We start from the raw sequence: 56,990 nt of genomic DNA on the forward strand, positions 1-56,990 counted from the left end.
TCCAGTCCTCGCGGTTCAGCACCCGGTCGATCCAGAAGCCGTCCAGCCCCGCCTCCTGGATCACCACCAACGGATAAAGCGTGCCCGTGCGCGCCTCGGCCTTGCTGCGCAGCCCGGTGAGGCAGACGAGCAGCCCGGCACTGTCACCGCCGGCGACCATGTGGCGCGACATCTTCTCGCTGCCCGGTACAATCGAGGTGACTAGCCAGGTCGATCTGGACAGCTCCAGCGAGACGAAGATTGCGCCAAGATCCACGCGGACAGCGGCTTCTAGCTCGGATTGATCGGCGGTCGAAAGATGCATGAAAGGGCCTCCAAAGAGCGAGTTGCGATGGCCCACTCTGCCAGAGTGCGGGCCACGATCCACTCCCCATGGGATCTGCCGCGCCTGCGAGGATGTGGTGGTTCAGGCTCCCGCGCCGGCCCGGCTGATCGAGGGTGGTCTTCCGACCGAGGCGACGGTCGCCCAGGTGCTGGTCTCCAAATATGCCGATCATCTGCCGCTCTATCGTCAGGCGCAGATCTACGCCCGACAGGGCATCAATCTCGATCGCTCCACGCTCGCCGACTGGGTCGGCCGCGCCGCCTGGCATCTGCGTCCTGTGCATGAGCGGCTGCTTGGCAAACTGAAGGCTTCGCCGAAGCTCTTTGCTGACGAAACCACCGCGCCGGTGCTCGATCCCGGCCGCGGCAAGACGAAGACAGGCCAACTCTGGGCCTATGCCCGTGATGACCGACCATGGGAGGGAAGCGACCCGCCGGGCGTCGCCTATGTCTATGCGCCGGACCGAAAGGCCGAGCGTCCGATCGCTCATCTCGCAGGCTTCACCGGGATCTTGCAGGTCGACGGCTATGGCGGCTATCGCGTGCTGGCCGAGAAAAGCGGCGTCACGCTCGCCTTCTGCTGGGCGCATGTCCGTCGGCGCTTTTATGAACTGGCAGCAGCCGGTCCCGCGCCGATTGCCAGCGAGGCGCTGAGACGGATCGCGGAGCTCTATAAGATCGAGGACGGCATCCGTGGCCGGTCGGCCGACGAGCGCCGCGCGATGCGTCAGGAAAATAGCCGCCCGATCATCGTCGATCTCGAACCCTGGCTGCGCGAGAAGCTCGGCCTGATCAGCCAGAAGACAAAGCTCGCCGAGGCGATCCGCTACACGCTCTCGCGCTGGGAAGGCCTCTCGCGCTTCCTTGAAGACGGCCGCATCGAGATCGACAGCAACACAGTCGAACGCTCAATCCGACCGATCGCGCTCAACCGCAAGAACGCCCTCTTTGCAGGCTCCGACGGCGGTGCCGAACACTGGGCCGTCATCGCGTCGCTTATCGAGACGTGCAAGCTCAACGGCGTCGAGCCGCTCGGCTATCTCGCCGATGTCCTCACCAGGATCGTCAATGACCACCCCAACAGCCAGATCGACGATCTGCTACCCTGGGCCTACATCCCGGCTCCCGAGCTTAAGGCCGTGGCCTGAGAACAGCGCTTACAATGGGGTGATCGACCAACTGATTAAATCGATAGCTCGCTGAAGTATCGAATCTGTCTTAGCAGGGCAGGGTGAAGCGGCGATGACATGTCCAATACAGTCTCGGAAATCACTTTTCCTGACGATCTGCGTCTTGGGTTGAACATATAGTTTGACTTCGGCGACACCTGGTAAAGCCGTTGCCCGACTGTCGCCATCGATCCAATCGAGGGTGCCGTCGCGATCAGCAACTAGGAACCGCGCGGCCGCAGTTTCCGAATGGCTTTTGCGCAAATTCCATTCGGCACCGATCACAAGTTTGATGTGCTCGGTGACGAGATCGACACCGTAAGCCAGCTGAACCAGTTCAGGACAGGGCGAACCTGGAAGACGCGGATTGACCTCAATCACGACTGGGCCACGCTTCGTCCACCGGAGTTCAACGTTCGTTGGACCCCAACCAAGACCGAGAGCTCGCAAACAGCTCAGCGAAACGTCAGAGATACGATCATGCTCGTCATCACTCAGCACGGCCGGATAGATGAACTCACGACAGACGAAATGAGGTGGGCGGCAGAAGTCGAGGGCGCCAATCCCAATGACCTGATTTCCCATTATCTCAATGCAATAATGCGGGCCTTGTGCGAATTCTTCGACCAGTATCCTAGGCGAAGAACGCCATATGTGCATCCCGCCCAACAGATAGGTTGTATGTTCGGCTAACTCATCGACATTGCGGCACAATCGGACACCAATGCTGCCGCTGCCCAGGACCGGCTTAAGAATCGCCGGCAGTCCGATCTCCGCGGCAAAGCTTTCCACCTCCGTCGCGTTCGTCGCCACTCGATAAGCAGGTACTGGCACGCCAGCCTCCGCGAGAAGCTGACGTTGAGTGAATTTGTTGCAGCATCCTTCAATTGATGCGGGGGTCGGTCCCGGTAGATCGAAGTGCCGGCAGAGCTTGCCGACTGTTGCAGAGACCGACTCGTCGTCTCCCGAAAAGCCAGTAATTCCAGCAATGTCATAGTTAGCACGGAGCCGGTAACATTCACGGATCAGCGCATCGAAATTGTCTGTATCAACACGAATAGCCTCTATGCTTTCCGGCGCAAGATATTCATACTGCGCCGGATCTGTGGCCAAGGTAATTGGATGAAGGCCAAGACGCTGAGCCGCTTGGACATGGAGCGGACCATTACCCCTGTGACCTTCAACTAGGATGAGCGCTTTTCTTGCCATGGATTTTTAGCTCCGACGTGGCGTGCTGTGTGAGGCGGCCCGAGCGTAAACAGGCATCACTTTTTATCCGTGCCCACCTCAGACGTTGGGGTTAACGTACCAACTGGCCGCGCTTGGCGGTCGCAAAGATTCTGTAAACTTAGTTGAAAGATCTGTTGCAACCTCCCTTCGTCACACCCCCACCGCCGAGTCTCATCCTGATCGACGCTGAGTCTCACCTTGATTGTCGCCGCGGCAGTCCGTCCATGACAAAGCTCAGAGCGCTTCGCCTGGCGGTGCGGAAATATAGCAGGATGCATAGATGTAGCCGCTCGTGCGCTCTAGGCGATCGTCCATGCCAAGTTTGGCCATGGCCTGCAGGATCGCCTGCCTTTCCGTCGATGTGGAGAAGCGCCGCTGGCGCTGTCTGAACCGTTTTAAAGGCTCGGTTTCCAATGAGAAAGCCTTAAGGGCCGCCGCGATGTCGTCATAGCTGAAGGGGTGCATTGCGAAAGCGACGACCCACGGGCGTGAGGTCGCTGAGGCCTCATACACGCGTGCAAAAGTTGCCTCGGTGGCGTAACCCACACAGCCTGTGCTGATGAGGATATCCGCATCCGCCAGCGCGCTACGTTCCTTGACCGTCAACTCACACGTTTCCAGATCAGCCGTGACGCCAGCCTCCAACAGGCCCAGATCCAGCGCATAGCGAACAGCCCGGAACGATGGATCCACGCCGACGAACTGGATGTCGTCACGGAGGCCCTGATTGCGAAAAAAAGCGCGATGCTCGATCTCCTGTCGGCGCGACAGCGATCCGCTGGGCTCCAGATAGGCAGCATACAGATCGTCGAGGTCGAGATCGGTTCGCAGCAAGGCAGCGTTGACACCATAGGAGCAACCGACATCGATTATCTTCAAGTTCCTCTTGTTCCGAACGCGTCGATAATTGGCGAAGATCCTTTCGAAGATCGGCTTAGCTCGATCTGTAATCATATAGTCCAGGGCCAAACACTCCCGAAAATAGGCGTGAGGCCACCTGCGATTGTAGCTTGCCGTGAAATCGTACTTCGCCCCCTGAATTCTGCCGCGCTCTGCGCTTGATGCCTGACCTGACATGCTGCCTCCCTTCTTCGCTTTGCCGCCTCACAAGAGATGCTTCAAAAGTTGTGCCAGGCTGAGAAGAGGCCATAAAAGCGAATTTCTGCACATCAACTCAAATGCTTACATGAGAGTGCAGTAGGAGGCTAAGTCGAACATCACCGTGTCGCGTACGCGACACTCTGGAAATATCAATGCACGTCTCCCTCCCAAGAAGTGGGTTCTGCGCGTCAGATTCATGCGGATGCGTTCGAGTGTCTCGACCACGAGCGTGCTTTCTCGCACCACGATGGGCGGGGCCTCTGTCCATCCGCTCCCGATATGGTCAAGAACCAGGCTGTTGGTAGCTACCGCGGTTGGCCTTTCCACGATGGCCCACCGGGTCCATTTCCATGCTGCCGGGAAGCCGCTCGTTCCTGTCGGCAAAGGTGCGCATTTACGCGCCGCCGCGGCCCTGGCACAACCCTTGCCGGCTTTCTCGTACGCATGTTGCGCCTTGGCATATGGAGCAAGCGGTCGATCGTGGCGGCGCTCATCGACAGGATCTTGTGGCGTATCTCCTCCTCAAGCTTCAAATGTTCATTGGTGTTCCAGCGCCGGCAATAAAATGGGCAGCAGTGCCTTGAGCCGCTTGCCGCAAACTCGATTGGAAGCTTCCCACAGTACAATCAAGGCGGCTCCGGGCGCCCTCATCATAGAGCGACGGCCGCTGACGGGCCTGGCGGTGCTTCGGCTCCGGGTGGCTGTTCAGGATACGGATTGCGGACTTTCCGTGATACCCCGTCGCCGCAATGAACTTATCCGGCGCTTGCCTTTAGTCGTTGCGGCCGCATAGCGCTCCCTGACTTGGCCAGTTCCATGCGCATGGCATGTGTCATCTTCGTCTTCCGCCCCAAGGGTGAAGGCATAATGGCGGCATGAGCCTTCTCCGGTAACATTTTAGGTGAGGCAACGAAGCCGCTCGGTACTTTTTCCTTGAGGCAATGCGCCCCTTTCACTGGTTTGTTTTGTTGGGTACAAACGTCGGTCCGGCCTTCTGCAGAAGGCCGAACCGACGCTTTTCGCGAAGACCGTAGCTGTCGCCGTGGAGTCAAGGAGAATGGCGTGGTGGACGAGGCGGTCGATGGCGGCGACGGTCATTGCGGGATCACCGAAGTTGTCATAAAGCCTCCTTCCTTGATCGCCTATTGCGTTGCGATCCGTACCCGCAGTGTGCTGATCTGGTCGTCTGGAGTTCGATTTGCTCAGGCTGCCCCTTTGTGAGCTGATGCCCCTCGAGCAAGCCGCGTGCGAGATAGTCGAAGACGGTTGGTGGTGTGCCCCCCGGGTGGCCGCCGACCCTTGAACAGAGCAGGTTCCGTCTGGCCATAGGTCGGGATTGGCGCTCGTCCCGTTGATCTAAACGATGGGGATGCCCCAACGTGCGCAGAGGCCAGACATTTGAACTGAACGCGCGGTCGCGTGCTGCGACAAAGCCTTCCGCGTTCAAGGCCGCCGCGATCTCCCTGTCCATTTGCCTGAGGCGTTGAGTTCGATCACTCGGCTCTGCAGCCGCTCCAGATCGATGTAGTCGCCATACGTGTGGACCCGCCTTTGGAGGGTGTGCTCGCTTGCGGATCCTGTCTGCCACAGGATCCTGAACCAGACTTGGCCTTGGAAGCGCTCCTAGTCGAGGATGACCTCGCAGACGATAAGACGTAGGATGGCTTGCGGTCGGGCCGCCGTTGTCGAAGGACGACGATGGACCTTCCGGCCAAAGGGACCGGCATATCGCCGCAATCAGCAGAAACGGCCGGATGAAATGGCAGGCCTCCAACGGTTACGGCAAACGCTCGCTCGTCGAGACGCCATAGGGCGATACAAGTCGATCAACGGGCGGCGTTTGCGCGTCTTCAAAGATCGAGATCCGTCATGCTCCAGATCCGTGCACCCACGGCAGGTGGCGTTTCATTGCGCGTCCGATCTTGCAACGAGCGTTTCGGATCGCTAAAGCCTCATCGTGATTTCGTCTCGGGGGTATTGGGATGATAGATGACCTTGACAGGCGGATACTCGGCGCGCTTCAAAAGAACAACAGGTTATCTTTTGCCGAGCTAGCGGACTTCGTGGGTTCCTCTGCGGCCTCATGCATGCGCCGCGTCAATAAGTTACGCGCCGACGGCGTTATCATCGCTGATATCTGCCTTCTCGACTCCAAAGCGCTCGGAAAGTCGCTGACCATCGTCGTGACAGTGGAGCTCGATCGCGAGCGTTTAGATCTTGTCGATGACTTCAAGCGAGCGATGAGGGCGGCGAAAGAAGTCAGTCAATGCTATATGGTTACAGGTGATGCTGACTTCGTCCTTGTTGTAGTGGTGGAGGACGTCGAGGCCTTTGACATTTTTATAAAGACCAAACTGTATACAAATGCCAACGTCCGCAAGTTCAGGAGCTTGATTGCGTTGGACCGCGTGAAGTTTGAGCCCCGGGTTTTAGTGTAGCCCTTTTAAGGCTGAACGTTTCCGCCACTCCTCCCCCGTTTTTGAAGCGTGCGTTGCGGCCGGGGCGCCAATTTGATCGCAATCAGTGCATCGAAGTCTGCGATTTAATTGATCGTCGGGTGACCGGCGGCCGGCCTCGAAAGGGCTTATGGCTCCGCTCAGGCGATAATCGATCGCGCTGACGATATCTGGCACGCGCGGCGTGCTGGCGGTCTGAGGTGCGCTAACATTTGAATTGCTGAGACGTGAAGCCGCTGGGCGGTTCCGCGACGGCAAATCGTAACCGGGTGTGCGGAGCGCCTGGATTGCAAGATTTGGAGGACTCAGGAATGACACTTACTGCAGCCGAACCTGCAACGGCTCACCCAGCCATAGAACAACGGCACCGGGATCAACGGCACTATCCTCATGGCATAGCCTTCATGGACGGTCAGTACCTGCCGATGTCCGAAGCCAAGGTGTCCGTCCTGGACTGGGGCTTTCTGCATTCCGATGCCACCTATGATACCGTTCATGTATGGGACGGAAGATTCTTCAGGCTGGACCTGCATCTGGACCGGTTCTTCCGCGGGATGGAAAAGCTCCGCATGAAAATTCCCTACAACCCCACTGAGATCGAAAAGATCCTGTCGACCTGTGTGGCGCTATCCGGGCACAAGTCGGCCTATGTCGAAATGATCTGCACGCGAGGCGGGTCGCCCACCTTTAGCCGTGACCCGCGCCAGTCGGAGAACAGGTTCATCGCATTCGCGGTGCCTTTCGGGTCGGTCGCCAACAAGGAGCAGCTTGAGCGCGGCCTGCATGTCGCCATCAGCAACACCGTTCGGATCCCGCCCAAGTCGATCGATCCGTCCATCAAGAACTATCACTGGCTCGATCTAGTAAAGGGCCTGTTCGATGCGTATGACTACGGCGCCGAAACTGCATTGATCGTCGACATCAACGACAACATTGCCGAAGGGCCTGGCTTTAACGTTTTCACCGTCAAAGACGGCCGCTTGAAGACGCCGGCTTATGGCGTCCTTGCAGGCATTACCCGGCAGACCGTATTTGATCTATGCGGCGAATTGGGCCTTTCCGTCAGTGCCGGCGACATTGATCGCGACGAGCTGAAGGGTGCCGATGAGGTTTTCATCACGTCTACAGCGGGCGGGATCATGCCGGTATCCAAGATTGACGAGACCGTTGTCGGCGACGGCAAGGTTGGCGCTCTAACACGCCAGCTGACAGACCTGTATTGGGAGAAGCATGCCGATCCCGCATGGTCGACCGCGGTAAATTACGCATAGTACCGCGATATATTGTCGAGCGCTCCTCCCCAGCGGGGAAGTCTTTGCTGCCGTGAGTATGCCGATGACCGACGCTTTCATTTCTCATCTCTCGAATGAACTCGCCGGCCTGAAGTCGGCGGGCCTTTACAAATCCGAGCGAGTGATCTCTTCGATGCAGTCGGCCGAGATCGAAGTCGGCGGCGAAAAGGTGCTGAATTTCTGCGCCAACAACTATCTCGGGCTCGCAGACAGCGCCGAATTGCGCAATGCCGCCAAGCAGGCGCTTGACCGCTACGGGTACGGCATGGCGTCGGTGCGTTTCATCTGCGGCACGCAGGAAGAGCACAAGCAGCTCGAGGCGACGATTTCTGGCTTCCTCGGCGTGGAGGATACGATCCTCTACGGCTCCTGCTTCGATGCCAATGGCGGCCTGTTCGAGACGCTGCTCGGCGAGGAGGATGCGGTCATTTCCGACGCGCTGAACCACGCCTCGATCATCGACGGCGTGCGGCTGTCGAAGGCGAAGCGTTTCCGGTACGCCAACAACGACATGGCCGATCTGGAAGCGCGGCTGAAGGAGGCGATGGATTGCCGTTTTCGGCTGATCGCCACCGATGGTGTATTTTCCATGGACGGCATCATCGCCAATCTCAAGGGCGTCTGCGATCTCGCCGACAAGTACGATGCAATGGTGATGGTCGACGACAGCCATGCAGTCGGCTTCGTCGGCAAGAATGGGCGCGGCTCGGCCGAGCATTGCGGCGTCGAGGGCAGGGTGGACATCATCACCGGCACGCTCGGCAAGGCATTGGGCGGCGCGTCGGGCGGCTACACGTCGGGCAGGAAGCCGGTGGTCGACTGGCTGCGCCAGCGCTCGCGTCCCTATCTGTTTTCCAACACGCTGATGCCGGCGATCGCCGGCGCCTCGATCCGGGTGTTTGAACTGATCGAAAATGGCGATGCGCTGCGTCAGCGCCTCTATGCCAATGCGGCGCGGTTCCGGTCTGAAATGGGCAAGCTCGGCTTTACCCTGGCCGGCGCCGATCATCCGATCATCCCGGTCATGCTCGGCGATGCGACACTGGCGCAGGAGATGGCGGCGCGCATGCTGAAGCGCGGCATCTATGTCATCGGCTTCTCGTTTCCGGTGGTACCGAAGGGCCAGGCGCGCATCCGCACGCAAATGTCGGCGGCGCATTCGACTGCGGACGTTAATCGTGCGGTTGAGGCGTTTGCCGAGGTAGCAAGGGAACTGTCGATCATATAACCGGCAGTCTCTAACTGCCTCGCCGCCACAGAGCTTCCGGCGAATTCTAAATTAGAGTCTCGTCAGAGTATGTGCGTTAGCTGCTTCGGCGCGGCGTTGGTGCACAGATCTGGAGCATGACGGGTCTTGATCTTTGATGACCGCGCGGGCTACGCTTCCTTTGCCTTGCGGCGGGCGGATTTCGAGCGTGCGCAGGCAAGCATGCAGTTGAACACGGTGCAGCCGATGGCGACTTCGGTCTGCTGAACGGGAACCGACCGTGCCCGCAAACGCCGCCCAGATCGACTTGTATCGCCCTATTGCGGTCTCGACGTAAGGAGGCGATCATCTGGTCGACCGCCAAGGACATGCTGTCGTGGCTGTCGTGCCACTCGGCCTGCTTCGCCCGGCTGGGCGGCGTCGCGGCGCCCCGTGCGGATTGACACGAGAAGACAGCCATTGCTCACGGGGCCGGTGCCTAGGGCACGATAAACGCCACCTACCGGCGCTATGGCTTGATGATGCGCTTCCATATCGACTGCCGGCGCCTTTTTCAGTCTGACGTTGCCCCGGTTCGTGCGGAATCCGGGTTCATCGCGCGCACTATTCCGATTTGATCGCGCGCACCGTTCCGAGATGATGACGCGCACCATTCCGACAATTATCCGCGCACCATTCCGAGAGGATGGCGCGCAGTAAGTCGCTGTCGTGAGGCCCGATCGTTGGGGTTATTTCTCCAGGTGGAATCGCCATGGAGAAGTGAATTGCCGACGAGGAGCCTCATGACGCGCCAGGTGCGCGAGATATTGAAACTGCGGCTGGATGTCGGTCTTTCGAACCGCATCATTGCCAAGCAATTAGGCGTTGGGGAGACTTCGGTCCGCGACACGTTGAAGCGAATGCAGCGGGAAGGACTGACATGGCCTTTACCGGATACGATCAGTGACCGCGAGCTGGAGCAGCGCCTTTACGGGGCGCCCGGTAAAAAAGCTGGGCGCCGGAAGCAGTCCGAGCCGGACTGGTCTGCTGTCGCGCGCGAATTAAAGCGCAAGCATGTGACGTTGCAGGTGCTCTGGGAAGAGCACATTGCTCGGGATCCAGCTGGATACCGGTATTCGAGATTTTGTGAGCTGTTCCGAAACTGGCAAGGCCGGTTACCTCTGGTGATGGGAGGGCTTTGCACGGGGGCCGAAGTTTGGCGCAGATGGCGCATGGGCGTTTTTTGAACCGCAATCAGGCCACATTGGCCCGGTTGCAGGGCATTTTTGCCCGCCTCGGGGGCCCAATTGGCTCCCCTTCGGCGGATTTTGGGCAGACTCCGCCCCCTCATCCCGGCTTCCTCACCGGGAAGAGGACGGCCGCCGCCCGTTGCAGATTGTAGCCGCAGCCGGCAAGCACGCACTGCGTCCGGTTGGTCGCCAGGTTGAAGAAGCGCAGCCGCCGCATACCGTAGCACTGCTTGAACACCGCAAACGGCCGCTCCACCGCCGCCCGCACCTTGGAGATCAGCCGGTTGTGCTGCTTCTGGCGCGGCGTCAGCGGATGGTGCTTGTTGGGCCGATGCATCAACCGGTCCTTGATGCCGGCCTGCTTGAGCCGGGCATGCCGGGCATGGGTGTAATAGGCCTGGTCGCCATAGGCCGCCTCCTCATCGCCGCAGATCAGCGCGTCGGCCGGTTCGGTGTCGGTGACCGAAGCATCGGTGAAGTGCATCCGCCGGATCAGCGTGTGAGCCTTGTCGACGCCATCAAATCCATTCTCGAAAAGGAACTGGACCGCATCCCCAGGTCCGAGCGCCTCGAGCAGGAACCGATCCAGCACTCCAACATCCGCGGCTCCGGATACTACCACTGAAAGGACTAGAAATGCTCAAACATCCCACCCTCAACCTGCTGCAGCAGCTAGGGCTTGCCGGTATGGCTGAGGCCTTCGCAAGACTTGCCGATAACGAAGACAGCGAGAACCTCAGTCATGCCGAATGGCTGGCGCTGCTGCTGGATCAGGAAGCAACCTGGCGCAATAACAAGCGTCTTTTCGGCTTCGCAATGCGAAACTGCACCATCCTGCTGTTCCCGAGGATATCATTCGCCGTGCGCCACGCGAATATGATCGCAGCACACTCGACCTGCTGGTTGCGGGCGACTGGATCAGAAAGCACGAGAACTGCGCCATTGTCGGCCCGACAGGCATTGGGAAAAGCTGGTTGGCCTGTGCCTTGGGACATAAGGCCTGCCGCGACAATCATTCGGTCCTTTACGTCCGGATGCCGGCATTGCTGCAGAGCCTCGAGCAGGCCCGCGGCATCGGCAGCCTCGCAGCGCGCCTGAAAAGTCTCGGCGCCGTCGAACTTCTCATCCTCGATGACTACGGGCTTCAGCCCATCGTCGGCAATGCTCCCCATTATCTGCTGGAAATCCTTGAGGGACGATACGGCCGCCGGTCGACGCTCGTCACCAGCCAATTCCCCGTAGCCAGATGGCACGAAAATTTGCGACCATGGATCGTCTTGTTCACAACGCTCACAGACTTAAAATGAGCGGCGAGTCCATGCGCCGTCTGCGCCAATCGGCCGAAATACAGACCTGAAAGGCCGGACCGCAAAACCGTGGAAAATATCCTGGCCAAAAGAATGTCGGACGCGCGACCCGCGAAGCAGACCGACCCCTACGGCGCGTTGGTAAGCGCGGCGCCGGTCTGCTTCGCTCCGTCGTCGGCAGCAATCTTCAGCCGTCAACAGCGATCTCATCGGCATCAGCTTGACCAGGACAAGTTCGTAGTCACATTTACCTTCAACGATCCGTCGCCTCACATGCGCGCGATCAAATCGGAAAGGTGCGCGGCATCAGGTTGGAATGCATGCGCGCGATCGTTGGAATCCGCAGGTTCGTACAGGTATCGATGGTTGGTGGCGTATCGATGGCGCTTGAGAATGCCCTTTCGCCCGAGTTGGTGAACGGTCGAGGCGCACACGCCGAGCTGCTGGGCTACTTCCTCGCCGGTCAGCATTCCGCTCTCCCGTTCGTACCGGTTCTTCACTCCATAGGTGCGGCGCACGAGCATGACCTTCTTCAGGGTGAAGGGTTCGCCGCGCCAGTTGCGATGCCCGAGTTCATTGAGACGGGCGGCGATCTGCTGGTCGTTGGCGGTCTCCAGCAGCTCATTCATCAACGCCACGACCTGTGCCGGCGTCTTGCGTATCACTGACATGGGCCGCGGTCTGGTCACCGACAGGCTCTGCGTGCGCCCGCCGCGCCAGCGGATATGGATGTTGACCTGCTCCTCGACGAGCAGCGTCACATCTTCGATGAGAAGGCCGAGCATGCGCTTGCGTTCGACGGCACCGGTGCGCTCGTCGTTCCAGATGCGCGGGAAATCGGCGGCCAGCGCCCTGATGCGCTTCTGCGCTGGCTCATCCAGCAGCGAGCGGTCGGCTTCGTTCTGGTGCTCGTGCTCGCGCTGGAGTGCGTCGAGGTCGCGCAGCCGTGCCTTCCAGTCGGCTTCCAGCGCGTCGGCGACCAGGCGGGTCCGGATCGACCTTAAGGTAGCGCCGGCGGGCCAGTTCAGCCTCGTAGCGGGCGCGTTGCAGCTGCGTGCCGCGCAGGGCCGCGGCCTGCTCCACGCGCTGGGTGATCTCCTGCTGCACGGCAAGCGCGACGTCGATCGCTGCCGGCGCCATCGCCTCCAGCAGGAGCGCGCTCACCGCGTCGTCGACTGGAGCGCCGCGCATCCATTGGCAATGTTTGCCGGCGTGCCGCACGACGGCTTCGTTGCAGACATAATACGGGCGCAGCCGCCCCTCGAATGGCTCGTAATGGACGCGCATGCGTGCACCGCAGCGGCCGCACAGCAGCCGTGCAACAGAGCGCTGCCCTGGCGGGGCATGCGTCCGCGCAGGCCAGGAGAAAAGCCGGCGGCGTTCTGTTCCAGGGTAGTCTGATTGCGCTCGTACTCGGCCCAGGAAATGTAGCCCTCGCGGGCTTCGGGTATCAGAACCTCCCAATCGGATTTCGCCACGCGCAGCTGCACGGACTTGAGCTTGGCATTGTAGGCTTTGCGCGTGCGTCCATAGACGAATCCACCGGCATATCGCGGGTTGTGCAGGATCTGCAGCACGCGCAGGTCGCCGATCTTCTCGGGCACCGGAGCATCAACACGTGCGCTATTGTGTTTGGAAGGCATGACTAAGCCACAATGTTGCGGTCCCGTCCTGCCTAGCTTAGACCGCTAAACGATCCGTGCACCAACGGTCAGCCGACATCAGCGGCCGCAGGTCTCAACGCGTTTATATTTAGACAACGTGACATCGCCAGTCGCGGTTTTCATGCCGTAGGGTCTATACGCAAATCGCTGAACGCGAGTTAAGTTGATAACGCCTTACATACCGCACGGGCCAAGCTGGGCCGCACTCCGGATTACTCCAACCTCGTTTTCAATCTCGACCTTGGTGCCAAATGGCTTCGACAGCTTCTGTAGCCGCTCGAGAATGGCCTTTGCTTGCGGCGCGGATGCCAAGCGTGGCACCCCTCGGTTCGCCAACCGCTGTGTGCGCCGAAGCTCAATTGGATACAATCTCAGTTCGGCAAGCTGATTTTTCTCGTAACGGCTTACGCTTATCACGCTCTCATAGTAAAGTGGAGCGGAAAGCGATATAAAGCCCTCTTGAATTGGATAGCCTACTGCCATTTCATGAGCTGTTACGTCCGCATCCGTATTGAACCTCGGATCTTTACCGTGTGCATCAAACATGTCAGCCCCGATCGGCGTTCTTAAGTCTTGGTTAAAGAAATTCCCCAAGCCGTAAAAGATGGGCCGGCCTTTATAGATTTCGATGCCCCGCACATGATGCGGTCCGTGATTTATGTAGGCATCGGCTCCGGCGTCGATCGTCTTACGAGCAAATGTTTGCTCATAATCAGGCGGTTGGTCGGTGAATTCCCCCGGCTCGTGTCCATGGTTCGTGGCCATGCAGAAATCCGCGAACTGCTTCCCACGACGCAAATTGCGCAGAATATTGTCGACGTCGCGCGAACTGGGTTCAAAGCTGTATCCTGCTATTTCCCCTGACTTGAAAACTACCTCGCCAATAACCACACGCGATGCATCTTTCGGCGCGGGGACATACCAAGGAAGTAACTCGCGCACCTGCCGGAGCTGCTCTAGCATCTCCGGTGGAACCACTATGCTTTTTGCCAAGCGAAGGGAGTTCAGTCCTGGCCTGCCCGGCGCCTCGCCGGCGGGGTCGCACGCTCGGGCCATGGGCATGAAGGTTGTAGCAAATGACACCATCGCCACACGCCCGCGGGGCGTTTCCAAATACCGGGCCGCACCGGCTTGCGCGAGATTCTCGCCGGCACCCGCATGGACGATGCCGTTTTCATCAAGTGCCCGGGTTGTCTCGCGCATACCTTCGACACCCCAGTCCAGTGTATGGTTATTGGCGCGACTAACCATATTGAAGCCCATCGCTTTCAAATCAGCTCCAAGCTCCGGAACACCGATCAAATATGCGCCGCCGTACTCGGCTTGCGGGCACCCTTTAGACTGAACATCCAGGATGTTGGTTTCCAAATTGCCGAACTGGACGTCCACTCCATCGAAGATCCTGAGAACATCGGCAAAGCCTGGATGATAGCCTTTTGTTACAGGCCCGGCGTAAAGAAGGTCGCCGACTGCCGCCATAGTGAAACCGTCTGCAACGTTCGTGTCGATTGAACCCACTGCATCAAAGCCACCATCCCGGAGGGTCGAAAGGTGACCATCTTCGTGAGAAGCCATATGCTATTTCCTTTGTTTCAAGAGCATCAGTTTCACTGGTCTACACTTGTTTCTCAATGCGTCGGGCTCGGATGAGGCTCAAGTACATCAGCAGGCGAATGATCGTCCGCTACAGCCGGTTGGACCGGGATGTCAGAGGCTGGAGCACGCACATGACAGGCCACCGCCCGCCCGTCTGCCATCGGCACCAAAGGTGGCACGTCGATGCGGCAGCGCTCGACAGCGAGCGGGCAACGGGGATGAAACGCACACCCGGTCGGCGGGTTGATCGGGCTTGGCACCTCGCCCTCGACGGGCGCCTCCAGTCGAACTCGCGTGGGATCCGGGACAGGTGCCGCCGCGAGTAGCGCCTCGGTGTAGGGGTGGACCGGCTTAGCGAACAGCGCCTCGCATGAGGAGAGCTCCACGATCCGGCCCAAATACATGACCGCGACGCGATGGCCGATATGCTCCACAACGCCAAGGTCATGCGAGATGAAGACGAAAGCGATACCCATCTGTTGTTGCAGATCCATGAGCAGGTTGAGGATCTGTGCCTGCACGGAAACATCAAGGGCCGATACTGCTTCGTCAGCGATGATAAGCGAGGGCTGGAGTGACAGGGCGCGTGCGATGCCGAGCCGCTGGCGCTGGCCACCCGACAGCTCGGACGGAAGCCTGTGCATCATCTCGGGCGACATTCCCACCTTCTGGAGAAGGTCCGCGGCAAGGGCCTCGCGTTGCTTGCGGGTGAGACGCACATAATTTTCGACCGGTTCGGTGATAATCAGTCCGGCGGTGAGACGCGGGTTTAGCGACGAGTAAGGATCCTGAAACACCATCTGCATCCGACGGCGATACGCGCGAAGATCGTGCTTCTTGAGGCCAGCAATATCGGTGCCATCGATCAGCACGCGTCCACTAGTCGGGTCCACGAGCCGCATTAATAGGCGTGCAACGGTGGACTTGCCGCAGCCGGATTCACCGACGATGCAAAGCGTCTCGCCGGCCTCGACGGAAAAGGATACATCATCCACCGCTCGGATCACCGGGATGGTCTTCTTGAGGAATCCCGCCCCAAGCGGATAATGCTTGGTCAGATTCTCGACTTTCAGCAGAGGACAGTTCATGCGCCCATCACCTCTTCAGCGCGCCAGCAAGCCGCGGCGTGGCTCGACCCGACATCACGCAGGATGGGTGTCTTCTCTCGGCACATATCGATAGCGAATGGGCAGCGAGGCGCAAAGCTGCAGCCGACAATGGGCTCGCGCAGGTTTGGCACAATCCCGGGAATTTCTGGAAGGCGCCGCTGGCGGCCACGCCGCGGATCAGGCACCGATCGCATGAGGCCCTGCGTGTAGGGGTGCGCGGGACGCGCAAACAGATCTATCACGTTCGCTTGTTCTACGATCCGGCCGGCATACATCACGATCACGCGTTGGCATGTCTCGGCTACAACGCCCAGGTCATGCGTTATGAACATGACTGCCGTTCCCGTGCGCTCTTTGAGATCGACGATGAGCCGCAGGATCTGTGCCTGGATGGTGACATCAAGCGCGGTCGTCGGCTCGTCGGCAATCAACAGTTCCGGGGAGCAGGCAAGGGCCATCGCGATCACGACGCGTTGGCGCATGCCGCCTGACATCTCATGGGGATAGTTGCTGACGCGACGCTCGGGGTCCGCGATGCGGACGAGACGGAGCATCTCTGCGGCCTTTTCCATGGCCACGGAGCGGGATGCTTTAGTGTGGATCTGCACCGCCTCGGCTATCTGGTGGCCGACCGTATAGACCGGATTCAGGCTCGTCATTGGCTCCTGGAAGATCATGGCGATCTGGTCGCCGCGGATCTGTCGCATCTCCCGATCAGACAGGTCGAGGAGGTCACGCCCGTGAAAGCGGATCTCGCCGCCGACGGTCTTGGCCGTGAGCTTCGGTAGCAGTCGAAGGATGGAGAGGGCAGTGACGCTCTTGCCGCATCCCGATTCGCCGACGACGCCGAGCGTCTCGCCTTTCTTCACCTGGAAGCTGATGCCGCCGAGGGCCCGGGTAACGCTGTCTTCGCCGTAAAAGCGCGTCTCAAGGCCTCGAACATCGAGAAGCACATCGTTCCCTACAGTTTCATGCATCTGCACGTTAGCGCCTCCGCTTGGCGCGGGGGTCGAACAGGTCACGCAAACCGTCCCCGAGCAGGTTGACGGCAAGGACCGTGACGGCAAGACAGATGCCTGGGGCAAAGATGGTCAACGGGGCGATGGCGAGATACAGGCGCGAACTGGCGATCATGTTGCCCCAGCTCGGAATCTCGGGCGGCACGCCCACGCCGAGGAAACTCAGTCCCGCCTCCGTCAGGATCGCGCTGGCGCAGACAGTAGCCCCCTGGACCATCAGCGGCGGAATGGTGCTTGGCAGGATATGCCGCCACAGCACCTTGGGCAGGCGCGCACCGCCGCAGATCGCGGCCTCCACATAGGGACGCTCGCGAACACCCAGAACCACCGACCGAACCAGCCGCGCGACGGCCGGCGTCTCGGGAATCGCAATGGCGACGACGAGAATGCCAATGCCGGGGCCTGTAAGAGAAATAAGGGCGATGGCAAGCAAAATGGTCGGGATGGACATCAGGCCGTCCATGACCCGCATGACGACGTTGTCAAAGCTGCGGCTATAGCCGGCGATGATACCGATCAGAGCCCCGGCAAGAGCAGCGCATGCCGCCGACATCAATCCGACCATGAGGGAGATCCGGGCGCCGAAGATCGTTCGCGCAAACACGTCCCGGCCCAGATTGTCGCTCCCGAACCACATCTCGGCGGAAGGCGGCTGGAGGCGCTTGAACGGATCCATGTTTGCCGGATCGCCGGCGTAAATCGGGGCAGCGAGCGCCAGCATGACCAGAAGCGCCAACAGGCCGCCGCCTGCAATGACCAGTGGATGACGCCTTGCCAGACGAGGAAGGTCAGATATTCGCAGGCGGCCCGTCGGAACGTATTCAACTGGTGCGGAGAGGAGGGTCATATCAGTACCGGATGCGGGGATCGATCAGCGTGTAGGTCAGATCGACCGTGAGATTGATAAGGACGTACAGACCCGAAGTCAGGATGAGCACACTCTGGATGATGGGATAGTCGCGGTTGTTGATTGCATCCACCACCAGACGACCGATGCCGGGTATGTTGAACACTGTTTCGGTGAGGACGACGCCGCCGATCAGATAGGCGAAGCTTATGCCGATCACGGTCAGGATCGGCACGCCGGCATTCTTCAACGCATGGTGGACAAGCATGGCATAGGACGAAGCCCCCTTGGCGGCGGCCGTTCGCATATAGTCTTCCGACAGGACTTCCAGCATGCTCGCCCGCGTAACCCGGGCGATGAATGCAATGTAGCCGAGGCCCAAGGCCACGGTGGGCAGGATCAGGTGCACGAACCAGGGCCAGAGACCAATTTCGATCGGCTTATATCCCTGGACCGGCAACCAGTGTGTCCTGATCGCGAAGACGTATATGAGGAAATAGCCGATGACAAACACCGGGACGGAATAACCAATTGCGGAAAAGGCCGCCAGGAGGCGGTCGATGAGACCGCCAGTTCGCCAAGCGGCAAGGATGCCGAAAGAGACCCCGACCGACACCGAAAGGATCATCGTCAGGACTGACAGGGAAAGCGTCGGTTCAAGCCGCTGCGAGATCAGCTCAAGAACCGGTCGCCCGGAGAATATCGAGATGCCGAAATCGCCGCCGAGCATATCCCGCACCCAACGTATGAACTGAAGCGGTAGGGGATCGTTCAGTCCCAGCTGCTCGCGGATGCCGGCGATCATCTCCTCCGTGGCCGACCTGCCAGCGAGAATCGCCGCCGGATCGCCCGGTGCAAGCCTGAGAAGCAGGAACACGAAGATCCCGACCATCGCCATAACGGCGATGGTCGAAACAATTCTTCGAACGATATAGCCAGTCATTACGCCGGAACCTTCTTCATGTTCCACATCGGGACCAGCTGCGGCATGCCAATCAGTCCAGTCAGGGTCTTCCGGCGCGCGATAGGAACAACGTATTTTCCCAACCTCACATCGCCGACGAAGTCCCACCAGATTGCCTGCATCTTGCGGGCCAGGTCCTTTCGTTCTTCGACCGCTTCGGTATTTGCCCATTTGGCGCGCAGCGCTTCATATTCGTCATTCTTCGGCCAGCCGTACCAAGCCTGGTCGCCATTCGCGGGTAGCATGGGATCTGTGAGCGGATTGCTGAGCCCGTAATCATTTTCGGTCGTAATGAAGATGTTCCAGCCCCCGTCCTCAACCGGGCCTTTGTTTGCCCGACGAACGGAGAGCGCGCCCCAATCCATAGCCGCGAGTTCGGCATTGACCCCAATCTTCTGCAGCGTCGAAGCCAATAGTTGCGAGGCGTTGTCTCCCTCGTGCCAGTCCGTCGGATCGAGAATAACGATCTTCTCACCCGCGTAGCCGGCCTCCTGGAAAAGCTGCTTGGCCTTTTCCGGGTTACCTCCCTTCTTGTACCATCCAGTGTTTTCGTCGTTCGAATAAGGTGGGGTGCTTCCAAAGATCGAAGTTATGGCACTGGAGTATTTTGGGTCGGGGGCCATGACGCGCATAAACGCCTCCTGATCAATGAGGTGGAGGATCGCTTGGCGCGCCTTGATATTGCCAAATGGTGGCTGCAGGAAATTCATACGTAAGACGGCGTCCTGGCCGGTGTCCCGAACCTGAAGTTCGAGATTGGGATCGCTCTCGATCAAGGAATAGAAGTCAGCCGGCGGCGTCTCGTAATAATCAATCTCACCCGCTTGCAAAGCCGCCATCGCCGTCTGCTGGTCGGCGATAACTTCCCAAATGACGCGATCGACGTTCACGATCTTTCCGCCGGCCATACCGTCAGACGGCTCTTTACGGGGTACATAGTTTTCGTTTCGATCGAAGGTGTAGCTTGCCCCGGGTTTGGAAAGAGCTTCGTTGAACTTAAATGGTCCCGAGCCGATGGTCGTGGTCACCTGCTCGGTTGCGGGCCGGTTCGCGTCTTTCTCGCGCATGATAAACAGACACGGCGGCGTAAGATCCCCCAGGATATCGACCAGGGGGCCCAAGGGCTCCTTGAGTACGATCTTGAAAGTCTTATCGTCCTTCTTGGAGACATCGCTGGCGCGCGCCATGATCATTTGCCCACCTGGGGCCACCTGGCCCCAGCGACGGATCGACGCAACACAGTCTGCCGCGGTGACGGGAGTGCCATCATGCCAGCCTAAACCGTCGCGTAGCTCAAAGGTATAAGTCTTTTTGTCGTCGGAAACGCCCCATTTCCTTACCATCTGCGGCTGTGGCATGAACTTCGCGTCGAGCGAGAACAGTGTGTCGTAAATTGCCGCCCCGTAGTCTGCTGTAACATTCGTCGCAGTATAAATTGGGTCGAAGATGCTCAAGCCGTGCGTCTTAACCATGTGCACTGTTCGCGTGGCAGCTGGTGCAGATTGCGCCCGCAGGACAGAAGGGATCGATAGAGCCGTTCCGGCGGCCAAACCGGCCTTGAGGATTTCGCGCCGAGAAATTGTCATGTTTAGTTCCCCTTTTAGCTAGCGGTGCGACTAACCCGCGCTTGTTTTGTGCCTTGTCGATACCACGATCGAGTCGCGTGATTATTGGCACCTTGGAATAATACCCCCAGGGAGAGAGAACTTGCGTCAAAATGCGGCGACTGCTGAAATGCGAGCAGCACAAAGCCGCACGGTTTGAAATGCATCGCGCGGGGTGGGCTGCAGTTCGTAATCTCCCGCCCATGTCCGCGCCCGACTGCAGCACGGCCATCAACGTGAGAGCGCGTATCGCAGGAAACCCAGATCGTGTCGCGCTATACTCGGCGCCTCAGGGTGGTATGATCGAGCGTCTGCCCCATCAGCTGCAGCACCGCCTCCAGATCAGAATAGCGGGGCGGGACGCCACGCGTATTGCGTCTTGGCGTTTGATACCTGGTCAGGGCTTCCGGCGTACCACAGGGTCAAACTGCCACGATGACGAAGTCCTGCCACATATTCTGGCCAGTTCATCACCCTGAACTTCATCTTCTCGAGACGATGACGGCGGACGCTATTGTGTTTGGAAGGCATGACTAAACCACAAGGGCTGTTGCGGTTCCGTCCTGCCTAACTCAGACCTGAACGATCCATGCACCAACGCCGAAGCGGTAGGATCTTGGTGCTAGGGACGCCGAGGCGGTCGCCGAGATATCCCAGAAGCTGAGACCGAGTGTGTTGCAGGTCTTCATCATGCTGCCCATGGTGTCGCGGCGGCACGGCCCTAATCGCTGTGGGTTAGTGTCGGTGGCGTGATGAGGGCTAGCAGGTGTTTGGGGATGAGCTCGGCGCGCAGTGCTGAGAGCCGATAGATCGATCCTTCGATCTGGACGACGGCCGCACGGCCGCACGGTGAACCAGTCGGTTGAAAAGTGCGGTGCGACGACAGTGTCTTGATGACACCAGCGTTAAGGGGTCCCGTCTATACGACCAACCACCAAACTAAGTCAGGGAGTCAAGTGTCGGAATTGCGTGAGCGGAAGGAACTCCGCAACTTCCGGAAGGCGGCCGACATATACGCTCGGTTCACCATTCTGGATTTACTGACGTTCCTGAGACGGCGTGTGTCCGAAATGCTCGGCATACGAGGCTGAGAAATAGGAACTCGAGCAGAACCCAGTCGCGATGGCGATATCAACATTTGCAAGATTAGTGTGCAGCAGCAGATCCCGGGCGTGTTCGAGCCGAATGATCTTGTAGTAGCGGGCGGGCGGGTAACCTGTGTGCCGCTGAAAAAGACGCTCGAGATTCCTGACACTCAATCCAAAGGTGCGGGCGATTGAACCGATACTCAAAGGTTTCTCGAAGTTGCGCATCATCAGTCCGACGGCCTGGGCCAGGTGCGGAGGCAGCGTGTCGAGGCGGACGGAGCTGCCCGATCGCTGTTCGACATTCCCAGTCCTGATACGCTCGACTTGAAACTGGTTGGCGATGGACCGTGCCAGAACCGCGCCGTGTGCCTGCGTGATGATGTGCAGGATCAGGTCGAGAGAGGCGGTTCCGCCAGCGCACGTGTACCTGTTCATGTCGATGACGTAGAGTTGATTGCTTAGTTCAATGAACGGAAATTCCTCGCGGAAAGCTGGCTGCCCTTCCCAGTGCAGGGTGCATCGCGCATCGGTCAGCAGCCCTGCGCGGGCAAGAAAAACGGTGCCCATGGACAGCGCGCCCATATGGCACCCTTCGCGTGCCCGCCTTTTCAACATGACATTCAACCGGGTCTGGTCTTTCGCGACGAACGTCATGCCTGCGCAGACGAACAGGTACTCGGGTGCATCGGAAGTGCCGAAGCGCTCGTTCACATTTACGGAGATTCCGTTGGAGGCATGGGCTGCTGACCCATCCTCCGAAGAGAAGCGCCAGCTATAGGCCTCAAATCCGAGAAGTCGATTGGCCGCCCTCAGCGGCTCAATCGCGCAGGTCACCGACATCATGGAAAACAGATCGAGCAGCAAGAACTCGACGCACTCAGGTCGTTTTTCGTTGCCGCCAAGATTCATAGATGTGGCCACTCCTGGGACAATTTTGTATACAAGCCACTTCCGGATCCGGGTTCAAGAATCAATGCTGCTCGCATCAGGATCAAGGCCTTATCAGTGAACGGTCCAATCGAGTTCGCCGTAAATGCCGTTGATGGGGGAGTGCCAACTACAGACACCGCAGCGCGTCAATCACAGAAATGAAGCGATAACTTTCGGTAACGAGACCCTGTCCATTTCGGATGGCTTCGCGCCGTCGTTCGGCGGCTAGGCGGTCCACTTCGCCGATATCGGCATCCCTTTCCAATAGCCAGTTTCGGTAACTCGGATCGACTTCCTTGATCAGCACGCCCCTGTGTTGAGGGGCAGGTTCACGGACTACCGGCGGGCGCAACACACGGCCCGGATTATACTCGGTGCGCTTGTCGTTGCCAGAGACGATAAAATCAGGTCTCCCGACACGGCCGCTGGGCGAATAGGCGACTGCCGTGACGATTCGGTCGAGCGCTGCGTCCTCTTCCTTCGGTCGATGTTCTATATCTTGTGGCAGTCGGTCTGGCACGGCGAGCCTAGTGATGCCGCAATCGTTAATGGCATCTAGGACGGTGCGGGGGTCATCCGGCAGTATCTTTTCGCGCCGCCGAGGCCAGAAGTCGAACGCTGTATGGGCGCCATACCCCTTGCCTGAATGCAACGCGTAGATTTCCGGATAGATCTTCCGCTCGGCGCGACGACTGGGCTTTATATCGTAAAAAGAAGTGATCGCGATCTGCAGTAGGTGCGTCGCACCGAGACCGCCGAGCGGACTGTCGATAACCATGCCAAATCGGTCATGTGCATTCCAGGCCGGGAAGATGTCGGAGATCGAGCCTTTCCGGCCACCAATCTCGACGTCGAACATTTCGGATTTCAGAAGCGCTATGACGTGCATGTCTTGTTCTCCTCCGAATTGACGGCCGTTCTAGGGTCTGTTGAGATTCATCTGGAGTTTATCACGGCGGCGGCGAGATGGATGATGGCGTTGAAGCTCTGGTCGGTTTTGTCGGCGCGCATGGCGATACGTTTGAACTCTTTGAGTTTGCAGAAGAAGTTTTCGATCAGATGACGCCATTTGTACATCTCTTCGTCGACCAGAAGGGGAACGGTGCGACGGGGATGCTGGGAGATAACGATCTTGGTGCCGCGCTCGTTGAGGTCAGCGATGATAGCGTTGCTGTCGAAGGCCTTATCGGCGAGCAGCGCATCGAAAGAGAGACCGTCGATAAGCGGGGCGACGCCCACCGTGTCGAACCTCTGGCCGGGCAGCAGGACGAAGCGCACGAGATTGCCGAGCGCGTCGGTGAGAGCAAGAATCTTGGTCGTCATACCTCCCTTGGAGCGGCCTATGGCCTGGCTTTGAGTCCCCCTTTTGCGCCCTGTCCGTGGCGGTGGACCTTGACGATGGTGGCGTCGACCATGGCGTATTCCATATCCGGATGGTCCGAGCAGGCTTCGAAAAGCCGAATGAAAACATCGGCTTTGACCCAGTCGCGGTATCGCTTGAAGACGGTGTTCCAGTTGCCGAAAAAGGCCGGAAGATCACGCCAAGGGCTTCCTGTCCGCACGATCCAAAGCACCGCCTCGATGAAGCGGCGGTTGTCGCTTCCGCTTCGTCCGGGGTCCGTCGGCTTGCCCAGACAATGCGGTTCCATCTTCGCCCACTGGGCGTCCGTCAGTACAAATCGCGCCATTCAAAGCTTGAATCATAATCAGGCTCAAAGTGGAATCCTGAATCTCAACAGGCCCTAGCCAGGTTTGGGCATCAGCGTCGCGAGCTGATCCCACTCTGAGTCCGTCAAATCATTCGAGAGAGCTTGTCTCCTTGGCGATCTGCGGCATCCGGCCAAAGGCTCTGCCGCGTCCACATCCGGACCTTGATCATAACCCATCCTCAGGCGGAACCCTCAGCAAGCGATTTTCAAAACAGCCGTTCCAGACAATCGCCAGGCGTTAACCCTGCGCTGAAGTGTCCGGTTTCCCACATCGTCGGTCTCATCCAATGCTGGTGCCGAAGCGGGTCATGCCGCGCCAGAAGAGACCATGTCGACAGGACGCGGATCACCGATGCGAGCGAGATAGCCGCCAAGCATGCGATTTGGCGATTTGCAGCAGGTAAGCGGCGACCTGAGCCTCGGAAACGCGGGCGAATTCGGGACGCATGGTTCTCCCCTCCGCTTCCAGCGCAGGGCTTACCAGCCGAGCTTTTCGACAGCCACGGAGAGATCGTCGACCGGCAAGTTGGTCAGCAGCTTCATGTCGATCTGCTCGCGACCGGACGGTGGATTCCCTTCGAGGGCGATGATGTAAGTCGGAGCTCGCGGACCGTACCAATTCTGCTTGTCCACCGGCGGCAAGGTATTGATGGCGCCATGTTTTGGTTCTTAAGCCTTGGATCACTGAACTCGCTTTCCTTGAGCATGGTTCATCTTCACGCGCCGGCCCGCGGATTCCAGGCGTCCGGCGCGAAGCGCTTGTCCAACCCGATTAGCTCCAAGGATAAGGACTGTTCGAGGTTGGGTGCAGCTCACCCTTTTCATAGCGGCCTAGGCGGAACGGCTTTAGCAGGCGAGATTCGTGACCCAGGACCTCTCCTGCGACAAGCGCGCCCACGCCGATCATTTTGTAACCGTGGTTGGAGTCGGCGATCATGTAGACGTTCTCACGGAGTGCTTCGAAGACGGGGAAGTTGTCCGGTGTGAAGCAACCGATGCCGCCCGACGGCTCGCGGTGGAACTTGTCCATCGTACCTTCAAACCGTCTGTTGCAGTGAGCCAGTGCCGAGACCCACATATGGGCGAATTCCTCGCTAGCGATGAATTCCGGCGAAGACGGGCCGTAGGGATCGATCTGAACTTCGTCCACCGGTGTTTCGACCTTGTAAGGCATTGCACCACCTTGGACACCGCCGAAATTGAAGTCAGGCTTGTAGTAGATCCCCCACATCTTCTCCGTGATCAGACTTCCGTCGACGGTGGAGTAAAGCGGAGCGTCCGTGTCGACGTGGATGACCGGCGGCATCTTGCCATCGTTGGTCCTGAAGGTGTTAGGGTCGACACCGAGTACCCCCTCCTCAAGCTGCCAAAACCGCCACATGGGGATACCGCCATGGAGTTGTCCATCCTTGCTCTTGATCGTGACGGTCTGCGGTAGCTCCGCCATACGCCAAAAATCGCGGACCCACGGGCCTGCTCCGACGATGAGATAGTCGCATGTGATGTGGCCCTGATCGGTGTCAATGCCAGTCACGGCCGAGCTTGATCCGTTTGCGAAGATCATGCCAGTTACCCTCACCCCGGTCAGGATACGGACACCTTCGCTTTCTGCCTTCTTCGCCAGCGCGTAGATCGCCGCTGCGTTGTGGGCGTAGCCGCCCTTCTTTTCGTGAAGCACGGAGGTGATGTTCTTTGCCTGCCAATCCGAAAATAAGTCCTTCATGTAGGCGTCGCAGTCTGCTTTGCCTTCAACAAATACCGAGGAATAGCCGATGGCCTTTTGCTGCTCATAGATGCTGCGAACGTCTTCGTGCATCGATTCCGAGCTGATCTGCATGTAACCGACCGGGTTGTATTGATAGGCTTCGGCGTCGCTCTCCCAAACGCTAACTGAGTGTGCCATGAGCTCGCGCATCGCAGGCTGAAAGTAATTGTTGCGGACAACGCCGCAGGCAATGCCAGATGCTCCCGCCGCGATGCCGCTCTTATCGATCACAAGAATGTCCGTGCCCGAACCCTTGCGGGCTTTCTTGAGGGCCAGAGCCAGATGATATGCGGTAGACAGGCCATGGATGCCAGCGCCGATAATCACGTAAGGCGACGAATTAGGAAAGGCCATGGATTACCCCTTGTTGGCTTTGCGGTCTAAGACCCAGCATCTTCCGACCTTGAATGGGTTGGTGTTGGATTTTCGTCAAACCCGTCGGTAAAAACGCCAACCAACATGTCCAAGTTGGTTGACGGTCGCTTCTCCACTGGCTCGGCTGAGCCATATGAGCCAGCGGGCAATCGAGCATCGACGCCCGCAAGCGCAAAATTGTGGGTTGTGGACCGGGTCGCCGCTTCTTCGATAGGGCCTCGACGCGCTAATCGCTGAGACCTCAACGAAATATGAAGCCGACCAACCGTTACAGCGGCCGCTCACTGCGGGATCAGGGCAAAACAGATGCCTCTCATCCAGCGCCACCGGCCGGGCATCCGGAGTTTGCCCGCCGAACGGCGGGCTATATCGTTTATATGATGGTTTCAGGCCGGCGTTGATCCATGTGTGCAGAAGGAATCTGCCGCCCCTGCAGCAACAATTGTGGATGGGCGTGGGGGGCGTGCACCAATGGGCCGCCCGCAGGCAGCATAGCGCTGATTTTTATGCTCCCGGAAGCTGAATGTCAGCAACTGATCGAGAACAACGCACAGTGTTGCATAGGCCACCCTTTCGTTCAGCACGTGAATGCCGCGGTTGTGTTTGAGCAGGTTCAGAATGCCCGACGGCGCAGCTATTCGGTCAATCTCCGATACTATCTTCCCGGAGAAGGCGGCATAGGCCTACCGATCCGCGGGACCAATCCCTGTGAAACCAATGGCGCGATATCCTTCATTGTTCCGCGGGAGCTCATGACGGATGCTGGGTCGCCAAGATCATCAAGGAGTTGCAGGCGGTCTGTTCGAAACAAATCGGACAGGTTGATACGGGCGATGCGGGTCGCAGCATCCCGTCTGCATCAACGCCGATCTCTCTTCGGGCTTTTGCCGAAAAACGCCGAGTAGCAACGGGAGAAATGCGCCGCGCTTGAAAAGCCCGTGGCAAATGCAATCTCGGAAATCGACAGAGGGCTCTGCTGCAGAAGCCGGCGCGCGTGGACGAGCCGGAAATTTCGACAGACTTCCGTGTAGCCTGCCTTGAGATGCTCGGAGAACAGGCGGTCAAGATTGCGCGTGCTTACGCCCACATACGCGGCTATCTGCGCCCGGTCCAGCGGCTGTTCGATGGCCGCTTCGATCTTTGCCAATACATTAAGCAAGACGGGATGGTTGACGCCAAAACGCTCTGCGGCAGAAGCCCGCTGCGGCGCGGTCGGCTCCGCTACAGCAGTGTGAAGATACCAATCACTGACACGGCGGGCAAAATCGGCTCCCATTCTGTCGGCAATGAGGGCGTGCATCATGTCCAAAGGTGCCACCCCGCCGCCACATGTTATGCGGTTGCCATCCAGAACGAAACGAGCCTGCCTCGGCTTGAGATTTGGGAAAGCTTCTTTGAGAGCAGCCGCATGTTCCCAGTGAACCGTAAAGTCTCGTCCGTCGAGCAAACCGGCCGCTGCTAGAATGTAAGGCCCGCCTGAAATTCCCCCTATCCTGGCGCCGCTTCGAGAGAATTGCCGAAGAGCCGTATAAAGTGCAGGCGAACCCAATATCGACGGGTTACCGCCCGCGCATACGAAGATAGTGTCGAGCCGCGACTGGTCCATCCGTCGGCAGGGAACGATGGCGCCGGATGAGCTTGCGACCGGGGCGCCGTCCAAGGATAGCGTCTCGACATCGTAGAGTGACTGCCCTGCCAACAGGTTTGCGGCGCGCAAGGGCTCCGTTGCCGAGGCATAGGACATCAACGCGAACCCGGGCAAAAGTAGAAACCCTACAGTCTGGCTCAATCGGCTATTTTGCCGGTTCATGGCTTCTACGTGTCCTTTTTTGGCCGTCTTGTGCAACTCGTAACCGAAATTTCCCGCTATGGAAAGTCGAACGAGGCGGACGAGACCAATGCGCTACTCAGCTTTCTCAATTTTCGTGAACGGACTTCGCGGCAACACCGCCTGGAAGTCGGCATGGCATGCACCGGCGTTGAAGCCTCATTATGATGTAATCATCGTTGGTGGCGGCGGTCATGGCCTTGCTACGGCCTATTATCTTGCTAAGGAATTCGGCATCCGCAACGTCGCTGTTCTGGAAAAGAACTATATCGGCTCAGGCAATGTCGGCCGCAATACTACGATCATCCGCTCGAACTATCTTCTGCACGGCAACAACCCTTTCTATGAGCTTTCCATGAAATTTTGGGAAGGACTGGAACAGGATTTCAATTTCAACGCCATGGTCTCGCAGCGCGGCGTGCTCAACCTCTTCCACTCCGATGCGCAGTGCGATGCATATACTCGACGCGGCAACGCCATGCGGCTGCATGGCGTAGATGCCGATCTACTCGATCGCGAACAAGTGCGAGAAAAGCTTCCCTTCCTGAATTTTGAGAATGCGCGCTTTCCCATTCAGGGCGGCCTGCTCCAGCGGCGCGGCGGCACTGTCCGGCATGACGGCGTCGCATGGGGTTATGCTCGTGGCGCCGATTCGATGGGCGTCGACATCATCCAGGAATGCGCAGTCACGGGAATACGCCGTGCCAACGGTAAAGTGATCGGTGTCGAGACCTCCAGGGGCTTCATCGGCTGTGGCAAGCTCGCACTGGCAGCTGCCGGCAATTCCTCCCAGGTAGCCGCGATGGCCGACATGAGGCTCCCTATCGAGAGTCATGTGCTGCAGGCTTTTGTCTCGGAAGGCCTGAAGCCGTTCATCGACTGTGTTGTTACCTTCGGCGCCGGACATTTCTACGTTTCGCAGTCCGACAAGGGAGGCCTTGTGTTCGGTGGCGATATCGACGGCTATAATTCCTACGCCCAGCGCGGCAATCTCGCCACGGTCGAACACGTCATCGAAGCCGGCAAGGCGATGATCCCAGCTCTTTCGCGCGTTCGGGTCCTTCGGTCCTGGGGCGGCATCATGGACATGTCGATGGATGGGTCGCCGATCATCGACCGCACGTCAATCGACAATCTCTATCTCAATGCGGGATGGTGCTACGGCGGCTTCAAGGCCACGCCGGCCTCGGGCTTCTGTTTCGCTCACCTCATCGCCCTGAACGAGCCGCATGCCGTCACCCGCGAAATGCGTCTCGACCGGTTCGAGCGCGGCTATGTCATCGACGAGAAGGGCCAAGGCGCCCAACCGAACCTCCACTGATTTCCGGGAAAGCAAGGACACCGAAATGGCAAGCCTCATCCCCTGCCCGCATTGCGGGCAACGGCCCAAGGAAGAATTCACGATCAAGGGAGAAGCGCTGGCTCGTCCCGCCGCGGACGCATCGCGGGAGATATGGTTCGACTATGTCTACCTGCGCGACAACCTGCGTGGCGCCTACAAGGAATACTGGCATCACACGTCCGGATGCCGCCGCTGGCTGGTGGTGAGCCGCGATACCGCGACCCATGAAATCGAAGGCGTGCGTGACGCTGCCGCCCACAAGGAGGCCGCGAAATGACATCCTATCGTCTTGAGAAGGGTGGTCTCGTCGATCGCTCCAGGCAACTTTCCTTCACCTTCGACGGCAAACGCATGGTTGGCCTCGAAGGCGACAGTCTCGCATCGGCCCTGCTGGCCAACGGCCAGATGCTGATGGGTCGCTCGTTCAAATATCACCGGCCGCGCGGCGTGCTCTCGGCTGGCGCATCGGAACCCAATGCGCTGATGACTATCGGCCAGGGCGGACGTACGGAACCTAATACCCGCGCCACCATGCAGGAGCTCTATCAGGGCCTCGTGGCGCAGAGCCAGAACCGCTGGCCCTCGCTCGATTTCGATATAGGCTCCTTGAACGGTCTGCTGTCGCCGTTCCTCTCCGCCGGCTTCTACTACAAGACTTTCATGTGGCCAGCGGGCCTTTGGGAAAAGCTCTACGAGCCCTTCATCCGAAAGGCGGCGGGCCTCGGGAAGGCGAGCTACGAGACCGACCCTGACCGCTATGAAAAGTCCTGGGCGCATTGCGAACTGCTGGTCATTGGCGGCGGGGCTTCCGGCCTGGCGGCGGCGCTCACGGCGGGTCGCGCCGGTGCCCGTGTCATTCTCGTGGACGAGAATTCGATGATCGGCGGCGGCCTTTTGTCCGAGGCAGCCATAATCGGCGGCCTGACCGCCTTGAGCTTTGTCCGTCAGACAATCGCCGAACTTGAAAGTCTGCCCAACGTGCAGCTTCTCTCTCGCACGACGGCCTTCGGCTGGTATGACGGCAATGTCTTCGGAGCGATCGAGCGCGTGCAGAAGCATGTTGCCGACCCGCGCGCCGAAGCGCCGGTCGAGCGGTTGTGGCGCATCGTCGCGAAGCAGGCGATTCTCGCCACCGGCGCGGAAGAACGTCCGCTCGTCTTCGGCGGCAACGACATTCCTGGCGTGATGTTGGCAAGCGCCATGCGCGCCTATCTCAACCGGTACGGCCTTGCGCCTGGCAAATCCGTGGCGATTTTCACCACAAATGACAGCGGTTATGCCCTAGCTCGCGATCTCGTAACGGCTGGCGTCCGGCTTGCGGCGATCATCGACAGCCGGGCTTCGGGCGCGGCGGTCGCCGGCTACACCGGTTCCGCCCGGATCATTCGTGGTGGCTTCGTCTCCGACGCCAAAGGTGGAAAGGCGCTTTCGTCGATCACCATCTTCAAGGACGGCCGGACGGAAAAACTGGCCGTCGACGCGCTGGCGGTTTCCGGCGGCTTCAGCCCGGTCATCAACCTCGCCTTCCATCGGGGGGGCAAACCTCGGTGGTCGGATACAGACGGCGCTTTTGTGGCGGACGAGGACCGCAAGGGGCTTTCACTGGCCGGCGCCAGCGCGGCGGCAAACGGTATCGCCTACTGCCTCGAAGCCGGCTCCGCCAAGGCCGCGGCGTTGCTTGAATTGTTGGACCTGAAGGCGGAAGCGGCAACCTTCGGCGCGGTCGAAGGCGACATCATCGCTCCCCCAAGCAAACCGCTCTGGACCATTCCCGGCGTGAAGGGCAAGGCCTTCATCGATTATCAGAATGATGTACATCGCAAGGATATTGGCCTCGCCGTCCGTGAAGGCTACGGGCATGTCGAGCTTGCCAAGCGCTACACCACCAACGGCATGGCGACCGATCAGGGTAAGCTGTCCAACGTCAATGCCATCGGTCTGCTGGCGGAAGCTCGTGGTGTTTCTCCTGGCGATGTGGGCACCACGACGTTCCGCCCCTTCTACACGCCGGTTTCATTCGGTGCGCTTGCAGGCACGTCGCATGGAAAACATTTCCAGCCAGTACGCAAATCGCCGCTGCATGATTGGGCGGCAAAGATCGGTGCGACCTTCGTCGAGACGGGTCTCTGGTATCGTTCTGCGTGGTTTCCCCGGTCCGGAGAGACCGGCTGGCGCGAAAGTGTCGACCGAGAAGTGAAGAATGTTCGTATCAATGCCGGCCTTTGCGATGTCTCGATGCTCGGCAAAATCGAGATCACCGGCAAGGACGCCGCGGAATTCGTTGACCGCATTTACTGCAATGCCTTCAAGAAACTGCCCGTCGGCAAGGCCCGGTACGGCCTAATGCTCCGCGAAGACGGGTTCATCTACGATGACGGCACGACCAGCAGGCTCGCGGAAGATCGCTTCTTCATGACTACTACCACCGCCTATGCGGCGGGGGTCATAAACCACCTGGAATTCTGCTCGCAGGCGCTGTGGCCGGAACTCGACGTGAGGCTCGCTTCCGTCACCGATCAGTGGGCGCAAATGGCAATTGTCGGACCGAAGGCACGCCTCATCCTGCAGAAGATCGTCGACGAGGACATTTCCAACGATGCTTTCCCATTTCTAGGAGCCAAAGAGGTCTCACTGTTCGGAGACAGGCTTACGGGACGATTGTTCCGCATCTCCTTCTCAGGAGAACTGGCTTATGAACTGGCCATTCCCGCGGGTTTTGGGGAATCAGTGGCGGATGCCCTGATGGAAGCCGGCAAGGAACATGACATCTGTGCTTATGGTGTCGAAACTCTGTCGGTACTTCGTATCGAGAAGGGGCATGTCACGCACAACGAAATCAACGGCACGATCGTGCCCGGTGATCTCGGCTTCGGCCGGATGGTGTCGGCCACGAAGGCGGATTTCATTGGCAAGCGCATGCTGGAGCGCGAGGGGCTTAACAACCCGAACCGCCATCAGCTTGTCGGGGTCGTGCCGCTCGATCCCGCTACCTCGTTTCGCAGCGGTTCGCATATTCTCGAAAAGGGTGCGGCGGCAATGCTGGAAAACGACCAGGGCTACGTTAGTTCAAGTTGCTACTCGCCCCATGTCGGCTCGACCATCGGCTTGGCGCTCGTCAAGCGCGGCGCATCGCGTCATGGCGAGGAAGTGCAGGTATGGAACGGCATTCGCAACGAGTACACGACCGCTCGCCTCTGCAACCCGACGTTTGTCGATCCGGCCAACGAAAAGCTGAAAGTCTGAGGTCCCGATGTCCATGTTCCCGATCGAACACCGCTTTGCGCTGGGTAGCAAGCCCCCCATCCTCTCGACAGACGTGACGCTGACCGCACTTCCGGAAGGCCTTGTGCTGCAGGCGCTCTCTGCAACCGGGAGCGGCAATGTCGCTGGCATTATTGTTGCCGCGCTTGAGTGTGATGCCCTTGCTGTTAGAAGCATGTCGCCGGGCCAATATTTCATCGTGGGCGACGAGATAGGGTCGCCAGGAGATCTCGTCGACATCCTGCATAAGCTGAAGCCCCATGCAGACGTGGTCGACCAGAGCCACGGCCGCGTTCGAATAGCGATTTCGGGCGCCAAAGCCGCCTTGGTGCTCGCCAAGGGTACAGCGGTGGACCTAGACTTGAACGTCTTTCCGGTCGGCCATGCGACGACCACGCTAATCGGCCATATCGCGGTCGGCATCACAAGAACCGCTGAGCTTGAATTCGAGTTGATGGTGCTGCGAGGGTTTGCCGAAAGCCTCTGGGACGAGCTCGCCGAGCTCAGTTTAGAATATCGATGATTTGCAACTTCACCGATGTGAACCTTGTGCCGCTTGCGCAAATAGCTTTGCTGTAGAATAACGAAGTTAACTTCATGAACAAGCTTAGCTTAAATGTTAGATGCAACTGAGAACTACCCGAGGTGAACGGACGGTCGACGTCGGGCTGGCGGCCGTCGAACAGATTCGGCGTTGTACAAGAAGTCGGCGTTATCAGCTGTTAGGTCCCGGCTCCTAGCTAGGTGACATAGAACAATCCTGTGGGAGCGCCGCCCTATCCACTCCGCGTGAGAATCTGGTCGGGAGCAATGAACGTACTCAGGCTATTCGTGTGAAGACAGGACATTCGATTTTGCAACGGCCGACGGCGCTCGACGCTGCGCGGGGTTCCGTGGGTCGATTCAACGAGACCCGAAAGCAAGGGCTGGAAAGCATGCCCGCCAGGTTTAACTTTTTCCTGCTTCCGGCTTTTTCGCTGCATGCGTTTTCCTCCGCGATTGAAGTGCTTACGCTGGCCAATGAAGTGACGGGGCGAAACGCCTACGGTTGGCAGGTTGTTTCGGGCGACGGACAACCTGTGGTGTCGAGTTGCGGCATCACCATAAGCTCAGCCGTCGGATTGCAATCGGAGCGTGACCGTAACCGGCTATCGCCCGCAGCCCCGGTCGCGATAGTGTGCGGAGGTCGCTCCCTACCTCGCCATGACAACCAGTTGCATGCTTGGCTCCGAGAGTGCCGTAACCGCCGCACGCGCCTTGTCGGCATAGGCGGCGGAACCCTAGTGCTTGCTCGAGCTGGCGTTGCAGAAGGTCGTCGCTGCGCAGTGCACTGGGAGCAATTCCCGCTATTTCTGGAGGAATTCCCAGGCGTTATAGCGACGCAGGCGGCGTTCGAGAAAGATGGTGAGCTGTATACCTGCTCTGGCGCAGACGCATCCTTTGACACATTCCTGGATCTTGTTAGGCGCGATTATGGGGCTGCCGTCGTAAATCGCATCTGCGAGAGGGCCGTCGCATGTCGTGTTCGCTCGGTTGGGGACCGTCAACGCTTCCCGCCAAGTTCCCGCGTACGGTTCAATCATAGGGCAGTCATCGAAGTCATCGATCAGATGGAAGCACATATCGGCGATCCCAAGTCGATAGAGGGACTGGTGGCAGGGACTGGCGTTACACGCCGTCAAATTGAGCGACTCTTCAAGTGTGAACTAGGACGCAGTCCGAGCCGTTACTACATGGAACTTCGTCTGGAACGCGCGCACTTGCTGCTTCGCAGCTCGAGTCTGCCCGTTATAGAGATAGCGATAGCGTGCGGATTCGTCGCGGCATCACATTTCTCAAAAGTCTATCGGGCCATGTACGGCTGCGCCCCACATCAAACTAGATTGTTATCGCGCGGAGCTGGACAAGAGGTTTTGTTGCAAAGGGGCGTTGGTGCAGGGATCGTTTAGAGGCCGTCTTGAAACTCGTGCGTATGGTCAGCCGCAGCCAAAACACAAGGCCCAGCGTCATGTCGCGGCCGATGCCTGCTGCAAGGGAGAAATCCGGCTCCACGCACGACGGTTACGATGCGCGAATTCACAATGCCGCGCCGGATCTTCACCGGGAGACTTCCTGAGACAGGTTCAACCGAAAGCCCGTCGTACGGTTCGGGCGTAAACCAGCTGGTGATCGGCTTCGCTGTAGGTGGCGAGCCGGACTCGCGCTTGCCGGACAGGCTCGCCATGCCGGCAAGCCGCGACAGGCTATAGCGCGGATAGTCCGCGCGGCCGGGGTTCGAGCCGCCAAAAGCGCCGCGGGTGGTTGGCATCCACGACTGGGCCTGGTCGACTCTATGAACCTATTCGCACCGTCCGTGATCCTGCAACCTGTCGTAGCCGCCGCAAGCTACATCTTGCACGGGATGCCGACAGCGGCGAGATCACAGCGCGCGGCTGTCGCCATCGTCATTCCCCCTCGAGTCAACGTGGTCGAACTGACCGACGATCGACCTTCCGGCCAAAGGGACCAGCATATCGCCGCAATCAGCAGAGACGGCCGGATGAAATGGCAGGCCTCCAATCGCTACGGCAAATGCTCGCTCCGAGACCGGAATAGGCCGATAAAAGTCGATCATCGGGCGGCGTTTGCGGGCCACGGCCTGTTCCGTTCAGCAGACCGAAGTCGCCATCGGCTGCACCGTGTTGCCTGCGCACGCTCGAAATCCGCCCGCCGCAAGGCAAAGGAAGCGTTGCCCGCGCGTCATTAAGTTGCTCAAGCCTGCGCAACGCATTCCCAGCCGGTGTCAAATACTTACCGATCTCAGCCCTGTCTGGATCAGGCCCGAAGGGCGTCACGGAAACTTTCATTTCAAACTGAACTACTCTGTGTGCTTCACATTTCAGCAGCTGACGCACTTTGGCGCAAACCGGTCTCCCCCACACGTCATACTACTAAAAGAGAAACAATCTCGTTGAGCAAAGCGGGAGGATCGACACCGACCGCAGAAGCCTTTCTGCCAGTGGGCCGGACTGTCGAAGTCCCGCCAACCGCACCGACTTAGCCGCTCCACTCGGGGCGCGCCGAAAATCCGGAGAGAGCCATGGAAGATATACGCGTCGTCACCGATTTCCCGCGCAAAGTGCGCGAGATCGAGAATCTCTGGATTCCGATGCCAGACGGCGTGAAGCTGGCCGCCAGAATCTGGCTTCCGGAGGATGCCGAGGCCGATCCGGTGCCGGCGATTCTGGAATACCTGCCCTATCGCAAGCGCGACGGGACGGTGGAGCGCGATGCGCTGACGCATCCCTATTTCGCCGGGCACGGCTATGCCGGCGTGCGCGTCGATATGCGGGGCTCCGGCGACAGCGAAGGGCTGTGCAAGGGCGAATACTTGAAGCAGGAGCAGGATGACTGTTTGGCTGTCATTGAATGGCTGGCGAAGCAGCCCTGGTGCTCGGGCAGCGTCGGCATGATCGGCATTAGCTGGGGCGGCTTCAACGGGCTGCAGGTTGCCGCCCGCCGCCCGCCGGCGCTGAAAGCCGTCATTTCCCTGTGCTCGACTGACGATCGCTACAGCGACGATATTCATTATCTGGGCGGCGCCATGATGTGCGACAAGCTGAGGTGGGGAACCACCGCCTGGGCGGGCGCCATGACTCCACCCGATCCGCTGATCGTCGGCGACCGCTGGCGTGCCATGTGGGAGGAGAGGCTCAACGGCAACGGCATCTGGGTGCACGACTGGTTCGAGCATCAACGGCGCGACAATTTCTATAAGCATGGCTCCGTCTGCGAGAACTATGCCGACATTGATGTCCCGGTCTATGCCGTGGGTGGTTGGGTCGATGGCTATCCCAACGCAATCTTCCGAATGCTGGAGAAGCTGCCAGGTAAGCGCAAGGGCCTCATCGGGCCGTGGGGACATAAATATCCGCATTTAGCCAAGCCCGGGCCGCGGATCGGGTTCCTGCAGGAGTGTCTTCGCTGGTGGGACCAGTATCTGAAGGGGATCGACACCGGGATTGAAAACGAGCCGATGCTGCGGGCTTGGATCCAGGATCCTGCAAGACCGGCACCGATCTATGAAGAGCGTCCCGGCCGCTGGGTTGCTGAACCGTATTGGCCGGGACCAGGCGTGAAGAAACGGATGCTGCATCTTGCACCGCACCGGCTGAGTGAAACAAAGGGAAAGGACGAGGTGCAGACCATCTGCTCGCCGCAGATCGCAGGCCTGTCCTCTGGCTCCTGGTGCGGATATGGCGCCGTGCCAACGCAACCGATCGACCAGAGGACCGAGGAAGGCAATGCGCTGATCTTCGAGACGGAGCCGCTCACCCAGGCCGTCGAGATTCTGGGCTTTCCCGAATTCGAAGTGACGCTCGCATCCGACAGGCCTAACGCGCTTCTTTCGGCCACACTGTCACAGGTTTTCCCGGGCGGTGCGGCTTCCCGGGTGAGCTTCGGCATCCTCAACCTCAGCCATCGTCATGACGATCTGGAGATCGAGCCGATGGTGCCGGGAAAGGTCGAGACGATCCTACTAAAGCTGCGATGTTGCGGCCAGCGCTTCGAGGCTGGTGAGCGCATCCGCCTGGCGGTTGCCACCTCCCATTGGCCCATCGTCTTCCCGGTGGCGGAGACAGCAACCTTGTCGATCCATTGCGGGGCAAGCCGGCTAATCCTGCCAGTGCGCGAAGCACAACCGCTCGATACCACGCTGGCCGCCTTTCCCGGTCCGGAAAGCGCGCGTCCGATGGAGCGGAAGGTGCTTGTCGAGGCGGAACCCTTCGAGCGGTCTGTCTGCACGGATTACATCACAGGCCTCACCGTGCACCAGGTTATCAACGATGCCGGCACGATTCTGCATCCGCATACCGGCATCACCCAATCGGCGCGAAATGTCGACCGCTTCAGCATCAATCCGGACGACCCGAACTCAGCGGAGGGCACTTGCACCTGGGAATACACGTTCTCACGCGATAGTTGGAAAGCCAGTATCGCTGTGAGCGCGACCGTCAGGGCTTTTCGCGATGTATGGCGAATAGAGACCCATATGCTCGCTCACGACGGCGACGAGGTGGCGGTCGAGAGCAGAGAGGTGAAGGAGTGGCCGCGAGACCTCAACTGACAGCGACCGAAGGTGCAGGGATCGTTTAGCGGGCTGGGTTAGGCAGCACGGAACCGCTTGTGGTTTAGTCATGCCTTTCAAACACAATAGCGCGCGCCGCCATCGTATCGAGAAGATGAAGTTCAGGGTGACGAACTGGCCAGAATATGAGGCAGGACTTCGTCATGGTGGCAGTTTGACTGTGGGTGACGCCCGAAGCCCTGTTCAGGTGGCAAGCGCCAAGACGCGTGGCGGCCAGCCCCGCTATTCTGATCTGGCGATCGAGACCACCTTGACGCTGGGCCTTGTGTTTTGGCTGCGGCTGACCAGGCAGAAGGCTTGCTGGAATCGGTGCTGCAGCTGATGGGGCAGACGCTCGCTGTCCCGATCATCCTCCAGCCACTGGCCGGCGCCGTAGACCTGCAGGCCAGTGGTGTCAACAAGAACATGCACTGGTCCCTCCGGCGTAACCTGGCGATCATGCCGTTTGTTGGGCGATTGCCATGTCCGCGCCCGACGGCTCAAGGTGGAGAAGCACGGCACCAAATCACGTCGCAGCTGGCGCAAGCTGCCTCTTGCACTGGATGCCGACAGCGGCGAGATCATCGCCGCCCTGACTGATCAGGACACTCGCAACGCAAGACGAATGATCGTAGCACTCGCCCACAAGCTGCTCACCGCGTTGCGGCGCATGGATTTTTCATGGTCGGGATCAGCAACGGATCCCACCGAGTACAAGGTGGCGGCGCATCTGTTGCGTGCGATGGTGGGCTCCCCTCGGATCCTCTCAAATCAGCGGAGCTGGTTGAACCGGGCAGCCAAAATGGCTTGACAAACAAATCCCCATACAAGGTTCAATCAATGCCCATTCCGTTTGAGATTTGCGAAGCCACTATTCCCGAACTGCAGGTTGCGATGGCTTCAGGTCGCGTAACATCCCAAGGCGTCGTCAGTGCTTACCTTGCTAGGATAGAAGCGTATGATCGAAAGGGTCCCTGCCTTAACGCAGTAATTCGCTTGAATCAGTTCGTCTATGATGCCGCCGCCGCACTCGATGATGAAAGGCGGGCTGGTCGGGTGCGGGGGCCAATGCACGGAGTGCCGATCATCCTGAAGGACAACTTTGCGACATCGGAAATGCCCGCATCTGCCGGCTGTTCTGCATTAGCTAAGCTGTGGCCACGGAACGATGCCTTCCAAGTGAAAAAAATGCGTGAGGCGGGTGCCGTCATCTTAGGCAAAGCAAGCATGGATGATCTTGCTGAAACCATAACCGGGACAAGCTCGTTGGGTGGCCAGACGCGCAATCCGTACGATCTCAACAGGATTCCTGGAGGCTCAAGTGGAGGCAGCGGTGTAGCCGCTGCCGTCAGTCTTGCCGCGATTGCATACGGAACCGATACAGCCGGATCTATCCGCATACCCGCAGCTTACAATAACTTATTTGCGTTGCGGCCGACAAAGGGACTATCTAGTAACAGGGGCATCATACCTTACTCGCATACGCATGACACAGCAGGGCCGCTCGCCCGTACAGTAATCGATCTGGCGGTGGGGCTTGACGTCACGGTCGGACCTGATCCTGCCGATCCAAGAACGAGAGGGGCGGCATGTCGAGTGCCGTCCTTTATTGGAGCACTTGATGCGGCAGCCCTAAAGGGCGCCCGACTGGGTATCGTCGGTAACTTCTTCCGCGAAGCGGACGATGCGGAGGCGATGGGGGTCGTAGAAGCTGCAGTGAAGCGATTGAAGGAGTGTGGTGCTGTCACTCTTGCAATCGAACTTCCAACTCCGCTGGAGGTCGCGAACGGTGTAGTGTGGGATTACGAATTTAGGTCCGATCTAGCGGACTACCTCGCCGCCATCCCAAGCGCTCCTGTGTCGTCTCTGTCGGAGATCTTGAGTCAAGGATTGTTTAATCCGAAGCTGCGAGAACAGCTACAGCATGCGAATACCTCCGCCGGTGAAGACAGCCCCGAATACCGCCTCGCGCTCGCGCGTCGAGAAGGCATTCAGCGCGAGCTCTTGAGTATTTTTAACTTACACGGGTTAGATGCTCTAGCTTATCCGACGCTTCGAAGTAGGCCACCCCTCATCGGCAGTGTATCGCCAAAAACGAACACCAGCCTTAGCGCTGTAACTGGATTTCCGGCAATGGCGATTCCTGCAGGATTCACCTCGGACAATCTGCCGATTGGCATGGAGTTGCTTGGTCGCCCGCTGGGGGACCATCGCCTAGTCGCATTGGCTTATGCCTACGAGCAAGCAGTCAGGCCGAGACGATCGCCCAACACTACGCCGCCTCTAGGTGCTAGTGGTTCTCGCCTGACATAAGAGTCCGATTTGGAAGTCCCTTTCGCGGGAGCGCAGATAGTGTCCTGAAGGTTCTGCAAAAAGCTCTGAGGCGAAGGGCGGCCATGGCACGCTGGTGACGTTGCGATCACCGATTCCCGTGGAAGGGTAAGTGCCATGACCAAGCGAGACGTTAGACTGAGTAGAGGCGAGTTGAAAGCGTTGCTGTTGTCGGATGAGGACGGCTTTCGCAGAGTTTTGCAGACTGTCGTGCAGGAGGCTTTGGAAGCCGAGATGACGGAGGCGATCGGGGCCGAGAAAGGCGAGCGGACGACGGAGCGGGTTGGTTCCCGGTCCGGCTACTACGAACGCAAGCTTGTGACGCGGGTTGGCGTGCTGGAGCTTCGGGTTCCGCAAGATCGGGCCGGCCGGTTCTCGACGGAGTTGTTTGAGCGTTATCAGCGATCGGAGAAGGCACTGGTATCGGCGCTGGTCGAGATGTACGTGCAAGGCGTGTCAACCCGGAAGGTCAAGGCGATCACCGAGGAGCTGTGCGGCCATTCCTTCTCGGCCTCGACGGTGAGCCAGGCGACGGCGCGGCTGGATGAGGCGCTGGAGGCATTCTATGAGCAGCGGCTTGCCTAACCTTACCCGTACCTCATTCTGGATGCGCGCTATGAGCGGGCGCACAAGAAGGAGAACCTGAGGGCACTGGCTTGCTGCGGGGGACTGAGGACAGGTCGATCTCGACGGCCGCCGCTGGTTTCAGCCTCTTCAGGCGGGAAATCTTCTTCTCTCCCCGAGGGTGGGTAACGGCGATCTCGACGAAGGGATTCGTATCCCCGACCTGGAGATGGAGGTCAGGTATCACCTCGCCATGGTAGCGGAATTCCAGCGTTTCACGATCGACGATGATCTCACGCTCTTCGGCATTCAGGGACTTCATACCCGCCATGCGCGACGAACTGGCGGGGAATGGTAAGTCGCAATTCAGATCGGATGATCTCCTTGCGACGTGCGCCGCCTTCAGGTCATGTTGAGGACTAGAGCATGTCCTGTGATTGATGAATCGATTGTGATGTGACGGATGCGTTCTGTGCTGATTCAACATCCACTTTGACGGAGGTGGATGATGGGAAGAGCACTGAGCGGCGATCTTCGATCCCGGGTCTTGAAGGCTTCGGACGCGGGCATGTCGGCCCGGCAGGCGGCGGCGCGGTTCGGCGTCGGCATATCGAGTGCGATCCGGTGGATCGCACGGGCAAAGATCGGCGAGCGGATGCCGCGCCCGCAAGGCCGCCGACGTGCGTCCAGCCTTGATGCCCACGAAGCCTTCATCGTCGGGCTGATCGGTGAGCGCAAGGACATCACGCTGAACGAGATGGTAGAGCGGCTGGGGGACGAGCGGTCGGTGCGGATCAGCCGCAGGGCCTTGAGCGCATGGCTTCGCGGCCACGGGTGGACGTTCAATAAAAGTCCGCACACGCACTGGAGCAGCACCGCCCCGACATCCTGAAGCGCCGTCGCGCCTGGTTCGACGGCCAGCTCGATCTCGATCCAGCGAAGCTCGTCTTCATTGATGAGACCGGGTTGTCGACCAAGATGGCCCGTCTGCGGGGACGTGCGCCGCGCGGTGAGCGCAGCCGGGCCGGTGTGCCGCACGGCCATTGGAAGACCACCACCTTCACCGGGGCGTTACGGCTGACGGGCATGACCGCTCCGTTCGTCTACGACGGCGCCATGAACGGCAACGTGTTCCTAGCCTATGTCGAGCAGGTTCTGGTTCCGACCCTGTCGCAGGGCGACGTCGTCATCATGGACAACCTGCCTGCCCACAAGGCGGCCGGCGTGCGAGAGGCGATCGAGACGACCGGCGCGAGGCTCATGTTCCTGCCGCCCTACAGCCCCGACTTCAATCCGATCGAAAACGCATTCTCAAAACTCAAGGCTCTTATGCGAGCCAAAGCCGAAAGAACTATCAAGGCCCTGTGGGACGCGGTCGGCGCGGTCCTCGACCTCTTCACGCCAGCCGAATGTGCCAACTACTTCAAAGCCGCAGGATATGAACCGGATTAAACAGGATGTGCTCTAGTGCCGCCTTGCAGTGCTGGCAAATCAGACCGCAGGAAAGTCCGCGACTCGCCTTCGAGATGTAGATTAGCTTGCCGTTTTCGGGATCTTGACTGTTGACGAGGCGCGCGCTGTCGCTGCCGAACTGCCGGCGGATCTCGACGTCATGATGGCCCAGATTGATCGACATTGGCGGACAATAGCCGCCGGCATTTGATGGCCGCTAGTCCTTCAAGCAGGGATACGCGCCCCTAGGTTTCGCTTGTCGGTGATTTGTCTGGTCTATAGTGTGACCGACAATCCTAACGTGGTGCTGCAAGACCTTCGATCGTCGGCAATCCGACGTCCGCTGATCGGTACCCGAATACCAGAAGCTGCACGTCAGCTTCCGTGAAGATCCTATGGGGATGGAAGGCGACCAGCGCTCTGCCAGAGTGAAGTCGCCAAACATCACCTGGAGGATCTTGCCGCAATATTTGTCTCGTTAGAACTGTCTCGTTCAAAATGGCTCGTGACCTCGCTTTCGCCAGGTGGGGGCGAGAGAATGTCGAGACACCTCGTGTTGGGGGGCGACATTCCGGGTTTGCTCGATCACTTCGCAGAGCTGCAACGAAAGGCGGAAGTGCGGACAGGGCAGAGTTTCCGGGTCATATCAATCCAGGAAGCTGGTCTGGATGGATTCTGGATACATCAGGTCCTCGAACGCGAAGGCATCGAGAGTTATGTCGTCGACCCAGCATCCATTGCCACATCGCGTCGCCGTCGGCGGGCCAAGACCGACAGGATTGACGGGGAAGCACTGGTTCGAGCGTTGTTGGCCTACAAGCGCGGCGAGCCTCGGGTTTGCGCGATGTTGCGAGTGCCAACGCCGGAGGAGGAAGACCGTCGCCGGTTGGTGCGGGAGCGGAAGGCGCTGACGAACGAGCGGATCAGGCACGTCAACAGGATAAAGGGCCTTTTGTTCAGCCAAGGTGTGTCCGGATACGAACCGTTGAAAGGCGATCGACGCAAATGCCTCGACGCCCTCATTACCGGAGATGGGCGTCCACTGCCGCCAGCGCTCATGGCGCAGATCAGCCGCGAGCTTGATCGCATCGAGTTGCTGATCCAGCAGATCAAGGAGGTTGAAGAGGCACGCGACGCCTTGCTCGTCGCGGCAGATGAGCCAACACCGGCCCTGCTGCTCAGCCTCAAGGGAATAGGTCCGGAGTTCGCGGCCGTCCTGTGGTCTGAGGGATTGTCGCGCAAGTTTGACAATCGACGACAGGTTGCCGCCTACGCTGGTTTGGTGCCAACGCCCTGGCAAAGTGGGCAGATTAATTGCGAGCAGGGAGTCTCGAAGTCCGGCAATCCTAGGCTCCGGTCGACGCTTGTCCAGGTTGCGTGGCTCTGGGTGCGCCATCAACCCCAATTCCGCACTCAGCCAGTGGTTCAGGGCGCGGGTCATCCAGAATGGTGGCCGGTACAAGAAGACGGCGATCATCGCCCTCGCTCGGAAACTGTTTGTTGCGCTGTGGAAATACGTGAACGCCGGAGTCGTTATATAAGGAGCTCTCCTGACGAAACCATCAGCGTAGACGCCAATCGATCATAACAATCTCCAGGACCGATCAGGCCTGGCAGATCCTCGGTAGACGAACCGACGAAACTCATGGCCTCAAACAGCCGCTGCTGAAGAATGGTTTCGTCTCTTGGGTCCGAATCCGCCGCAAGCGGGATCATGGAACAGGTGCATGCGCCCTGACCGAATATAAGGTGGACTGGGTTCGTTCGCGAACCGCGTCACGCAAACGGACTCATCGAATGGGATCTACGGATTGCCCCGGAGGTACATGACAATGTCGACGTGATGCCGTTTGTAGTTGACCATCCCCATATAAGAGTTTCGGGCGCCAGCAGGCGTACGAAAGTCCCCGAAGAAGAAACCCGCGGGCCACGGGCGATGGCTATGGGGATTTCGGATTTCGGCAGATGTCGGCGATGGCGCGACCGCCGTCGGGAAGCTCTGGGTTGAATGCGGACAGACCGCTTCGTTGCGCCTCCGCGCGGTGTTGTCGGGATGGTGGGCGGCTGGGCGCGGCTGTGTCGGAGTCGATAGTCACCATAGACGTGCGTCGATCCGTTGACGGAGGCGGAGTGCCTGCAGTCCACAGCAGGGGCAAGCGGGCGAAAGTTGTCCGGTTTGTCCGTGGTGTCATCGTCGGACGGTGCAGCGACGTTCAGGAGTTCACCAGCAAGCGCGAGGCTGGCCTTGCGAGCAGACCCGGCAAGCAGGCCGCAATGCCGGATGCGGTGGAATCCCTTTGGCAACACAGCCCCTTGTCGTGCCACAACGACCGGGCCAAGGCACTACACCAGACCGACTTTGAAATCATCGAGAGCCGGCCCAATCCCGGCGCGGAGGAGCGTCACAACGCGCTTCGCCTGTAGCTTTCCCGTCGAACGATCGTAGATGGCGAGATTGGTCGCGCCATTGAGGCGCGAGGGGTAAATGATCCCGTCAGGCTTAGACGGTGCTCGTGAAACGTCACCGACCACCAGCGCGCCAAGTTCTGGCGCTGTGCCCGAACTACGTCGGTGGGAACACCCATCCTGACCGCATTGTCGCCCCTGAGGTCGACTAGGCGAAGGACCGCCGTAGTCGTGATCTCCGCATAGCGCCGTTGGGTCAGTTCCACCTCCTCTATCGGGAGGTCGTCGAATAGTCCTTCGCGCCGATCTCGGAGCACGGCCTCGAGGAAGCAAACCTTCAGAGAGTCGCCGAGGTAGAGAACGCCAAAACGGTTGGCAGCAACACGACGCCGCGGATCGCTGAAACGGCTCGCCGACTTCCCGTATCCGAGGGGATCAGAATAGGTGCTCCAGTAGATCCGACCGAATGTCCGCCCCGGCGGTATGGTCTCGATTTCGAGCTTTGCGCGCCCGAAATCGGGTGGAGGTGGGACGCCGGGCATTCAGTCGAAATCGCCCCTGGCTATGCCTTCCGCCGCGGCCAACACCGAGCCGTCATCGCCTTGCTGAAGGGCTCGGAGTCCCGTCCGCCCATCGAGCGCGCCATGGCGCGACACCAGAAATCGATAGACCGCCCAAGCACTATCGCCCAACGTCGCATGGAGTACCGGCAATGCCCCGAAGGGACGACCGTCCTTGTCGAGTTGCCAGACAGGAAAGCGGAAGCCGCGCTTGGCGCCATTGACCCCGAGCACCTGACCATTCTGCCGCTTGGCGTTGACCGTCACCCGCGACGTGCCGAGCAGCTTGGCAAAGGCTTCCGCACTTAGCATGTCTTCGCCGGCCACAATTTCGGCGACACGCTTGCGACCGCGTTCGCGCGCCTTGGCGAGCGCCGCTTCAAGCTCAGCGTCGGGCTTGCCCGTATCCTCGACGGGAAAAGCATCTGAAGCGCTCGGCTGTTCCTCGACCGGCGTGATCGTCTGCGCGCCGGCGGCCGGATCGACCTCTACCCGGAACGATACGCGATGGCCGATCTTGCGGCTGCGTGCGATCGCCTCCTGATAGCGTTCGAGCAACACCTTTTTGAAATCGGCCTGTGCCGGCAACTTCGTGGTAAAACTCAGGGCGGCAACTCCCGCATGGGATGCGGTCCCGCTATGATTGCTGCGTTTTGGAGCGGCCATGATGACAACCTCCTGCTGTCACCAATATGGTTACCGATCGTAAGTTCGTCAAGTTAGATAATTTCGTAAAGATGATGTTATCGTGACCGACTGAGGCTCACACAATCCCCCACGCCCTAAACCTTCCCCTACCCGTCATCTCGCGCAGCCCAAGCTCACCGACCAGATTCAGCGCCCCCTGTTTTGTCACTTTTAGCCCCTTCTGAACCATGCCAGTCGAGACAAGTGGCCGCGAGAGCACCAGCTCGACCAGGTCGGAAAGTTTTGAACTGACGCGCCGCTCCCGCAGCCGCCGTTCCATTTGGCTTTTCGCCATCACCAGCCGGTCATGCTCTTTCAACCCGGCAAGCACTGCCTCGTGGATGGCATCGACAAAAGCCAACAACCGATCTGAGCGATTGCGCGCCCGCCGCCGCTCTCGTGGAATGTTCTTGGCGCCGAGATGCAGGCTGGCGAGGTGATTGCCGGCAAGACCCTCCTGCCGCAACAGCGCGGCAACGAACAGCGGCCCGAGCCACGTGGCATGCTGCAGCACCTCGATGTCCGACCAGGCCTCGAGCAGGACGGCGGCGCGCAGGATGACCGGCAGATCGCGGGTTCTGGCGATCACATCCCGCCATTCGGCGAGCCGTTCTTCTTCATTCCAGTCGAGGTCGTAGATCAGGTCGGGCCGCTCGTCCGAACGCGGCGTCCTCGCCGGCACGTCGGCGCCGCTCAGAATCTTTGACGAGCGCGCCAGTACAGCATCGATCTCGGCAAATTCTTCAGCCAAAAGATCGTCCTCACCATCGTCCCGACCGTCGGCTTCAACGGGGCTGGCTCCAGCCCCCTCCCCTTCCCGATTGTTTTGGCCCTCCGCCGCCGGCATCGCGCCGTCCCTGCCGGTCAGGGCCAAAAAACCGTCGCGACTGAGCGCCCAGTCCGGCTTTTGGCCAAAAATGCGCCGACGGGTTCGCAGCACCGCGTGGGCGCGGGTGAGTTCGTGGGTCGGGGTGCGAATGTCCATGTGAGCGTCGTGCAGGACGAGGTCCTCAAGATGTACGAGTTCGCCTTCGAGCCAGAGCGCGGCGGCGGCATCGGCGAAATGCTGGCGCTCGACAAACCCTTCGCGCACCGGCGAATGGGCCAGCCGCTCATCGAGCCGGGCGAGCGCCTCCGTCGCGCGGGCCACGGGTCCTATCAGGGTTTCGAGGGACAAAAGACCGATGTCATAAGCCATTGTTTTCATGATGGCTGATTCGCGATAGTCAAGCTATCTGGCATTTAGGTTGACTTGCAGGGGATTTTCTCAGGCGGGCTTATCACTATCGATAATCACCTCATATCGGGACTGTACAGCACCACGCCCTAGGATTCTCTGGAGCCTGAAAAACGGTGCTTTTCAGGCTCACCGAGGCCGTAGGGCCGATGCAAAGGGCGCCTAAAGACGTTTACAACCGATCGTTTGTTGATATCTTCGGAGTCTGTACAAACGCCTCTTTCCGATGCTGAGAGACGCCGCGAATGGCCCGTGAAGCGCAAGATCGATGCTCCGGACGACCAAGAGGCCGGCAAATCGGCTACGCGCGCGTGTCGACGGACGAACAAGCGACGGAAGCGCAGGAGATTGAGCTGCGATCGGCCGGTTGTGACGTCGTCGTTCAGGAACATGGATCCGGTGCGTCGAGAGCTCGCCCTGCCCTACTGCGGTTGATGAGCGACATCGGCGCCGGCGATGTCCTGGTCGTCGTGCGTCTCGATCGCCTTGCGCGCTCGGTCAGCCATCTTCTTCAGGTGATCGAGGATCTGACTGAGAAGGGCGCGCATTTCCGATCTCTGCGAGATCCAATCGACACGTCGACTCCACAGGGCATGTTTTCGCTACAGGTACTCGGCGCCGTTGCCCAGCTCGAGCGTGCACTGATTTCGGAGCGGACCAAGGCGGGCATCATCGCTGCACGATCGAAGGGGCGGCTGCCAGGCAATCCTGGTATCCGGGAGCGCAGGCCCGAAGCCCTGGCGAAGATGACAGCGGTGCAAAAGGCAGCCTATGCCCGACGGCTACAATCAACGATGAACCAGTGGCTTCCGACAGTCCGCCGGATGCGACCAGACCACAACTGGGACGATATCGCTCGGGTCCTGAAGCAGCGCGACCTCGACTGGACGCCTGAACGGCTGCGGCGGGCGGTGAGGTGGCTGGTCACCGAGCACCTGGCCGAATCCACACTGCTAAAGCGGGCGTCTCCTCTGCCTCCCGAAGATCGCCTGATGACTCTTGTGGCAGGGATTTCGCAGTCTAACCCAGACCTGTCGCTCCGCGACATCGCTGGCCAGCTCGAGCGTCTGCATGAGCGAACCCCACGAGGAAGCGCAAAATGGTCTGCCTCCTCAGTCAAGAACCTGCTCGATCGAGCCCGCCGGCTTGGACTCGTCGCCGAACTACCCGCGAGCTGACCGTCATTCCACTGCAGAACAAGTCGTCAGTTTACGGTCCGTGGCTGACGCTCGACATTCCCGAGCCGCTTGTACACGGCCCAGGCATCAGCTGGAACAGCGCTGCCGGCCCGCGCCAGCCAAGCCGCACGATCGGCTTCGGTAAGCGAATTCCACCACGCCATCCCGGCGGTTTCATCGGGCGTCGGTTCCGGGTCGTGTTGGTTTTTCATGCCTTCGATGCTCTCATAAGACGCTCGTCCCGACAAGCGCTGCAGCCACCGTCCATGTCCTAGTGCGGATCGAAACCCACCGGATGATCATGATCCGCGCCTCGGCTTGTCGAGGCTGCGGCGCAACGCATCGCTGATTTCCAGCCGGGATTCGGTGCGCACAACCTTGCCTGCTGTCTCCAAATCGACGGCAGCGGCTTCAGCTCCGTTTCCGGCAGCTTTCGACGCGTCAAGCTTTGCCCGCAACAAGGCCATCACCATCGGCCAGACCGAGAATTTTCCGGCCTTTGCCCGATCCGTCAAGCTGCGCAAATATCCGCCGGCGCTGTTGATCTGGTCCTGTCGCTGGTAGATCGCAGCAATGGTAATCGCCGCCTGCTGCTCACCCATTGCCGTTCGCGCTTCCTCCCAGGCGCTCGGGCTGATGCCCATGGTCGGCCGGGCAACCTCGGCCGCGGCCAGAAATTCACGCCAGTTGCGGATTCCGCCGCCGCCCTTCACGAGCCAAAGCATGTTCGGGCAGGCATCCAGCACGATCCCTAGCGGCAGTTCGCGTTTCGGTAGGCTGCGTACGTTGTCGGTGTCCGCAACGTTGCCGCCCGCTTCATCTTTATTTCCTGGGCGACTTTCAGATTCAATTTTAGAGTCTGGTTTTGAATTCTGTATGTGGCGCTCGATATGAGACTCATTGGCGCTCATATTCTTTGTTTTTACGAACGATTCCAATGCCTCACGCACTTCAGCCCAGAGTTCCTCAAGCTCGGCAGCGATGGCCTCGAGGACCTGGCGGGGTGCTGTACGGGGAATCTTGCCGACGATGGCTTGATAGGCTTGCTGGATCCTGCCCCAATTTGCCGGAACGCCTTCCTCAATGCCGGCGTCTATCATCTTGACGATGTCGCGGCGGCATATAGTTAGCCGTTCCTTAACGACCCGGTAGGCCTTCTTCTCGGCTCGGACGACTTCCGCCAGCTCCTTGAACTCCGCTGCGCGCGCCACGATCGGCGAGATATCGAAGCCGTAGGCTTGCTCGATCTCGCCCCCCTGCCCTTTCCGAGCGTAGCGCTTGCCGTTCGGGCTGTCCCTGCGGATGATCAGCCCACACTCGACCAGGACGGTCAGGTGGCGCCGGAGGGTCGACGGTGGCATGCCATTGGCCCGGCCGATCAGCTGCTCATTGGACGGCCAGACGATCAGCTCGCTGTCGGCATAAAGCGCCGTCTCCGGATGGAATGACAGCAGAGCGTCAAGGATGGCCAGCGCGCGATCGGTCGCGCCCAAGGCGCCTCGGGCTTCCTTGATGTTCTGGAAGACATGCCATTTGTGGACGGTCAGGTCCGCCGGCATTGCCTTTGCGGCCACCTGGCTTGAAATCATGCCAAGCGTCATCGGCCGCCGCCCAAAGGGCGTCGTTGAGATATGCGTGTCCATTTCTTCCTTCGCCTTCAATTAGGCAAAAGAAATCCGTCCGCCGAATCGACGCTTAAAACTCTTGACACTGATTCGCGGAAATGAGATTCTCGACCTGCGAAGAATACGAGAAGGGCTTCCGCGACGGCGACGTTCGGGGGCCTTTTTCTTTTGCGGTTCTACTCCTGCTTCAATTCCCTATTTGCCTGCCAGTCGGCGTAGAGGTCATCCAGCCGATCTGTCAGATATGCACCGAAGCCTTCTGCTCCGGAATCCTTCAGGGAAAGCGTGTAAGCCTTCCCCGAGTCCTTGATCTTGGCCGCGATTTTCCCGCCCTTGGGCTTCCACTCCTTGAGAATGGTCGCGGCCTTGGGCTTCCTCGAAATCTCGGCGAACACCAACATGAAGCGTTCGTCCGATCCCAGGATCTCGAATCCGGGTTTCTGGACAACTTTTCTGGCGGCTTCCAGCACCTTCGGTTCAGCGATCTTCTCCGCAAGCTCCATCCACCTGCGCCGCCCTGCAGCCGGCGCGGAACCTATCGCCTGCACGATGCTCCCAGGAACCACGCGCGCGACTGACAACAGCTTAGAAAGCTCGGTCTTGTCGGTGCTCAGTGCGTGCATGATGACATCCCGCCCGAAGCCCTTCTCTTCGAGGCCCAAGGCAAACATGGCCCGCTCAATGTAGGAAATATCCTTTCTGGCGGTGTTCTCGATACCCTGGGCCACAACGAGCTGGTCGTCGGTCAACGGCCGGATGACCGCCCTAACGTTCCGGTTCAATAGACGGACGGCCCGAAGTCTCCGATGGCCATAGGCTACTTGGTACCGGCCTTTGATATCGGGATGCTGCCGCACGAGAATCGGGACTTCCTGCCCGTTCGCCTCGATGGATTTTACGAAGTCATCATTTTCCGTCACCTCACCGTCGAGGCGGTCGCGCACAAACGACGCATCGACTAGGTCGGGATTGAGTTCAACTACTTTTTCGCCTGCCTTCAGAGCCTCCTGAAGCTCGCGGGCTTCCTGGTCCATCCGGTCGAGGGCGAGACCCATGGTTCGCACCGGGCCAGCCAGGACCCTACCCCCATCTGCCTTCTCGGCGAAGTTGGCCGCGGCCAACTCTCGGGTGGTATCGGTGAAAATTCCAGCCAGCTTGTCGCGCCTGCTCATGCCCGTCCCCATGCCCTCTTTATCCCGTCAAGGATTTCTCCGTTGACGGCGTCAAGGGACTCGATTGCCCGGTCGAAGGTCGACCGGCGGACTTGACCCCGTTCGATCTCGTAAAGCGTTTGCTTGGTAAGCCCCGCATCGGCAATGGCGGTCGACTTCAGCACTGTTGCCGCCAGTACCTCGTCACCGAACAGGCTCCGCAGCAGGCCAACAATCTGAGCCTGCGGCCCGTCATGGGGTTCGTGGCGAGTGATTACATACCGGATGAAGTCGTGTGTCAGGTCTCCTCCTGCCTTGCGGACGACTGCCAGCAGGTCGGCCGTCATCAGCAAAAACTGCGACATTGAGGCTACGTCCACCATCTGTGGATGGACGGTTATCAGGAGCGATGTGGCAGCACAGACTGCCCCGAGCGTGAGATAGCCGAGCTGGGGTGGGCAGTCGATCACCACAACGTCGTAGTCAGCCTCGACTTCCGCCAAGGCTACTCCCGCACGCTTGAAGAAGACCTCTCCTTGGGCCGACCTGCGTTCGATCAGAGCCATAGGAGTTTCATGCTCGAACTCCATCAATTCCAGATTTCCGGGAACGAGATCTAGCCCCGCGAAATAGGTCTTCCTGATAATATCCTTCAACGGGCGTCGCTTGTCGTCGTAGCGGATCGCGCCATAGAGCGTATCGCCTTCGGACAGGTCGAATTCTGGCTGCACGCCGAGCATTGAGGACAGCGATGCTTGCGGATCAAGATCGACAGCCAGCACGCGGTATCCCTGCAGCGCAAGATACTGAGCAAGATAGATCGAGGTGGTGGTCTTCGCCGAGCCGCCCTTGAAATTGGCGACAGCAATGGTCTGCAACTTTTCACCCCGCCGTCGCCACGGGAGATATGCGAGGGCGTCCTTCGGCTTGATAGATGCCATATGCTGCCGCAGCTCGTGGATCTGCGCCAGCGTGTATGAACGCCTACCTGTCTGCGAAACTACCGGCGCAGGACCTTTGCCATCGATGGACAGTTGCCGCAGGTAGCCGTCGGATACTCCAACCAGTTGGGCGGCTTCGCCAGACGTGAAGGTCTTCAGCTCTTTTTGAGACGACGGCGGAAAGAGCCGACTGCTCAACAGCTGCAACTGCATCGATAACTGTTTGGCATGATAAGATATCCTGGCGTCGGAAGTGATTCCGGCAGGCAATACGTTTTGATTCTGCAACATCGATATTTCCCTCTCGATGCGCTTTTTAGTCTGCAATTGCTAAAAAACCGTATCGAAGGTGACATGATTCGGTAACCATGACAACTTGGCCGAGAATCGGATCCCCTAGCCCAGTTGGCCGCGGCCAACTTTTTGCCCTGCTGGCCGTCAAGGCAGCGGCAAAGCCGGCCTTGACGGCCGGTTTTCTGGTCCTTGGTGCCCTGTGATTATCGACGGGCAAGTCTGCCCATCGATCAGGAAAACGAACAGACGGGAAACCGTAAGACTAGGCGGCTTCCTGTCCGGCGGCCGGCTGCAGCGCGGCGAGATACTCAGCAGCGGCCTGCGCCTTCGCAGCGGCCGTGATGATGGCTCTCTTGTCATTCTTAAGGACGGCGAGCCAGCTCGCCAGATAGGTGGCTGTGTTGTCGCGCGGATCATGCGCCACGCCCAGGTCGGCACACAGGAACGATGCTGCGAGCTCCGCAACGAGCTCCTCGACGGCATAGCCTTCACTGCCGAATCTGCCCGTCAAATCGCGGTCCAGGCGATGCTTTGCGCCGGACCAATGCGAAACCTCGTGTAGCAAAGTCGAGTAAAGGTGAACCTCGCTGTCGAAACGCTCGCGGTCAGGCATGAGGATGTCGTCGATGCTGGGCCGGTAGCAAGCTTTGGCGCCACCGTAGCTGACGCCGGCGCCGGTTTTCTGGACGAAGCTTTCGACAGTCTCGACGTGCGGAACCGGATTACCCGGTAGATCCTCGGCCGGGCTGAAGAACCGATCCGGCATGTTCTCGATCTGCTCAATATTGAAGACGGTGTAGCCCTTCAGATATGGGATCGCGCGGTCTTCGTCGTCTTCATAATCCTTCGGAGTGAACGTGCCGTACTTGACGACGAGCGTTCCTTTTTCGCCCATTCGGACTTGCCCGCCAAGCTCCTGCGCCTGGCGATAGGTCATCCAGGTGTTTTCCTCGTAGCCGAACATCTGGCCGGACACCCACAGCATCAGGACATTGATGCCGCGATAGGCTTCGCCGGTCGCGCGGCGCGGGATGAGTGAGTTGCGGACGCTGCCGCGCCAGGGGCGGATCCAGGGCTTGGTGCCGGCTTCAAGCTGCTCGACTATGGTGTCGGTGATGCGTTGGTAGGTGTCCTTGATGCTCTGCATGGCCGTCTCCAGTCCGTTGGTTGACGGCAAGGAACGGAGATAGCCGAAGCGAGCCCATGCACCTGTAGGGCCGAAACGGAGTGGAGGACCGCGACAGCGGTTGCATGGGGGAGGGGCTGTCGTAGCTTGCCCGTCAAATCACCCAACGGACGGAGACGGCGCCGAAACGCATCGAAAATCGACCAGCTCGACGAAAAGCTCGACGAAAAGCAGCTTGTTGCCTGGGGCTGGAGTTATTGACCGCGACCGTCGTCGTCTCGCTCACGGTCTCGCCGCGCCGCCATTTCGACCTCGATGGCCTTCAGCCCAGCGCTTCTGTCCCGCTGTGGCTGCTCGGCCTGTTGGGGCCGCATGTGTGCCTCGGTGGCCTGTTGCTCGCGTCCCAGGCGGGTAAAGTCAGAGCGGGCGGTGAAAGAGACCTCTGTATTGTCGTCGGGCAAGCGTTCGGGCAAGTCGGCGCGGTCGACGGCAATGATCCGCTCATCCGTGACGATACTGGCGACTCTATCGTCATGGCCGAGGATTTGGCCGGTGATTTCCTCTCCCGGCCGTGCCGTGCGGATATTGTGTTCAAACGGCTTCTCGCCGCACCGTTCGAGGTCGGCAATTGCAGCGCGAAGCGCTTCGCGGCGGTTCGGATTGATAGAGTCCTCCAGCACATGCTTCATTGCCGGACTAGACGGGTCGTTTGTGGTCTCGATTGATGCCTCGATCATCCGCGGTTTGCTGATGACGGTAAAATCCACCTCATGGCCGTAATGGCTGCCAAGTTCGGCAATGAACGCCTCCTGGGCGCGGCCGTTGCCCTCGCGGAATGGATGCACGTAATTGAGCTCGGCGAGGACCTGGCCCGCACGCTCAGCGAATTGCTCCGGGGTAGCAGTGCGAAGAACATTGGGATCGCGGATCGGCTTTAAGGCCTCGTCCAGTCCGAAGTCGATGCGTGAGCCATGCAGGAATGAGGTGCTGCCCTTGGAAAGGCTGCCGATCGGCTCGACGCGCTGGCCGTCGACGATCGGGCTTTCGTTGCGCGTGTGACCGGCCCACTCGTAGACGTCCTGAAAAATATAGCCGTGTATGGCCTTCAGATGTTCCTTGTCGAAAGTGCCGCTCGGGCCGCGGCCCTCCGCAATCTCACTCTGTCGAATATGCGTCATGGCATACTCGGCCGGTCTCAGCTCCGAGTGTCTGGTCAGCCCAAACTTGTTGCGTAGGACACCAGTGCGATCTGGATCGCCGGGCGTGTCGGGGTAGGTGTACGATCCCTTTGTCTCGTCCGCCAATACGATTCCTCATGAAAAAAGCCGCCCGTGATCGCAGGCGGCTTGTGAGATCAGAGTTGGAGCGTCAGGCGCGTTTGAAACGCGCCTGCATCTGCTCGCGAAATTCGTCCGACGTGATCTCGCCGGCGACATACCGGGCGTTGGCCGCCTCGAGAACAGGATCGTGGGTGTAGCCCTGCCGGATGTTGGCTGCGCGGGCCTGATCGGTGGCCTTCTTGCGCTTGGCAATGGCCTCCGGAGAACGATCCGGACGTGCGGAATGGATGTTCATCAGCAAAACTCCAGTTGTCTTGAACCCTAGCAAGAAAAGTGCTGACAATCCAGCACTTTGGGGTATTTTTCGGCGTTTCTGAGTGGGCGCCCGGCTTTTGGCCGGGCGCTTTACTGCGACTAATCGCGGGGTTCCCATTCGATGATCGCTTGCAGAGTCGGGTCGTCCTGGCCCGGGAAGCGGCCGAGATTGGCGTTGAAGCTGAGGCGCTTGATCGAGAGCGTGTAGTAGGGCTTGCCCTCCGCGTTCTTCTTTTTCCAGATGCCGCCGACCTCGATGTCATGGCCGCGCGGCGACTTGGCATAGACACGATGCGTCGGTGCTTTTTCGTTGTCCGAGCTGAACGGCACGGCGCTGATGTCCAGGTCGCGTTCAATGGTGGAGATGAGGCCTTTGCCCTTGGCGGCGTCGAGGTCGTCAGCATCGAACTGGATGTAGTTGGTGGTGGTCATGTCAGTCACTCCTCTTTGGTGGTTGCAATGATCGTTCACATGGCACGGCGGAAAGCGGTGTGCACCGAAGGCTGGAGCGCAGCGGAAGAGGCCGGAGGGCGAAAAAATTTGGCGCGCGAGGAAGCCGCAGGCGGGGAAATTTTTGCGCTCTCCGGCTTTGCGCAAACCGCGTCGACGTGCGAACGAGCGTCAAAAGCAACCACCGAAGAGGCGTGAGATATGACTCCTTTGGCAACATTCCTCCTGTTCGTTGTCGACCTGACACGACAAGAAATGAGCCTATATTAGTCATTATCCGAGAGCCTGCAACGAGCTTTGCAGGCCTTTGCTCCAGACACGTGAAGCAATATGGCTCGCGTCGCCTGCCAGTCGATAACACCAATTTGGGTATCTACGGGTTAAGGCATCTTTGAGGACTTGGCGCGGCGATAGAGGTGTGGACTTTCGATCTCAGCGGACCAGATCCCCAAACCATTGCCACGCGCGCGGTTCTCGGCCTCGCCGTACTCAACCAAGCTGATAGGATGGGAAGACGGCAGATATCGCAGCATCGCCTCGGCTAGCCCGGCTTTCACCATGGCGAGGCCCACATCGGTATCGCCTATGAAGCACTGCCCGACCAAACGGCGATACCGGTCCTGATCAATGATTTCGCAACGGACATGCTGTCCGTCGATCATCTTTCGAAGGTAACTGCGAGCAATGACACCGCAACGCCAGTTCTGGCCATCCTTTAGGCCCGTCTGGTCGAGTTCGCATGCATCGATCGCGGCAATCCGAATGCGCTGCTGACGGATACTGATCGTGTCGCCGTCGATTACCCGCGCCTGGCCGGACCATGCCGACGGCTCGGCCGCCGCATCCATGCACCAGATTGCGGCCACGGCCGCCAATATCGTTCGAAATCTCAATTCAATGCCCCCATGGAATTGCGGGCCGCCAGCCCGAAAATCGAGCGGGCAAGATGAAGTTCGCCGGCTGCGGCGCGGTCCGTCATGGCCCGCAAGTAGCCGCCCGGCGATTTAACTTCCTGCTGGTCGTATTTCTGCAGCGTCACCGCGATTGCGACCGCTGCTTGCTGCTCGCCCATCTGTTCGACGGCACGGTGGCGCGCATCATCAGAAATGCCCGTCAGGCGGCACATTTGCGGCACGAGCCGCGCCAGATCGGCCCAACTGCGGGGCAGGGCAAAGCCGTAGGCGTTTAAGGCCGGTATTGCCCGCACCACGTCCTGCAACGCCACTACCGCCTGCGGCTGGCGCTTTTGCCCGTTGACTTGGCTCGAAGCGCCCCCCAGGCTTGGTTCATAAGCCCTCTTGTTGGCGGAGCCAGCCACTAGCAAACTGGATTGTTCGGCGTTAGCCGAACGCCGATTCTGATTACCATTTTCAAAGGGATCAGGGTTTGTAATCTGTTTGTGCATGCCGTTTTCGGCATGCGTGCATGTCGAATTTTTTGTTTCCTGCATCGTCTCGGCCCGGCGGGGAAGTTGCATCAAGCGCCCGACGAACCACTCCAGGAGGGCTGTCGCGCGACGCAGCAACACGCTCGACGCCTTGGACGCAACGCCAACAAGGCCAGCCACGCGTTCAATACGGCCAGCCATGCGCGCCAGGGCGATCTGACAGGCTTGTGGCGGTTGCCAGCCCGTTGTGGACATTGCGCAGCGCGCCGCGATAGCGGCGCAATGCGGCATTCGCTGCCGATTTCTCGGCCTTCGCCTGCCGCACGAGTTGGTCCAGTTCGCGAAAACGGGCGACGAGGATCCGCATGTCTATGCCGCACCCATCAACAATCGCACCATCGCCATTGCGCACCGGGTAGCGCTTGTAGTTGCCGCTATCCTGCATGGTGATCAAGCCCGCGTCGAAAAGGCTGGACAGCATAC

The 56,990-nt window shown here is 59.4% G+C and carries 48 protein-coding genes and 12 pseudogenes (1 of these 60 running past the window's edge); 22 read left to right on the forward strand and 38 right to left on the reverse strand.

Annotated features, from left to right (window positions below; genetic code table 11):
* Positions 1 to 304: pseudogene (locus tag NKI97_RS18830) on the reverse strand (IS110 family transposase); the annotation flags it as partial.
* 64 nt (positions 305 to 368) lie between these two features.
* On the opposite strand from NKI97_RS18830, the pseudogene tnpC reads away from it, so the two are divergent.
* Positions 369 to 1,472: pseudogene (tnpC, locus tag NKI97_RS18835) on the forward strand (IS66 family transposase); the annotation flags it as partial.
* 9 nt (positions 1,473 to 1,481) lie between these two features.
* Here tnpC and NKI97_RS18840 read toward each other — a convergent pair.
* Positions 1,482 to 2,702 carry an ATP-grasp domain-containing protein gene (locus NKI97_RS18840; protein WP_352835807.1) on the reverse strand — a complete coding sequence of 407 codons (1,221 nt, stop codon included), beginning with the start codon at positions 2,700 to 2,702 and terminating at the stop codon, positions 1,482 to 1,484.
* 255 nt (positions 2,703 to 2,957) lie between these two features.
* Positions 2,958 to 3,602, reverse strand: coding sequence for a hypothetical protein (locus NKI97_RS18845; protein WP_352835809.1), 645 nt, complete (start codon positions 3,600 to 3,602; stop codon positions 2,958 to 2,960).
* 1,284 nt (positions 3,603 to 4,886) lie between these two features.
* Here NKI97_RS18845 and NKI97_RS18850 point away from each other — a divergent pair.
* From NKI97_RS18850 to NKI97_RS18870, 5 genes and pseudogenes are all read left to right on the forward strand, one after another.
* Positions 4,887 to 5,045: a hypothetical protein gene (locus tag NKI97_RS18850; protein ID WP_352835811.1), complete on the forward strand. Its 159-nt coding sequence runs from the start codon at positions 4,887 to 4,889 to the stop codon at positions 5,043 to 5,045.
* A 476-nt stretch (positions 5,046 to 5,521) separates the two neighbouring features.
* A pseudogene (locus NKI97_RS18855) lies at positions 5,522 to 5,772 on the forward strand (hypothetical protein); the annotation flags it as partial.
* A 34-nt stretch (positions 5,773 to 5,806) separates the two neighbouring features.
* The gene (locus NKI97_RS18860) at positions 5,807 to 6,262 is read left to right on the forward strand and encodes an Lrp/AsnC family transcriptional regulator (protein ID WP_352835813.1); all 456 of its coding nucleotides are present in this window, start codon (positions 5,807 to 5,809) and stop codon (positions 6,260 to 6,262) included.
* Positions 6,263 to 6,591: 329 nt separating this feature from the next.
* Entirely contained in the window at positions 6,592 to 7,551 is a 960-nt protein-coding gene (locus NKI97_RS18865) for an aminotransferase class IV (protein WP_245518733.1), read from the forward strand.
* Positions 7,552 to 7,615: 64 nt separating this feature from the next.
* Positions 7,616 to 8,800 (forward strand): glycine C-acetyltransferase, encoded by a 1,185-nt coding sequence (locus NKI97_RS18870; protein WP_352835817.1) that lies wholly within the window; start codon positions 7,616 to 7,618, stop codon positions 8,798 to 8,800.
* A 149-nt stretch (positions 8,801 to 8,949) separates the two neighbouring features.
* Here NKI97_RS18870 and NKI97_RS18875 read toward each other — a convergent pair.
* Positions 8,950 to 9,112 (reverse strand): annotated as a pseudogene (locus NKI97_RS18875) (IS5/IS1182 family transposase); the annotation flags it as partial.
* Between the two features lie 449 nt (positions 9,113 to 9,561).
* Between NKI97_RS18875 and NKI97_RS18880 the strand changes: the two are divergent.
* Positions 9,562 to 10,005: a helix-turn-helix domain-containing protein gene (locus tag NKI97_RS18880; RefSeq protein ID WP_352835819.1), complete on the forward strand. Its 444-nt coding sequence runs from the start codon at positions 9,562 to 9,564 to the stop codon at positions 10,003 to 10,005.
* Between the two features lie 100 nt (positions 10,006 to 10,105).
* On the opposite strand, the gene NKI97_RS18885 is transcribed toward NKI97_RS18880, so the two are convergent.
* Positions 10,106 to 10,600 carry a transposase gene (locus NKI97_RS18885; protein WP_352835822.1) on the reverse strand — a complete coding sequence of 165 codons (495 nt, stop codon included), beginning with the start codon at positions 10,598 to 10,600 and terminating at the stop codon, positions 10,106 to 10,108.
* 44 nt (positions 10,601 to 10,644) lie between these two features.
* Between NKI97_RS18885 and istB the strand changes: the two are divergent.
* Positions 10,645 to 11,365: pseudogene (istB, locus tag NKI97_RS18890) on the forward strand (IS21-like element helper ATPase IstB).
* A 219-nt stretch (positions 11,366 to 11,584) separates the two neighbouring features.
* On the opposite strand, the gene NKI97_RS18895 reads toward istB, so the two are convergent.
* The 16 genes and pseudogenes from NKI97_RS18895 to NKI97_RS18970 all read right to left on the reverse strand — a co-directional run bounded on the left by NKI97_RS18895 (position 11,585) and on the right by NKI97_RS18970 (position 27,795).
* Positions 11,585 to 12,100, reverse strand: coding sequence for a MerR family transcriptional regulator (locus NKI97_RS18895; protein WP_352835823.1), 516 nt, complete (start codon positions 12,098 to 12,100; stop codon positions 11,585 to 11,587).
* 88 nt (positions 12,101 to 12,188) lie between these two features.
* Positions 12,189 to 12,569, reverse strand: a complete 381-nt coding sequence (locus tag NKI97_RS18900; protein WP_352836039.1) for a hypothetical protein — start codon at positions 12,567 to 12,569, stop codon at positions 12,189 to 12,191.
* Complete coding sequence (locus NKI97_RS18905; protein WP_502907114.1) at positions 12,476 to 12,958, reverse strand: recombinase family protein; 483 nt, start codon at positions 12,956 to 12,958, stop codon at positions 12,476 to 12,478. The genes NKI97_RS18900 and NKI97_RS18905 overlap by 94 nt, the downstream gene beginning before the upstream one ends.
* A gap of 195 nt (positions 12,959 to 13,153) precedes the next feature.
* Positions 13,154 to 14,554: a CapA family protein gene (locus NKI97_RS18910; protein WP_352835828.1), complete on the reverse strand. Its 1,401-nt coding sequence runs from the start codon at positions 14,552 to 14,554 to the stop codon at positions 13,154 to 13,156.
* A 53-nt stretch (positions 14,555 to 14,607) separates the two neighbouring features.
* A complete protein-coding gene (locus NKI97_RS18915) occupies positions 14,608 to 15,663 on the reverse strand; it encodes an ABC transporter ATP-binding protein (RefSeq protein ID WP_352835830.1) in 1,056 nt (351 codons plus the stop codon).
* On the reverse strand, positions 15,660 to 16,661 hold the full coding sequence (locus NKI97_RS18920; RefSeq protein ID WP_352836042.1) for an ABC transporter ATP-binding protein: 1,002 nt from the start codon (positions 16,659 to 16,661) through the stop codon (positions 15,660 to 15,662). Before NKI97_RS18920 ends, NKI97_RS18915 begins: the two co-directional genes overlap by 4 nt.
* A 7-nt stretch (positions 16,662 to 16,668) precedes the next feature.
* On the reverse strand, positions 16,669 to 17,550 hold the full coding sequence (locus tag NKI97_RS18925; protein WP_135913985.1) for an ABC transporter permease: 882 nt from the start codon (positions 17,548 to 17,550) through the stop codon (positions 16,669 to 16,671).
* 1 nt (position 17,551) lies between these two features.
* Complete coding sequence (locus tag NKI97_RS18930) at positions 17,552 to 18,493, reverse strand: ABC transporter permease (protein WP_352836045.1); 942 nt, start codon at positions 18,491 to 18,493, stop codon at positions 17,552 to 17,554.
* Complete coding sequence (locus tag NKI97_RS18935; RefSeq protein ID WP_352835833.1) at positions 18,493 to 20,100, reverse strand: ABC transporter substrate-binding protein; 1,608 nt, start codon at positions 20,098 to 20,100, stop codon at positions 18,493 to 18,495. Before NKI97_RS18935 ends, NKI97_RS18930 begins: the two co-directional genes overlap by 1 nt.
* Before the next feature lie 299 nt (positions 20,101 to 20,399).
* Positions 20,400 to 20,649: pseudogene (locus NKI97_RS18940) on the reverse strand (IS5/IS1182 family transposase); the annotation flags it as partial.
* A gap of 506 nt (positions 20,650 to 21,155) precedes the next feature.
* On the reverse strand, positions 21,156 to 22,115 hold the full coding sequence (locus NKI97_RS18945; protein WP_135913982.1) for a GlxA family transcriptional regulator: 960 nt from the start codon (positions 22,113 to 22,115) through the stop codon (positions 21,156 to 21,158).
* 148 nt (positions 22,116 to 22,263) lie between these two features.
* On the reverse strand, positions 22,264 to 23,025 hold the full coding sequence (locus NKI97_RS18950; RefSeq protein WP_135913981.1) for a hypothetical protein: 762 nt from the start codon (positions 23,023 to 23,025) through the stop codon (positions 22,264 to 22,266).
* Positions 23,026 to 23,072: 47 nt separating this feature from the next.
* Positions 23,073 to 23,824, reverse strand: a protein-coding gene (locus tag NKI97_RS18955) for an IS5 family transposase (RefSeq protein WP_352835837.1) whose coding sequence is annotated in 2 segments (ribosomal slippage) — positions 23,073 to 23,494 and positions 23,494 to 23,824 — 753 coding nt in all. Because the reading frame shifts where the segments join, the coding sequence is not laid out codon by codon here.
* A gap of 498 nt (positions 23,825 to 24,322) precedes the next feature.
* Positions 24,323 to 24,478, reverse strand: a complete 156-nt coding sequence (locus NKI97_RS18960; protein WP_352835839.1) for a hypothetical protein — start codon at positions 24,476 to 24,478, stop codon at positions 24,323 to 24,325.
* A gap of 139 nt (positions 24,479 to 24,617) precedes the next feature.
* The gene (locus tag NKI97_RS18965) at positions 24,618 to 25,964 is read right to left on the reverse strand and encodes an NAD(P)/FAD-dependent oxidoreductase (protein WP_135913980.1); all 1,347 of its coding nucleotides are present in this window, start codon (positions 25,962 to 25,964) and stop codon (positions 24,618 to 24,620) included.
* A gap of 880 nt (positions 25,965 to 26,844) precedes the next feature.
* The gene (locus NKI97_RS18970) at positions 26,845 to 27,795 is read right to left on the reverse strand and encodes a GlxA family transcriptional regulator (protein ID WP_352836048.1); all 951 of its coding nucleotides are present in this window, start codon (positions 27,793 to 27,795) and stop codon (positions 26,845 to 26,847) included.
* An 88-nt stretch (positions 27,796 to 27,883) separates the two neighbouring features.
* On the opposite strand from NKI97_RS18970, the gene NKI97_RS18975 reads away from it, so the two are divergent.
* From NKI97_RS18975 to NKI97_RS18995, 5 genes are all read left to right on the forward strand, one after another.
* Positions 27,884 to 29,134: a sarcosine oxidase subunit beta family protein gene (locus tag NKI97_RS18975; protein ID WP_352835841.1), complete on the forward strand. Its 1,251-nt coding sequence runs from the start codon at positions 27,884 to 27,886 to the stop codon at positions 29,132 to 29,134.
* Between the two features lie 25 nt (positions 29,135 to 29,159).
* Positions 29,160 to 29,432: a sarcosine oxidase subunit delta gene (locus NKI97_RS18980; protein ID WP_352835844.1), complete on the forward strand. Its 273-nt coding sequence runs from the start codon at positions 29,160 to 29,162 to the stop codon at positions 29,430 to 29,432.
* Positions 29,429 to 32,398, forward strand: coding sequence for a sarcosine oxidase subunit alpha family protein (locus NKI97_RS18985; protein WP_352835847.1), 2,970 nt, complete (start codon positions 29,429 to 29,431; stop codon positions 32,396 to 32,398). Before NKI97_RS18980 ends, NKI97_RS18985 begins: the two co-directional genes overlap by 4 nt.
* 7 nt (positions 32,399 to 32,405) lie before the next feature.
* A complete protein-coding gene (locus tag NKI97_RS18990; protein WP_352835849.1) occupies positions 32,406 to 32,939 on the forward strand; it encodes a sarcosine oxidase subunit gamma family protein in 534 nt (177 codons plus the stop codon).
* 412 nt (positions 32,940 to 33,351) lie between these two features.
* Entirely contained in the window at positions 33,352 to 34,365 is a 1,014-nt protein-coding gene (locus NKI97_RS18995; RefSeq protein ID WP_135914071.1) for a GlxA family transcriptional regulator, read from the forward strand.
* On the opposite strand, the gene NKI97_RS19000 is transcribed toward NKI97_RS18995, so the two are convergent.
* Entirely contained in the window at positions 34,362 to 34,724 is a 363-nt protein-coding gene (locus tag NKI97_RS19000) for a hypothetical protein (RefSeq protein ID WP_352835852.1), read from the reverse strand. The genes NKI97_RS18995 and NKI97_RS19000 overlap by 4 nt on opposite strands.
* Before the next feature lie 90 nt (positions 34,725 to 34,814).
* Between NKI97_RS19000 and NKI97_RS19005 the strand changes: the two are divergent.
* The 5 genes and pseudogenes from NKI97_RS19005 to NKI97_RS19030 all read left to right on the forward strand — a co-directional run.
* Positions 34,815 to 35,162, forward strand: a pseudogene (locus tag NKI97_RS19005) (IS5/IS1182 family transposase); the annotation flags it as partial.
* A 333-nt stretch (positions 35,163 to 35,495) separates the two neighbouring features.
* Positions 35,496 to 37,523 carry a CocE/NonD family hydrolase gene (locus NKI97_RS19010; RefSeq protein WP_352835855.1) on the forward strand — a complete coding sequence of 676 codons (2,028 nt, stop codon included), beginning with the start codon at positions 35,496 to 35,498 and terminating at the stop codon, positions 37,521 to 37,523.
* A gap of 115 nt (positions 37,524 to 37,638) precedes the next feature.
* A pseudogene (locus tag NKI97_RS35510) lies at positions 37,639 to 38,130 on the forward strand (transposase); the annotation flags it as partial.
* 287 nt (positions 38,131 to 38,417) lie between these two features.
* The gene (locus NKI97_RS19025) at positions 38,418 to 39,836 is read left to right on the forward strand and encodes an amidase family protein (RefSeq protein ID WP_352836051.1); all 1,419 of its coding nucleotides are present in this window, start codon (positions 38,418 to 38,420) and stop codon (positions 39,834 to 39,836) included.
* A gap of 135 nt (positions 39,837 to 39,971) precedes the next feature.
* Positions 39,972 to 40,436 (forward strand): annotated as a pseudogene (locus NKI97_RS19030) (transposase); the annotation flags it as partial.
* A gap of 16 nt (positions 40,437 to 40,452) precedes the next feature.
* On the opposite strand, the gene NKI97_RS19035 reads toward NKI97_RS19030, so the two are convergent.
* Positions 40,453 to 40,740 (reverse strand): hypothetical protein, encoded by a 288-nt coding sequence (locus NKI97_RS19035; RefSeq protein ID WP_352835857.1) that lies wholly within the window; start codon positions 40,738 to 40,740, stop codon positions 40,453 to 40,455.
* 186 nt (positions 40,741 to 40,926) lie between these two features.
* Here NKI97_RS19035 and NKI97_RS19040 point away from each other — a divergent pair.
* A protein-coding gene (locus NKI97_RS19040) for an IS630 family transposase (protein WP_352836054.1) occupies positions 40,927 to 41,870 on the forward strand; the annotation gives its coding sequence in 2 pieces (ribosomal slippage) (positions 40,927 to 41,266 and positions 41,266 to 41,870; 945 coding nt in all).
* On the opposite strand, the gene NKI97_RS19045 is transcribed toward NKI97_RS19040, so the two are convergent.
* Positions 41,842 to 42,054: a hypothetical protein gene (locus tag NKI97_RS19045; protein ID WP_352835860.1), complete on the reverse strand. Its 213-nt coding sequence runs from the start codon at positions 42,052 to 42,054 to the stop codon at positions 41,842 to 41,844. The genes NKI97_RS19040 and NKI97_RS19045 overlap by 29 nt on opposite strands.
* Before the next feature lie 264 nt (positions 42,055 to 42,318).
* Here NKI97_RS19045 and NKI97_RS19050 point away from each other — a divergent pair.
* A pseudogene (locus tag NKI97_RS19050) lies at positions 42,319 to 43,411 on the forward strand (IS110 family RNA-guided transposase).
* 599 nt (positions 43,412 to 44,010) lie between these two features.
* Here NKI97_RS19050 and NKI97_RS19055 read toward each other — a convergent pair.
* The 4 genes and pseudogenes from NKI97_RS19055 to NKI97_RS19070 form a co-directional block, all read right to left on the reverse strand.
* Positions 44,011 to 44,177, reverse strand: a pseudogene (locus NKI97_RS19055) (IS91 family transposase); the annotation flags it as partial.
* A gap of 95 nt (positions 44,178 to 44,272) precedes the next feature.
* Entirely contained in the window at positions 44,273 to 44,818 is a 546-nt protein-coding gene (locus NKI97_RS19060) for an RES family NAD+ phosphorylase (RefSeq protein ID WP_352835862.1), read from the reverse strand.
* Positions 44,819 to 45,502 carry an XRE family transcriptional regulator gene (locus NKI97_RS19065; protein ID WP_352835864.1) on the reverse strand — a complete coding sequence of 228 codons (684 nt, stop codon included), beginning with the start codon at positions 45,500 to 45,502 and terminating at the stop codon, positions 44,819 to 44,821. It abuts the gene before it with no gap.
* Between the two features lie 97 nt (positions 45,503 to 45,599).
* The gene (locus NKI97_RS19070) at positions 45,600 to 46,721 is read right to left on the reverse strand and encodes an RHE_PE00001 family protein (RefSeq protein WP_352835866.1); all 1,122 of its coding nucleotides are present in this window, start codon (positions 46,719 to 46,721) and stop codon (positions 45,600 to 45,602) included.
* Positions 46,722 to 47,005: 284 nt separating this feature from the next.
* Here NKI97_RS19070 and NKI97_RS19075 point away from each other — a divergent pair, with 284 nt between their 5' ends.
* On the forward strand, positions 47,006 to 47,938 hold the full coding sequence (locus NKI97_RS19075) for a recombinase family protein (RefSeq protein WP_352835868.1): 933 nt from the start codon (positions 47,006 to 47,008) through the stop codon (positions 47,936 to 47,938).
* Between the two features lie 26 nt (positions 47,939 to 47,964).
* On the opposite strand, the gene NKI97_RS19080 is transcribed toward NKI97_RS19075, so the two are convergent.
* From NKI97_RS19080 to NKI97_RS19115, 8 genes are all read right to left on the reverse strand, one after another.
* Entirely contained in the window at positions 47,965 to 48,150 is a 186-nt protein-coding gene (locus NKI97_RS19080) for a hypothetical protein (protein ID WP_352835871.1), read from the reverse strand.
* An 87-nt stretch (positions 48,151 to 48,237) separates the two neighbouring features.
* A complete protein-coding gene (repC, locus tag NKI97_RS19085) occupies positions 48,238 to 49,581 on the reverse strand; it encodes a plasmid replication protein RepC (RefSeq protein ID WP_352835873.1) in 1,344 nt (447 codons plus the stop codon).
* A 158-nt stretch (positions 49,582 to 49,739) separates the two neighbouring features.
* Complete coding sequence (gene repB, locus NKI97_RS19090; protein WP_352835876.1) at positions 49,740 to 50,735, reverse strand: plasmid partitioning protein RepB; 996 nt, start codon at positions 50,733 to 50,735, stop codon at positions 49,740 to 49,742.
* Positions 50,732 to 51,946, reverse strand: coding sequence for a plasmid partitioning protein RepA (repA, locus tag NKI97_RS19095; protein ID WP_292191579.1), 1,215 nt, complete (start codon positions 51,944 to 51,946; stop codon positions 50,732 to 50,734). The genes repB and repA overlap by 4 nt, the downstream gene beginning before the upstream one ends.
* 265 nt (positions 51,947 to 52,211) lie before the next feature.
* Positions 52,212 to 53,096, reverse strand: coding sequence for an ArdC family protein (locus NKI97_RS19100; protein WP_352835879.1), 885 nt, complete (start codon positions 53,094 to 53,096; stop codon positions 52,212 to 52,214).
* Between the two features lie 233 nt (positions 53,097 to 53,329).
* Positions 53,330 to 54,379 carry a Fic/DOC family protein gene (locus NKI97_RS19105; RefSeq protein ID WP_352835881.1) on the reverse strand — a complete coding sequence of 350 codons (1,050 nt, stop codon included), beginning with the start codon at positions 54,377 to 54,379 and terminating at the stop codon, positions 53,330 to 53,332.
* Positions 54,380 to 54,443: 64 nt separating this feature from the next.
* Positions 54,444 to 54,650 (reverse strand): antitoxin VbhA family protein, encoded by a 207-nt coding sequence (locus NKI97_RS19110; RefSeq protein ID WP_292538289.1) that lies wholly within the window; start codon positions 54,648 to 54,650, stop codon positions 54,444 to 54,446.
* 119 nt (positions 54,651 to 54,769) lie between these two features.
* Positions 54,770 to 55,102: a DUF736 family protein gene (locus NKI97_RS19115; RefSeq protein ID WP_352835884.1), complete on the reverse strand. Its 333-nt coding sequence runs from the start codon at positions 55,100 to 55,102 to the stop codon at positions 54,770 to 54,772.
* A 27-nt stretch (positions 55,103 to 55,129) separates the two neighbouring features.
* Between NKI97_RS19115 and NKI97_RS19120 the strand changes: the two genes are divergently transcribed.
* Positions 55,130 to 55,318, forward strand: coding sequence for a hypothetical protein (locus tag NKI97_RS19120; RefSeq protein WP_352835886.1), 189 nt, complete (start codon positions 55,130 to 55,132; stop codon positions 55,316 to 55,318).
* A 182-nt stretch (positions 55,319 to 55,500) separates the two neighbouring features.
* Here NKI97_RS19120 and NKI97_RS19125 read toward each other — a convergent pair whose 3' ends face one another.
* Both NKI97_RS19125 and repC (NKI97_RS19130) read right to left on the reverse strand, forming a co-directional pair.
* Complete coding sequence (locus NKI97_RS19125) at positions 55,501 to 55,968, reverse strand: thermonuclease family protein (protein ID WP_352836057.1); 468 nt, start codon at positions 55,966 to 55,968, stop codon at positions 55,501 to 55,503.
* Positions 55,969 to 56,009: 41 nt separating this feature from the next.
* A pseudogene (gene repC / locus NKI97_RS19130) lies at positions 56,010 to 56,990 on the reverse strand (plasmid replication protein RepC) (it continues 286 nt past the right edge of the window).

The sequence above is a fragment of the Mesorhizobium sp. M0296 genome (assembly GCF_040321675.1).
Classification (GTDB): domain Bacteria; phylum Pseudomonadota; class Alphaproteobacteria; order Rhizobiales; family Rhizobiaceae; genus Mesorhizobium.

What these genes read in the sequence shown, in the direction of transcription:
- NKI97_RS19110 (WP_292538289.1), bottom strand. Translation starts at nt 54,650, where the DNA reads ATGAACATCCATTCCGCACGTCCGGATCGTTCTCCGGAGGCCATTGCC.
- NKI97_RS18930 (WP_352836045.1), bottom strand. Translation starts at nt 18,493, where the DNA reads ATGACTGGCTATATCGTTCGAAGAATTGTTTCGACCATCGCCGTTATG.
- repB (WP_352835876.1), bottom strand. Translation starts at nt 50,735, where the DNA reads ATGAGCAGGCGCGACAAGCTGGCTGGAATTTTCACCGATACCACCCGA.
- NKI97_RS18965 (WP_135913980.1), bottom strand. Translation starts at nt 25,964, where the DNA reads ATGGCCTTTCCTAATTCGTCGCCTTACGTGATTATCGGCGCTGGCATC.
- NKI97_RS19060 (WP_352835862.1), bottom strand. Translation starts at nt 44,818, where the DNA reads ATGCCCGGCGTCCCACCTCCACCCGATTTCGGGCGCGCAAAGCTCGAA.
- NKI97_RS18905 (WP_502907114.1), bottom strand. Translation starts at nt 12,958, where the DNA reads ATGCCTTCCAAACACAATAGCGCACGTGTTGATGCTCCGGTGCCCGAG.
- NKI97_RS19070 (WP_352835866.1), bottom strand. Translation starts at nt 46,721, where the DNA reads ATGGCTTATGACATCGGTCTTTTGTCCCTCGAAACCCTGATAGGACCC.
- NKI97_RS19125 (WP_352836057.1), bottom strand. Translation starts at nt 55,968, where the DNA reads ATGGATGCGGCGGCCGAGCCGTCGGCATGGTCCGGCCAGGCGCGGGTA.
- repA (WP_292191579.1), bottom strand. Translation starts at nt 51,946, where the DNA reads ATGTTGCAGAATCAAAACGTATTGCCTGCCGGAATCACTTCCGACGCC.
- NKI97_RS19100 (WP_352835879.1), bottom strand. Translation starts at nt 53,096, where the DNA reads ATGCAGAGCATCAAGGACACCTACCAACGCATCACCGACACCATAGTC.
- NKI97_RS18915 (WP_352835830.1), bottom strand. Translation starts at nt 15,663, where the DNA reads ATGAACTGTCCTCTGCTGAAAGTCGAGAATCTGACCAAGCATTATCCG.
- NKI97_RS18860 (WP_352835813.1), top strand. Translation starts at nt 5,807, where the DNA reads ATGATAGATGACCTTGACAGGCGGATACTCGGCGCGCTTCAAAAGAAC.
- NKI97_RS18980 (WP_352835844.1), top strand. Translation starts at nt 29,160, where the DNA reads ATGGCAAGCCTCATCCCCTGCCCGCATTGCGGGCAACGGCCCAAGGAA.
- NKI97_RS18975 (WP_352835841.1), top strand. Translation starts at nt 27,884, where the DNA reads ATGCGCTACTCAGCTTTCTCAATTTTCGTGAACGGACTTCGCGGCAAC.
- NKI97_RS18970 (WP_352836048.1), bottom strand. Translation starts at nt 27,795, where the DNA reads ATGAACCGGCAAAATAGCCGATTGAGCCAGACTGTAGGGTTTCTACTT.
- NKI97_RS18895 (WP_352835823.1), bottom strand. Translation starts at nt 12,100, where the DNA reads ATGCTCGGCCTTCTCATCGAAGATGTGACGCTGCTCGTCGAGGAGCAG.
- repC (WP_352835873.1), bottom strand. Translation starts at nt 49,581, where the DNA reads ATGGACACGCATATCTCAACGACGCCCTTTGGGCGGCGGCCGATGACG.
- NKI97_RS19075 (WP_352835868.1), top strand. Translation starts at nt 47,006, where the DNA reads ATGGCCCGTGAAGCGCAAGATCGATGCTCCGGACGACCAAGAGGCCGG.
- NKI97_RS18935 (WP_352835833.1), bottom strand. Translation starts at nt 20,100, where the DNA reads ATGACAATTTCTCGGCGCGAAATCCTCAAGGCCGGTTTGGCCGCCGGA.
- NKI97_RS18840 (WP_352835807.1), bottom strand. Translation starts at nt 2,702, where the DNA reads ATGGCAAGAAAAGCGCTCATCCTAGTTGAAGGTCACAGGGGTAATGGT.
- NKI97_RS18950 (WP_135913981.1), bottom strand. Translation starts at nt 23,025, where the DNA reads ATGCACGTCATAGCGCTTCTGAAATCCGAAATGTTCGACGTCGAGATT.
- NKI97_RS19080 (WP_352835871.1), bottom strand. Translation starts at nt 48,150, where the DNA reads ATGAAAAACCAACACGACCCGGAACCGACGCCCGATGAAACCGCCGGG.
- NKI97_RS18870 (WP_352835817.1), top strand. Translation starts at nt 7,616, where the DNA reads ATGACCGACGCTTTCATTTCTCATCTCTCGAATGAACTCGCCGGCCTG.
- NKI97_RS19045 (WP_352835860.1), bottom strand. Translation starts at nt 42,054, where the DNA reads ATGTCGATCAATCTGGGCCATCATGACGTCGAGATCCGCCGGCAGTTC.
- NKI97_RS18880 (WP_352835819.1), top strand. Translation starts at nt 9,562, where the DNA reads ATGACGCGCCAGGTGCGCGAGATATTGAAACTGCGGCTGGATGTCGGT.
- NKI97_RS18910 (WP_352835828.1), bottom strand. Translation starts at nt 14,554, where the DNA reads ATGGCTTCTCACGAAGATGGTCACCTTTCGACCCTCCGGGATGGTGGC.
- NKI97_RS19065 (WP_352835864.1), bottom strand. Translation starts at nt 45,502, where the DNA reads ATGGCCGCTCCAAAACGCAGCAATCATAGCGGGACCGCATCCCATGCG.
- NKI97_RS19010 (WP_352835855.1), top strand. Translation starts at nt 35,496, where the DNA reads ATGGAAGATATACGCGTCGTCACCGATTTCCCGCGCAAAGTGCGCGAG.
- NKI97_RS19035 (WP_352835857.1), bottom strand. Translation starts at nt 40,740, where the DNA reads ATGAAGTCCCTGAATGCCGAAGAGCGTGAGATCATCGTCGATCGTGAA.
- NKI97_RS19025 (WP_352836051.1), top strand. Translation starts at nt 38,418, where the DNA reads ATGGCTTCAGGTCGCGTAACATCCCAAGGCGTCGTCAGTGCTTACCTT.
- NKI97_RS18920 (WP_352836042.1), bottom strand. Translation starts at nt 16,661, where the DNA reads ATGCATGAAACTGTAGGGAACGATGTGCTTCTCGATGTTCGAGGCCTT.
- NKI97_RS18865 (WP_245518733.1), top strand. Translation starts at nt 6,592, where the DNA reads ATGACACTTACTGCAGCCGAACCTGCAACGGCTCACCCAGCCATAGAA.
- NKI97_RS18945 (WP_135913982.1), bottom strand. Translation starts at nt 22,115, where the DNA reads ATGAATCTTGGCGGCAACGAAAAACGACCTGAGTGCGTCGAGTTCTTG.
- NKI97_RS18990 (WP_352835849.1), top strand. Translation starts at nt 32,406, where the DNA reads ATGTCCATGTTCCCGATCGAACACCGCTTTGCGCTGGGTAGCAAGCCC.
- NKI97_RS18985 (WP_352835847.1), top strand. Translation starts at nt 29,429, where the DNA reads ATGACATCCTATCGTCTTGAGAAGGGTGGTCTCGTCGATCGCTCCAGG.
- NKI97_RS19000 (WP_352835852.1), bottom strand. Translation starts at nt 34,724, where the DNA reads ATGCCAACCACCCGCGGCGCTTTTGGCGGCTCGAACCCCGGCCGCGCG.
- NKI97_RS18925 (WP_135913985.1), bottom strand. Translation starts at nt 17,550, where the DNA reads ATGACCCTCCTCTCCGCACCAGTTGAATACGTTCCGACGGGCCGCCTG.
- NKI97_RS18995 (WP_135914071.1), top strand. Translation starts at nt 33,352, where the DNA reads ATGCCCGCCAGGTTTAACTTTTTCCTGCTTCCGGCTTTTTCGCTGCAT.
- NKI97_RS19120 (WP_352835886.1), top strand. Translation starts at nt 55,130, where the DNA reads ATGATCGTTCACATGGCACGGCGGAAAGCGGTGTGCACCGAAGGCTGG.
- NKI97_RS19115 (WP_352835884.1), bottom strand. Translation starts at nt 55,102, where the DNA reads ATGACCACCACCAACTACATCCAGTTCGATGCTGACGACCTCGACGCC.